Genomic DNA, 57,671 nt, shown 5'->3' with positions numbered 1-57,671 from the left:
GATTGCGATCGCTGACATCAAACCACCGGCGGTTTCTTCCACAGCTTATCGTGAGAATGGCAACAGACAAGCCTTGACGACGACCGTTGAGGACTATATTCATAGAGAACGTTTATACGAATGCGAGGACGCAGCTCGAAAAAGATAGGTTATTCGGTAAAAAAACCGGCATTAGCGGATTTTAAAGTCGGAGTCGATAACGTGATTTTCTCAGTCGATACGGCGCAAAACCGACTATTAGTTTTGTTAGTAATGCGGCAGGACGAACCTTTTTCCGATCGGTGGAGTTTACCCGGTACTTTAGTGCGGCAAGGGGAATCTTTAGAAGATGCCGCCTATCGGATTTTGGCTGAAAAGATTCGCGTGAAAAATCTGTACCTAGAGCAGTTATACACCTTTGGCGGGCCTGGAAGAGATCCGAGAGAATGCGAAGAAAGTTACGGGGTTCGTTATCTTTCGGTCAGTTATTTTGCTTTGGTACGGTTTGAAGAAGCGGAATTAATTGCCGATGGGGTTAGTGGAATTGCCTGGTATCCTTTAGAGCAAGTGCCACAATTAGCCTTTGACCATCATAAAATCTTAGAGTATGGTCATCGGCGTCTGCGAAATAAATTGGAATATAGCCCAGTCGCCTTTGAAGTGTTGCCGGAGTTGTTTACTTTGAGTGACTTGTATCAACTTTACACGACCGTTTTAGGTGAAAATTTCTCGGATTATTCTAATTTTCGCGCCCGACTCTTGAAGCTGGGTTTTCTTTACGATACCAAAGTCAAAGTCTCGCGAGGGGCGGGGCGTCCGGCGAGTTTGTATCGATTTGATGCTGAAGCGTTTGCTCCGTTTAAGGATAAACCGTTGGTATTTATTTAAACGCAAAGGTAGCGCTGTCGCGCCGCTTCGCTAACGCAAAGGTTCGCGCAAAAGTTCGCTAAGTTAAAAAAACAATTTAATTTTATCTTCCTTTTCGTTACTCTGCGTTACCCTTTGCGAACCTTTGCGTTAATCATAAAAAATCAGATAAGGAAAGCCAATTATGAAACAAACCAAAGATTGTTCAAATATTGAAGAAATTCGTCAGGAGATTGATAAAATTGACCGCCAAATTATCGCAGTTTTTGGTAAACGATTTGAATATGTAAAAGCGGCGGCAAAGTTTAAAACAGACGAAACCAGCGTGAAAGCTCCAGAAAGGGTTAAGTCGATGTTGCAGCAAAGACGCCTTTGGGCTGAAGAACAAGGCTTAAATCCAGATGTAATTGAAAAGCTATATCAAGATTTGGTTAATTATTTTATGGATGAAGAATTAAAACATTGGCAATCTAAATCCTAATTGCTGCGATTGAAAAATTAGTTTAAATAATCAGAACGACGCAGGTGATAACTGAATATGAAAATTGCGATCGCTCAACTCAACCCCACAATTGGCAACCTCACCGGCAATGCCCAACAAATTCTAGAGGCGGCAAGACAGGCAACTCAGCAAGGTGCCCGTTTGTTGCTGACGCCGGAACTCTCTTTGTGCGGCTATCCGCCACGAGATTTGCTGCTGAATCCCGGCTTCGTCGAGTCTATGGCAAGGGTGTTGCAGCAGCTAGCAGAGGATTTGCCACCCAATTTAGCGGTGTTGGTGGGTACGGTAGACCCAAATCCGGAGGCGCACGCCGCTGGAGGTAAACCGTTATTTAATAGTATTGCCTGCTTAGAACAGGGCAAAATACAGCAAATTTTTCACAAGCGACTGTTGCCCAGCTACGATGTTTTTGACGAATATCGATATTTTGAACCGGGACTTCAGCCAAATTCTTTTACGATCGATAATCTCCGCATTGGCGTCACAATCTGCGAAGATTTGTGGAACGATGAGGAATTTTGGGGAAAGCGTAGCTATGCAGTGAATCCGATTGCTGACTTAGCTCAATTGGGTGTAGATTTGGTGGTGAATTTGTCAGCTTCTCCCTACAGTGTTGGCAAGCATCACTTGCGAGAAGCAATGTTGCGTCATAGTACTGTCCGTTACCGCCAACCAAGCATTTACATCAATCAGGTTGGAGGAAATGATGACTTAATTTTTGATGGTAGCAGTTTCGCTTTGAATCACGCCGGGGAAGTGGTGTGTCGTGCCCTTCGTTTTGAGACGGATTTGGTACTGCTGGAATTTGATGAGGAAAAGCGGGATTTAATCTCCCCCTCAGCAACCGGGGATAACGGGGGAGTCGCACCGCTTGCAGCTAGTGAAGACGAAGAAATTTGGGCGGCGTTGGTGTTGGGAGTGAGAGACTATGCCCGCAAGTGTGGCTTTTCCAAAGTTACGCTTGGCTTGAGTGGTGGAGTGGATTCGGCGTTGGTAGCAGCGATCGCATCCGCCGCTTTAGGGGCAGAAAATGTATTCGGCGTCCTTATGCCTTCGCCCTACAGTTCCGATCATTCTGTCGAAGATGCGCTGAAATTAGCCCAAAAGCTGGGGATTGCTACTCAAACCCTAGCGATTGGGCAACTGATGCAGGGTTACGACCAAACTTTAGAACATCTGTTTGCTGGAACGTCGTTCGGGCTTGCGGAAGAGAATATTCAATCGCGGATTCGGGGCAATTTATTGATGGCGATCGCGAACAAGTTTGGCTATCTCCTCCTTTCTACGGGCAACAAGTCTGAAATGGCGGTCGGTTACTGTACGCTTTATGGCGATATGAATGGGGGATTAGCGGTGATTGCTGATGTGCCCAAAACTCGCGTCTATTCTCTGTGTAATTGGCTGAATCGCAACGGTGAAATTATTCCTACAAATATTCTCACGAAACCGCCAAGTGCCGAACTAAAACCCGGTCAAGTCGATCAAGATTCTCTGCCCTCTTATGACATTTTGGATGATATTTTGCAGCGGTTAATTCACGAACATCAGTCAACCGCTCAAATTATCGATGCTGGTCACGATCCAGTCGTTGTCAATAAAGTGATGCAGTTAGTGGCGCGTGCCGAATTTAAGCGGCGGCAAGCACCGCCTGGACTGAAAATTACCGATCGGGCTTTTGGCACCGGCTGGCGAATGCCGATTGCGAGTCGTTGGAGTGCGATCGCATAACGCGGGGCTTATTTTTGAGAAACGGCAATCTTGGCTCGTTTTAGCGGCTGATATAGCCCCACTGATTGCCAATTTTTACGGGTGCTAGCCCCTCTTGAAAGGAACCAGCCGCATCAAATTGTGGCTGAATAACTGTTTTGCCAGTTTTGTCCATATATCCATACTTCCCGCCAATTTCTACCGCGATTAGTCCTTCGGAAAAACCACCGCGATCGCGTACTTCATTAAACTGCGGCGGAATCACAATTTTTCCGGTTTTGTCCATATAGCCATATTTACCATCCATTGAGATAAGTGCCACTCCATCCTCAAAACTCCCCGCATAATGAGACTGCGGCGGGAGAATTAACTTCCCAGTTTTATCGATATAGCCAGTCTTTTTGTCAACTGTTACTGCTGCTAAATCTTCGTTTTGGGAAAAGGGAGAAGCGTACTCAAATTGCGGCTGGATAACAAACTTCCCAGTTTTGTCAATATAACCCCAACGCTGAGGAATTTTACTGCCCATTGCTACAGGTGCTAGCCCTTGGGAAAAACCATCATTTGTCCCATCAAATTGGGGTTTGATGACTAGATTACCTGTTGTATCAATAAAGCCTATCTTTAACTTATTATCAAATACCGCTGCCCGCCCTTCTTTAAAGGGATAAGCTTGTTTATACTGCGGTTTAATAACTATTTTGCCTGTCTTGTCAATATAGCCTTCTTGATTGCCAATTCTGACAGATGCCAACCCTTCTGAAAAGTTCTGAGCAGCAGCAAACTGCGGTTTAATAACCAGATTGCGGTTCGTGTCGATATAGCCCCACTTGCCGCCAATACTGGTTGGCGCAAGTCCTTCTGAAAATTGTAAAACTTGCTCAAATGGTGGATTGATAACCACCATTTTTCCAGTCTTGTCGATATAGCCGAACTGATTGCCGATTTTCGCGGCTGCCATTCCTTGTTCAAATTTTTCAGCAAAATCAAACTGCGGCTTAATGACAATATTGCCAGTCTTATCGATATAACCTTTTTTTCCGTTAATCGTGACGACTGCCAGCCCTTCTGAGAAGTTTTCAGCAGCTTCAAATTGCGGCTTGATGACGCGATCGCCTGTTTTGTCATTTTGTGGCGCTAAAGACGGTGAAGAAGCTTGAGAGGATTGCTGGGTGGATTTTAGGGGACTGACACAGGCGGTAAAGGCGGTAAGAGGAACGATGCCCAAGGCGATCGCGATTAATCCCAGTCTAATTAACTGACTAAAATTCTTATCTTCTAACTTTTTAAATAGCATAGGGTTTCTAGTAGGTAAATATTGGCGTTAATCTCAACCAAGTTTATTTGGTATTTATTTGGTACTCAAGAAATTTAAGCTGAGTACGGCTCACTCGAATATGGCACTGTATTTAGGGTGGTGTGGAGATGGCTGGATGAATCCCTAGCAGAGATTGAAATCATTTCCCGACCGAGAGCCAAGAGTAACCTTGAATCCTTATCAGAAATTGAAATACAGTAGACTGGTTGGCTATAGCTGCTACGGCTCCTCATCAAAAATGTTTACTGGATCGGAAACTACGGCGACAGTTTTAATTGTGCTGGTGGCTTTAGGCATCCTGGGTTGGGGCTTCTACCGTGCCAAGTCATTCGGCAAACTCGGCATCTTAGCTTGGTTGCAGTCAGTGGTGTTGATGTCTCCCTGGCTGTTGTTTTTTGGATTGTTCGCGGCGGGGATTTATCTCAACCTGGTGAGCATCTTGTTTATGTTGATAGCCTCCGCTGGGTTGTACATCTTCATCGGAAATAAACTGCGAGCAGCCGGTCAGGATGCCATACTGCGGGAGCGGGTCTTGAAAATGGTGCAAGAATCCAACCCGATAGAAGATACTGCTGAGGAAAATGGGGGAGAGACAGCGGCGGCGACGCCAAAAGAGGCGACCAATCCCGTCTCCCAAGAAGTGGTTCCCATTCCAGATGAAGACTTGAAAAACATCCAAGGAATTTTTGGCATTGATACCTTCTTTGCCACCGAAAGCATTCCTTATCAGGAAGGAGCCATCTTCAAGGGAAATCTGCGGGGAGAACCTGCGGCGGTTCATTCCCGCTTGTCTGCGAGTTTGCACGAGAGATTGGGCGATCGCTATCGGCTATTTTTAGTAGAAAATCCGGAAGAGAAGCCGGTGGTGATTGTTCTCCCCAGCACCAACGATCCGAAACCAGCAACCTTACCGCAGAACATCTTGGCAGGCGTTCTCGTCGTGGCGACCATTGCCGCTAGCTTAGAGACGGCGGGAATTTTCCTCGGCTTTGATTTCTTCAGCAACCCAAGCCGCTTTGGAGAAGTTCTGCCCATCAGTGCCGGAATCTGGGTGATTTTAGTGACTCACGAACTCGGTCACTGGTTCCTCGCTCGTCGTCACAATATTCGCCTAAGTTTTCCTTTTTTCATCCCATCCGCACAGATTGGCTCGTTTGGGGCGATTACTCGGTTTGAATCGCTATTACCCAATCGCACAGTGCTGTTTGATATCGCTTTAGCTGGCCCTGCTGCTGGTGGCATTGTTTCCCTATTGATGCTAATCGTCGGTTTAATTCTTTCCCACGAAGGCAGTCTATTTAAGGTGCCATCGGAGTTTTTCCAGGGATCAATTTTGGTGGGTACTCTAGCACGGGTTGTCCTTGGTTCTAGTCTTCAGCAAACCCTGGTTGATGTCCACCCCCTGACGATTATCGGTTGGCTGGGTTTGGTGGTAACAGCGTTCAACTTGATGCCAGCGGGAATGCTCGATGGGGGTCGAATCGTCCAGGCAATCTACGGACGCCAAATCGCTCGACGCGCTACCGTCGCCACGTTAATTTTGCTGGGAATTATCTCTCTGGTGAATCCGACGAATCCTTTGCTGCTGTACTGGGCGATTGTAATTCTGTTCTTGCAACGGGGTCTAGAACGCCCTAGCTTGAATGAGATTTCCGAACCCGATGATGCGCGAGCTGCTTTGGGGCTGTTGGCTCTGTTTTTAACAGTGGCAACTCTCCTCCCTCTCACTCCAGGCTTAGCGGGACGCTTGGGCATTGGGGGATAGAAATTGGGAATGAGCGAATGGGGAATTGGGAATTGGGAATGGGGGAATATTCTCTCCTCACCTATTCCCTGTCTCCCACTCAGTCCTATCTGGAGGAATGCAAAGAAGTTTAAACAGTCCTAGAGGGGATTTAACATTTCTTAAAGATTTTCCCTAAAAACGATTAAACTTCATTGCAAAATTAGAAGAGACTAGGAACGGTGTGATAACTTCGTTAAGGTTGACAAACGGCTGAGAGATAACGATGGAGAACACAATAAACGTGCCTTTACAGCAATCCTCAACTCCTTCATTTCGTGAAGATTTTAGTGAGTACGTGGCGCATCTACAGCTTCACATGGCGTTACAAGCGCGCAACCTAGTTCCCACTCTCACCAAGGCTGTTGATAGCCGCGAGCAGCTATTGCAGCAAACTCAGGCGGATATTGAAAAGCTAATTTCTCGTCAAGGCATCTAATTCGGCTAATTTTGATTGATTGGCTGATAAATTGATAGCCGCGCAATTATTTCTAACAATTTTTTGAAACTCCACTGAACTTAGTTTGACAATCAGAGCTTTATCGCTCTGATTTTTTTATGGATTGAATTGCTAAGTAGAGGCATGGCAGGCATGATAGGTATGCCTTTAGGGGCGTGTTTGTGCCATGCCCCTACAAAACGTAAATTTTTTACCAGTTAATTTAATCCAGATAGATCAGAGAGGCGCGATCGCTTTACTGAGTTATCAGCACGCACATTATTCCGATTCAGCGCAATTACCGATTCTGCCTGTTGGAGTGCCGATTGCCAAACTTCATATCCTCGACCGCTCAAATGTAGCCCATCCGTCGTTAAGTCCACACGCAAATTTCCTTCAACATCGCTAAAGCGAGAGTGAATATCTAGATAGCCTGCACCCTGTTGTTGAGCAAGGATAGCCAGTTGTTGGTTAAGGTTACGAATTCGGCGGTTTGGGATGGTGTTGATCCGGGTGGGAAGAATGGATTGCACGATGACTGAGCTGCGAGGATGCTCTTGTCGTAAGCGGCGAACAATTTGGCGAAGATTATCGAGAATTGTTTCATCCGTTGCACCTTGGCGTAAATCGTTGATGCCAGCTAAAACGTAAATAACATCGGGACGAGTTTGGGAAAAAGCAGACAATCTTTTCAAGATGCCACGGGAATTATCCCCAGAAATTCCCTGATTCAGCCACAAACTCCCCCCAGGAAGACGTTCTTGGGGAAACCACAATGAGAGAGAATCTCCCACTAATACGGAAAGACGGTTGGAACCTTGACCTTGAGAAACTGCTCTCGCTTCCTTTGCCAGTAGGCGTTTCCACTGTTCATAGCTAGGTTTTTGTAAAGCCAGTGCTTTAGTACCTGCTTGGTTCGCCCAGTATGACTGAAAGCTATCAACAGGTAGACGAGTATAAATCTTGCCTGCTTTCAGAGCAGCTAATCTTTGGTAAAAAAGTTGACTGCCAGATGCCGGTTTTGTCGTTGCTGTATCCGGTTTCAGCTTCGCTTGTAGGGAGGGTTTCAGTTCTGTCGCGGCTTGAGCTGCTGTCGGTGCTAAGGCTGTAGTAATGGTTAGTGTGTCAGTCCCCTGGAAAGGATTAGTCTGCGAAATCAACTGCTGGCTAAATTCCGGAGAGGTGATTTCAATGGTCGGGACGATTTTCTGAGCCACCAGTGGCTCAAAGGTACTCGACTCACTGGAATGCCATAACGCTAACAGGTTGTCAGGCTGTGGAGGTAGCACGGGTGGGGGCGGGGCGGCTATTTGCCCGCCGCTTAACAAACTTACCGCCAACAGATAAGGATCGCCCATTGTGTCTCTACTCCTTCACTTGTGCCTTCCTTTCCCTTTGACAGGGATTATTGGTTGGAGTCAGGAATTTTTAAAAGAAGCGATCGCTTTCTGTTGGCAAGACGTGGGGGCGATCGCGTTTAAACTCCTCTAAAGTGACGGCATACACGAGTCATTTGTCAAGCGCATTCAAAAATAAGCCAAAAAAATAAGTCAAAAGTCGATTTGTGCGCCCTAGGAATCGACTTTTGACTATCTACTTGCAAGCAAGCCAGACTAGGGAATGCGATCGCATTCTGGTTAGGAATACTGCGATATCATTGGCAGTTCCTGATTGAGAACCCAATTGCCAATATCCCGCAGCTTATAGTCCACTGGGTCATGCAGGGTAAACGTCCGCAAATCGCGCCAGTAGCGGTCGAAGCCGTATTTCGCAGCAGTGGAACGAGCGCCCATGACTTCAAAGATGCGGGTGGTGATATCCAAGCCAACTTTAGTGGTAAAAGCTTTAGCAGTATAAACAGCGATCGCAACTTCACCCCGTTCCTCATGAGTGAGCGCCTGTCCCTTTTCCCATGCCGTCTGTACCTGCTGCGCTGCCTGACGGCAGAGCGCGATCGCTGCCTTTAGCTCAGTCCATAGTTCACCATAGTGCTGCAAAATGTAGGGATCTTTCGATGCCCGATCGACGCCTGAGGTCATCCAGGGTCGAGTCATGGTCGTCGTGTAATCCCTTGCCGCTTCCAAGGCACCTTCGGCAATTCCCAGATAGACATGGGTTTTCGCCAACTGATTCACCACGAACAAGAGGGTAGAAAAGGCACCCTCTGGAGATGGAGGTGGGCCGAGAATTTCATCCGGGTTCACGAGGACGTTGTGGAAGGTGAAACTACCGCTAGCGGTGCAGCGTTGTCCCATATTGTCCCAGTCGTTGTTGTAGACAATGCCTTCTCGATCCTTGGGAAGGATAAAGGCAATCGGATGATCGACCCCGTCTTGCACGGCGGCGAATACACGAATATCCGCTGCTGCCACTCCGGTGCCAAAGCTCTTAGTTCCATTTACCCGGAAGCGATCGCCTTCTGGCTCAATTTTGAGGCGAGTGTCTCGCGTGTTAAATGCATTACCCCAAAACAAGTGATTCTGGGCAGTGGCTCGATAGTAGCGTTCGGCTTGAGCAGGGGTGCCGCTCACCTGACCCACCACTGATAAGATTAGCTGATTGCAGTAGAGTTGCCCCGTAGAACCATCTGCTTTAGCAATTTCCTGAAGAACCTTGTAAGCTTCTACCCAGGTTGCGCCAATACCGCCATATTCTCGCGGTACAACCAGAGGTAACAGTCCCGATTCCCGCAACCGTCGTACTTCTTCATGGGGGATACCTGCTTGGCGATCGCGCTCAACGGCACTCGCTGCCAATTCTTGGGAGAGAGCAGTTGCGATCGCTGCATAATCTTTCAATTCGATGCGGTTTAGTAATGTAGTCATGGTTTTTTCTCCTTTTTACTTGTCTTTTGTAGTAGATAATTTCTGAACTGGTTGCGAGGCTTGATTTAAAACAACCAGTGAAGAGAACTGTTTCGTAGTTAGCAATAGCGAGTCACTGCTACCGGGTTTTTGATAACGCCAAGCAAATGCACAGAGTTTGCACATAGGATTTTCTAGCTTTCAATGGTTTTCAGAATTGAAGGTTGGTGTTACATAGTTTTTTAGCGATTCACTTTCTTGCCGCTACATTTGTGATTTTTTCTGTATCCCCCCAATTGATGGCAGGGATTTAATCCAGACAATTCGTAAAACGGGTTTAATTCTTCCGCACAATGTAGTAATTGTTCTGAAAATCATGAGCGAGTTGCTTGATTTCCACGCTAGTGAAACCGGCATCTTCCAGCATTTCCAATGCTTTCTCCTGACCCCACATGGCACCAAGCCCCATGCCTCCTGCGGCAAGCGATACAGTCATGCAGTGCATACAAGAAATGGTGTAAAGTAACGGCCCTGCCGGATGATCGAGATTGCCACCCACATAGCTGGAAGCGCGAATATCTTGCATCAAATAAACACCATCGAAGCGCAGTGCTTGAGCAATTCCTCGCAAAACTACATCGGGCTTAGCTTGGTCGTGAATTGCATCAAAGGTAGCGATGAAATCATATTTCTCCACTTCATCTAAAGTGGCAGCATCTTTTACTTGAAAGCGGATATTTGCAAGATTGAGGCGTTGGACTTCGGTTTGCGCGATCGCGATCGCTTCTTCTGAGAAGTCGTAGCCTGTAAACCGACTATTCGGAAATTCCTTCGCCATTTTGGTGATGGCACGACCACTCCCACACCCCACATCCAGCACATTAATTCCCTCCTTAAGTACCTCAATCAGTCCGGGAATTAAGGGCAAAATGTGGTCATTCAGCGCCGCAACGACCGTTTGACCGCTATCTTCCGCCATCACTTGATGAAAACGCTTGAAAGCAGAATAGGGAACCCCACCACCCTTGTAAAAGCAGTCGATGATTTGCTCCTCAACACTTCCTAACAAAGGGATGTATTGGGAAAATGCCGCAATGTTGTCAGGACTGGAAGCCCGCGTTAAGAATGCGGCGTGTTCTAGAGGCAAATCGTAGGTATTCTTAGCTGGATTGTATTCCACAAAGCCACCCGTAACCATTGCTCCCAACCATTCGCGCACGTACCGCTCATTCAACCCCGCTGCGTCTGCAATCTGTTGGCTTGTAGAAGGCGGTAGTTCAGCCATCCTGTCAAATAGCCCAGTTCTGTGACCGATAGACGTCATCAGAGCGATCGCGCCACTGTTGAGAATGTCAAGCATCCGTTCGGCAAACGCTTCTGCTTTTGTTTGGTCTAGGGTAAGTGTTGTCATAGAATCCTCGTAATGATTTTCAAGTTTGAATGTGTTATTCAGAGTGCGATCGCAAAAACTTAGATTTCTATTGCACTCTTAAGCGGAGTTAGAGGAACTGATAGGTAGCATTCCGAAGAGAAATAGATATCAGTAAAACAAAGGGTATTCGCAGAAATTCAACCCAAGCTGTGTGTCCCTTCAGGATTTATTCGATATCCTCTATGAATGTTTTTTGGCATACGAACAAGCTATCAAGGCAAGCGTTCCGATAGCGTTCTGGAAGCGTTCGATGTCCCCAAACCCTTACCCTAGGCTATGTATGGATATAACCACTGTGAAATAGATGCGATCGCGTACAGCCCTTTGGGCATGAAAACAGCGTCAGCGTAGCGAAGGCGGAAGCCTATAGCCGACCTGTCGGCTCGTTCGTCGTTCCTGATAACGGATTGCGGCTCGTATACACTGCTTGAGACGGTTAATACATGACCGGAAAAATAGACTTATTCAGTTGCTTGCTGCACAATCCTAGAAAAATTCATACAGAATTTGCGAGTTACCAAAAAGATTGTTATCGGGTATCTTCGCTTTAACACGAGCGCCAGTGATTTGAGTCACAAAAATCTAAGTTTCCGATCGCATTTAATTGAACGCTTCGCGAACGCTGCTTTGAATAACTTGGTATTTAGTTGAAGCAATTCACTAATTAACAACGCAAATACCAAGGAGCAACTTCTATGATGTCCAACATGAAACGTGCAAAAGTAGCGATCGCATTTTCTGCCACTCTATTATCCAGTGCTGCCATTCCCACCGCAGCATTAGCTGGAGATAATAAAGTCTATTCTGGAAGTGCGTGTCAGCCTGAGACTTCCGCTTCTAATCAGCAATTTAGTCGTGCAGCTGGACAGTTTTCAGTTCAAGGTACCACATCCATTAACCTACATTGTCCTGTTGTTCGGGACATTACATCAGGGACTGAAAATGGCAGCGCAGGGCCTCTTGCTTTTGTGCATGTATTCAGCAGAAACGCTCAGTCTACAACCCTACAGTGCGAGCTGCGGGCTCACCAGCCGAACTCTCTAAGTTTTCAATTCCAGAAATTAACAATCGCACTTAGCGGTGGTGCTACAGGTACTCCGAAGAAGCATGTGTTCAACTTCACGGGACCTGTAGCTCAAACTGCTAACGGAGCTTATGAGGTTGTTTGCTCACTACCACCAGGTACGGGAGTTGCGAGTTACTCCATTGCTGAGTAACTGGGTACATTTGCGAGTCGATTTCCAATGCTCTAATACCATTTTGTTTTCTGCTTGCAATATATAGACTTCTTGCCCCCCAATTTATTGGGGGGCTGGAAGGATCGTTAATGTAGCACCTCACCAGCACCTCACAACCCAAATGAGATAACTAGCAACCTGGGTTAGCAAGGCATTGGAATTTTCTCAACTGCCCTAGCCAAGAGATTACTTTTTATTCCCTCACTATGGCTAGGGTTTGAACACCGGGCAAGCCAATACTGGGTGTTTGGAAAAACCCAACACTCAAGCTCTGAACTTAGAATTTAGCCTTGAATACTGCCTTGAATTAAATTCAGACTCCTCCCTCTAATCTGTTAAGACAGATCGAAATTTTGTTATGTTTTTACCAACTGTTAACACTATGCAAAAAACCCTTACTTTAACAATTTCCTTCTGGATTGCTTCGATTTTCTTCGGCAATCATCAATCTTCTGGCAATTCATGGATTACCAATTTACAAGCTGCGAGTGCCTCATCTTCCGAGATCGATATGCCCTTTTGCTATATGCAGACATCGGATGGCAGAACCTTAGACCTCACCCAACTATGCGGTCAAAAACCACAAGTCATCATCGCAGACCAAACATCTGATGGGGATATTTTGACGGGTCGCATCATCAACGAAACCCAAAAAACAGTTCATTCGATTGAAGTCACCTATAACGTTGTTGGATTAGATGGCAAGGTGATTAAAAGTAGTTCTGTCAATGCAGAACCCTCCACGCTAAATCCAGGACAAAGCGGCTCTTTCAAAGTTCACACGATTATCGGTGATGGCAAATTGAGAGCAACATCTGTTAATTGGAAAGAGTAACAAGAATGGTGGTGGGCAAATGAAACCACGCAGTTATTTAAACTCAGCGATTGATTGGGTTGAAAACAAGAATGCAGGCAAAACTCAGAAATCAGAAAATTTCTGATAGGTTTGCTCTAAAAGTAGTCAATAAGCAAGGGATAGTAAAACTAAATGGTCTGGACGCAGATATCAGCGATCGCTTTTTCGGGTATTCTCTGAATCCAAGACTTTACTTTTATTGATTCCGTTGTTGCTGTGGTGCAACTGTTACTAAGAGGGTAGTCTAGTTGCAGTTTTTTCCCTAAGCCATCAAAGAGTTGAGCGATCGCATAAGCACCACCAATATCAGAAGACTCTCTAGGAGGTAGGGTAAACCTACGGAATGGAGGGTCTTATCGTTATCTCCTAGTGGTTGTCTAAATGGGGATGACTGTTATTATGCCTTCTGTAGCTCAGAACTAGGAAAATCTCTCGTAGTCAGTATTAGAGATCCCTTAAGCTTGTCGCAGACAGCGCCAGGAGGCTGGTCTTGTCAAGAGAGCCGAAATGATGACTAAATACTTACAGGAGAATGGTCAGTAGTTTGTCAGCTTTCAAGCATCGAATTTTTCAATTTTTTATGCCATCTTGGGGTAATTACAGATGAGCTAACCGATAGGTCGGCGCTAGGCTAACGCCTCGCTTCGCTGTTTTCATGCCCAAAGGACTGTACGCGATCGCAACCGGATTCCATCTGCATATTGCCAAGCCTGGAGAATCGGAAAAACTGGTTGAAGCGATTGCTACTCTAGTTAAATCTAGCAGATGAGTCTGAAGCACCATTGGCCTCTGACTATTCTGACGAAGCACGGCTATAGGATCTGTTGACATGACCTTGAAGTTACCCGGATTTACGATTGTCACTTTGCTCAAAGAAGGGATAAAAGCCGTCCTATACCGTGGAATCAGAGTCGAAGATCGGCGTCCGGTGATTATTAAAGGGCTACGTCCAGAGTGCTGTACGCCCAACAATATTGAGCAACTCAGACATGAGTATGCGATCGCCCAACGGTTGAACACCCCCGGAGCAGTTAAAGCCTACGTCTTAGAGGTGCATCAGGGCATTCCTTATCTGATTTTGGAGGATTTTGGCGGGCGATCGCTCGATCGGCTTCTAGAAGACTTTCGAGAGCCGATTCCGTTTTTAAAAATTGCCATTCAAATCACCAATACGATCGCCCAAATTCATAGCCATAGCATTGTCCATAAAAATATTAAACCGCAGAACATTCTCATTAATCTGGAAACGCATCAGGTCAAAATCGCTGACTTCGGGATCGCTGCTTTTATCCCCTACGAACAGCAAATGGTCAGCAGTTCCAGCCAGATTGCAGGCAGTTTGGCTTATCTGTCGCCAGAGCAAACTGGGCGAATGAATCGTGGGATTGACCATCGCAGCGATTTATATTCCTTGGGAGTCACCTTCTATGAAATGCTGACCCGTCAGCTACCGTTTCAGGGCAAAGACCCTTTAGAGTGGGTGCATTGTCATATTGCCCAATCGCCGCCACCACTCACAAAGGTAAGACCGGAGATTGGGCGATCGCTATCTGACATCATCATGAAACTGCTCTCAAAGGTTGCAGAAGATCGCTACCAGAGTGCTTTGGGTTTGCAGTTCGATCTGGAACGATGCCTAAAACAGTTGGAGACAATTGGACAAATTCAATCTTTCCCTTTAGGCGAACAAGATATCTCAGAGCGGTTTCAAATTCCCCAAAAATTGTATGGGCGAGAGCGAGAAATTGCACAGCTTTTACAAGCATTTGAGCGAGTTGTTAGCCAAGGTACGCCAGAACTTATATTCGTCGCTGGATATGCTGGGATTGGTAAATCTTCTCTCGTGAACGAGATCCAAAAACCCATCGTAAGAGAACGTGGGATTTTTATCTCTGGTAAGTTCGATCAGTACAAACGAGATATTCCTTATTCCACCCTTGTTCAAGCTTTTCAGACGCTCGTTCGGCAAATTTTGACGGAACCTGAAGATAAACTTGCCACTTGGAGAAAGCGAATCCAAGCCGCATTCGGGAATAATGGCAGACTGATTACCGATGTGATTCCAGAAGTTGAACTCATCGTCGGCGAACAACCTCCTGTACCAGACTTGGGACCCGCTGAATCCCAAAATCGATTCAATCTGGTGTTTCAAAACTTTATCAGTATCTTTGCTCAAAAAGAGCATCCACTGGCTGTCTTTTTGGATGATATGCAGTGGGCAGACAGCGCCACTCTGAATTTGATTCAAACTATCACCACGGGGTCGAACCTCCAGCATCTTTGCTTTATTCTGGCTTTTCGAGATAATGAAGTCGATTTGCTCCATCCCTTCAGTTTGATGATGGAGCAGATTCGTCAAGGTGGGGCAAAAATAACCGAAATTGTTCTCACTCCTCTCAACCTTACTTATGTGAATCAGCTCATTGCTGAAACCCTACATTGTGAGCCGGGACGGTCAGAATCTCTTGCAAAATTAATCATTCAGAAAACTGATGGCAATCCTTTTTTTGTCAACGAGTTTCTCAAAACGCTGTACCAAGAAAATCTGTTGACGTTCGATCGCAACCATCGCGTCTGGCAATGGGAGCAAGCCCAAATTGAAGCCCAAGGCATTACGGATAATATTGTCAATCTGATGATTGGGCGGATGCAAAAACTGCCGCCCGAAACTCAACAGTTGCTCAAGTTAGCTTCCTGTATCGGGAATCGTTTTGATTTAGAAGTTTTAGCAATCGTCGGTGAAACATCTCTTCAGCAAACAGCCAATACACTTTTGGAAGCGGTTCTGAGAGGATTCATCATCCCAACAGAGGCAACTGAAAGCATTGAGAAAAGCTATCGCTTTTACCACGATCGCATTCAACAAGCTGCCTATGCCTTGATTGATGATGAACAAAAGCAAGCAGTTCACCTTACGATTGGGCGACTTTTACTTAAAAGTTTCAATTCTGCTCAACTGGAAGAACAGATTTTTGATTTAGTGAATCAACTTAATCTAGCTGTTGGTTTGATTACTGAGCGGACAGAAAAAGACGAATTAATTCGCCTAAATCTAATTGCTGCTAAGAAAGCAAAAGCCTCCACTGCGTACACACCTGCGAAAAAAATGCTTGCTGTCGCTGCAAATCTTTTAAATGAAGATTCTTGGTTTGACCATTATGAACAAACATTTACTCTAGTTAAAGAACGAGCTGAATGCGAATTTTTAACGGGTAATTTAGAGGAGGCGGAAGCTCTATTTAAGCTTCTATTTATCAAAGCCAAATCTTATATAGACAAAGCGAATATTTATATACTTCAGCTCAGACTTTATCAAGTTGCAGGTAGGTATGAGGAGGCGCTAGCACTCGGATTAGAAGCTTTAAAAATTTTTGGGGTGACTTTCCCGGATTCAGAGGAGCAAGTGCAGGTTGCGATCGCTATCGAAAAAAGCCAGGTATTGGCAAATTTAGGTGACAGACAAGTCTCCGATCTACTCAACGCCCCAACGCTCCAAGATCCAAATCTTAAGACACTCATCGGTCTGCTGACAACTGTAGGGCCGCCTGCCTATCTCGGCAGACCAAGTATTTTTCCTCTAGTTGTACTCAAAGCAGTCAATTATTCGCTGACGTATGGCAATACGGAAGACTCCTGTTTTGCTTATAGTATGTATGCGATGTTGTTGGTTTCTATATTCCGTGATATTCCGACAGGCTACGCATTTTCCGAGATGACGATTCAACTAAATGAGAAGTTGAATGACCCGAAACTCAGAGGAACAGTTCTACACATTCATGGCAGTCATATCAACGTTTGGCGGAACCATATTGCTACCGATATTCCATTTTTAGAGCGAGGATTTATCGGCTGTGTGGAAGCAGGCGATGTGACGATGGCTAACTACAACGGCTATCAAGGCTCTTGGCAGATTATTCAGGTAGGAAGTCCACTTCCCGAAACGTACAATTTAATTCAAAAGTACGTTAACTTTGCCCAGCAATCTAAGCATGAGGCGGCCTATCAGACGATTAGATTGCAGCAGCAGTTTCTCATAAATTTACGCGGATTTACCTACCACAAGCTGACCCTAAGTGATGATAGTTTCGATGAATCGCACGCCTTTTCCATCCTTACGGATGCAGGCTTCGTCAGTGGAATTATCTTTTATCACATCATCAAATTAATTGTGTTTTTCACCTACGAACAGTATGAGGAGGCGCTGAATTCTGCCTTACAAGTGTCCGTGTTTCCAGTTACAACCCTGGCATTACCAATCGAAACCGATTATGTTCTGTATCACTCGCTGACCTTGGCGACTCTTTATCCAACTGCATCTTGTGAAGAGCAGGAAGGGTTTTTAGAAACCTTGGAAATGCATCAGCGCCAATTGCAGGATTGGGCGAGCCACTGCCCCGCTAACTTCTTACACAAGTCTCAATTAGTGGCGGCGGAGATAGCTCGAATTGAGGGTCGGGACATGGAAGCAATGCGCCTGTATGAGCAATCAATTCGCTGTGCCCGCGAGCAGAAATTTGTGCATTATGAAGCCTTGGCGTATGAGTTAGCAGCTAAGTTTTACTTAGATCGGGAGTTTGAAGCGATCGCTAAAACCTATCTGCAAGAAGCCAGGAATGCCTATCGGCGCTGGGAGGCGCTCGGCAAGGTCAAGCAGCTTGAGCAGCTCTATCCGACCTTATTGCCGCAACCGTTGCCGCAACAGCCCCCTGCCTCCAACGAAACGTTTTTAAGCACGGGGGAGCAACTTGACTTTCTATCGGTTGTTAAGGCGTCTCAAACTATTTCTAGCGAAATTGTCTTCTCTCGACTTTTGAAGACATTGATGCAGATTGCGCTTGAGCAAGCAGGAGCCGAACTGGGTTATTTGCTGCTTTTTCACGAGCAGAATCTAGTGATAGAAGTCGAAGCGAAAATAAATTCCCAAGCAGAAAAACTTAATGTTTTTCGACCTGAATTGGCGGGTGAAATTGCATTGCCTCAGTCAGTGCTGAATTATGTGCAGCGAACTCAATCAACTGTGATTTTGCCCGATGCCACAGAGCAGAATCTATTTTCGGAAGACGAGTATGTGATTCAAAAGCAACCGAAGTCTGTACTTTGCTTACCAATCACCCGTCAGTCAAACTTGCTGGGAATTTTATATTTAGAAAACAACTTTATCCCAGGCGCTTTTACACACGACAAGCTTTCCGTGCTGGAAATTTTAGCAGCTCAAATTGCCATTTCCCTGGAGAATGCTCGTCTCTATCAAGGGTTAGCACAAAGTCAAGAACAACTTAACCTAGCGTTGAAATCTGCTCAAATCGGTATTTGGAGTTGGGATATTCTCAACGATCGGTTTGACTGGGATGAGCAGATTTATCAACTATTTGGAGTCACCCCCGAAACGTTTGTTGCCACCTCAGAAGCAGTGTTGGCTCGCCTGCATCCAGACGATCGGGAATCGCTCGCTCAATCTTTGAACCGAGCGGTTAACGAAGGAGTGGAACACGATCTCGAATATCGCATTATTCAGGATGACGGCAGCATTCGCTACGCTGCTTGCCGGGGAAGAGCCTTTTTCAACGAAGCGGGCACAGCGACTCGCATGAGTGGTGTTGTAATTGACATCACGGAGCGCAAACAAACTGAAGAATCTCTGCTGATTTCTAAGGCTGCTTTGGAGCAAATGCCCGATGCTGTTGTGTTAACCGATCTGGAGGGAAATATTCAACGTTGGCTGGGCAACGCGGAACAGATTTTCGGCTATACGGCGTCCGAAGCGATCGCTAAACCCCTGAATTTCTTACATCACCCTGACATTGCAGCAACGATGACCGCCCAAATCATCCAGTCGATTCAGGAAACCGGAGGATTTTGCCGCGAAATTCCCTGTGTGAGAAAAGATGGGTCGAAAGTGTTGATTGAAACAACATCAAAGCTTGTTTACGACAAGGCTGGCAAGCCCCTGTTTTTAGTCTGCATCAACAAAGATATTAGCGAGCGCAAACAGGCTGAAGCGGAACGTGCCCAACTGTACGCAGAGCAAACCGCCCGCCAGGAAGCAGAAGCTGACCGACAGCGAGCCGCGTTTTTGGCTCAAGTCAGTGCCACCCTCGCCTCTTCCCTCGATTATGAAAGCACGCTCTCCAGCGTGGCAAGCTTGGTTGTGCCCTACTTCGCAGACTGGTGCGGCGTTGACCTCCTGCAAGACAACCAATCGATTCATCGGGTCGCCGTTGCCCACCGAGATCCGGAGAAAGTGAAACTCGCCTGGGAACTCCATCAGCGTTATCCTAGACCGTTGAATGCACCGGAAGGTGTACCAAAGGTGCTGCGTACTGGGCAAACAGAAATGGTGGCGGAAATTTCAGATGCAGTCCTGGCAGAAGCAGTTAAAGATCCAGAACATCTGCGAATTCTGCGGGAACTGGGCTTAAAGTCCTATATTATCTCACCGTTGATGGCACGGGGGCGGATTCTCGGTGCCATTTCGTTTGTCACAGCTGAATCTGCTCATCGTTTCAACACCGGCGACCTCTCGCTGGCGGAAGATATTGCTCATCGGGCAGCGATCGCTATCGATAATGCCCGCCTCTATCGGGAAGCGCAGCAGGCGCAACAGACGGCGGAGCGGGCAGCAGAGCGAATTGCCCGTCTCCAGTCCATTACCGCTGCCCTTTCAGAATCGCTCACACCCACCCAAGTGTCTGAAGTCATCGTCGAACAGGGCATGGCTGCCTTGGGTGCCAACTATGCTCTAGTGGCATTGCTCAATGAAAGCGGTACTGAACTGGAAATTGTGCGGGCCGTTGGCTATGAAGTGAATCAAATCGATGGCTGGCAACGTTTTTCCATCGATACCGCAGTCCCTCTAGCAGAGGCGGTACGGACTGGGCAACCTGTTTGGGGTGAAACGTCACAAAAACGAGCAGCCCGTTACCCTCATTTGGCTGAAGCCTATAGTCAATTTAACTTTGGGACGTGGGTTTCGATTCCGCTGATGGTAGAGGGTCGGGCAGTTGGAGGGTTGTCTCTGGGCTTTACTGAGCCGCAAGAACTTAACGAGGATGACCAAGCTTTTATCTTGGCACTTGCCCAACAATGCGCCCAAGCGATCGCTCGTTCCCATCTCTACGAAGCAGAACGAACCGCGCGAAGTGCGGCGGAAGCGGCAAACCGCGTCAAAGATGAATTCTTAGCCGTTCTCTCTCACGAACTGAGAACGCCGCTTAATCCGATTCTGGGTTGGGCAAAGCTTCTGCGGAGCCGCAAGTTCGATGCTGCAACCAGCGATCGCGCCTTAGAAACTATTGAGCGCAACGCCAAGTTACAAACCCAATTAATTGAAGATTTGCTTGATGTCTCCCGCATCCTGCAAGGGAAGCTGAGCCTCAACGTCTACCCGGTTGACTTGGTATCGACGATTGAAGCCGCAATCGAGACGGTGCGTTTAGCAGCCGAAGCCAAATCTATCCAGATTCAGACCATCCTCGAACCGGACGTAGGACAGGTTTCCGGTGATGCCAATCGATTGCAGCAAGTCGTTTGGAATCTCCTTGCCAATGCGGTTAAGTTTACTCCGGCTGGGGGACAGGTCGCGATCGCATTAGAGCAGGTCGGATCGCAGGCGCAAATCCGCGTAACTGACACAGGCAAGGGGATTGCACCTGAGTTCTTACCTTATGTCTTTGACTATTTCCGTCAGGAAGATGGTACCACCACCCGAACCTTTGGGGGATTGGGTCTAGGGCTGGCAATCGTCCGCCATCTCGTAGAACTTCACGGCGGCACCGTAAGTGTATCAAGTCCGGGTGAAGGACAAGGTGCAACTTTCCTAATTAAGCTTCCCTGTTTGCAGAATGATAGAGAAAGGCAGTCGGATGAAAAAGACAACCTCTCAGTTCTGACTTTTGACTCCTTACCTTTGTCTGGCTTACAAATTCTCGTGGTGGATGATGATGCAGATATGCGAGAGTTTTTGTGCTTCCTGTTGGAGCAATATGGTGCAACTGTGACCTCCGTAGCCTCAGCCGTTGCAGCGCTGACAACACTAAGCCAATCCCAGCCAAATGTCATCATCAGCGATATTGGAATGCCAGAAATCAATGGCTATATGTTGATGCGACAGGTCAGGAGTCTGAAACCAGACCAAGGAGGAAACATTCCAGCGATCGCTCTGACTGCCTATGCTGCCGAGATGGATTACCAACAAGCGATCGCCGCAGGATTTCAACAGCACATTTCTAAGCCTGTAGAACCGGAGGCATTGGTGAAGGCGATCGCATCATTACTGTTTCTTCAACCTGAAAGTGAGACTACAAAGGTTTTTTGATTAAGAGCAATTAGACAGGGTTGATACATTTGATCCAACAGATGGTTCCAAAATATCAACTGTCCAGATCCGGGCGAAGGGTAAGCCCGCTTTCCGAAAGGACTTCCGGACAGTCTCAGCATCAGGTGCCTCAAATTCGCAAATTACTTTAGCCCGATCGCGTGCCATCATTGAGCGAATCCAATGAACATTGTGTGCCCGGTGACAAGGTATTCCGATCTCAAGATCGTGGTTCCACTTCTGTTCGGTGATCGGTGGCTCAAATATCTTTTCTACAAGGACACGAACCATATTTTCCTCCTGATTGATTGAGCAATTTAGGTTTTTAAATACAGGACTTACGCACTGAAAACTTGAAGCCTAGATTCCCTTAACCCCCCAATAAATTGGGAGGAACTGGAAAAGTCTCCTTTTTTAAGGGGGACGCAAGGGGGATCTCTGCGTTAGTCCTCAGCTCCTGCGGTAAGCGATTGATGGCAGTTTGGGCACGAACGCTCAAGACGCGAGGGTCAATTTGGTGCTGTAAGCTTTGAAATAGCTCTGCTGCACGCTTATGTTCGCCTAAAGCTAACTTTCCCCGAATGAGTGCAGCCCCAGCTAGGGCAATTTCACTGGGATGATCTACAATTTGCGCGGCATGAAGTGCTTCTTGAGCGCGGGAGATCGCTAATTCAACGCGACCCCTTTCCAAATCCCTTGCCGCTGCAAAGCTCAGGATATAAGCTAGCATTCGGTTCGCATCGATCCGACGCAGGGTGGATAATGCTGGCTCAAGTGCTTCTTCAGCGCCTATTTCTCCGATAACATAACGGGCGAGCGAACTCAGGGCAACGGCGAATGGGCCTTCGCTGCCTTCACCACTAATTTTTGTGGCAACTGCTGCCAGTTCTTCGGAGTAAGCGATCGCCTCTGTCGGATTGCCCGCTTCCAACTCGGTCATTGCCAGATAAGTCAAACAAGCAGACTCTCGCCAGCGATCTTGTTCCGCTTGCGCCATTCGCCATGCTTGTTCCAAAAGAGAACGCGCCGCCGGGAAATCCGCTGCATGACGGCGCACGCATCCCAGACCACAGGGAATATCGATAATTTCAAGTCCCACTCTCGCGGCAAGCGGCTGTGCTTCTAGCAACAGCGCCTCAGCACGGGGCATCTCGCGTTCGGTTTCGGCGAGGCACCAACCGCTGTGAGCTAGCATTCGGGCGGTGGTCGCCGGACTTGCCAATCGTCCTCGTTCTACTGCTTGGAGGGAGTGTTCCCGAACACCCATAAGATTACCTCGCTCGTAGTTCAGCACGATCAAAGCTTCTAGCGCGATCGCTTCTTCATCCTTCAAACCAAGGGCGCTGGCTTCGGCAATCAATTGATGCAGGTTATTTTCGAGTTGGGGGATTTGATTTCTGGTAACTCCTGCCAGAACGTAGACCTTTAGCAGTCCGATGTGAAGCCGCACCCGTAAAGTCTTCTCAAGGTTCCGGCAATGCTGAATTCCCCGTTGAGCCAGTTCCGATGCTTCTGAGTAGGCGAACTGGCGCAAGCAACGTTCGGCAGCTGCCTGGAAAGCTGAGGCGGCTAAGGAATCATGACCGCCCAATGATGCATGATGCGCGACATCGCTGGCTAGGGCGTTGTCAGGAACCGAGAGACGATTCAAAGCCTGGGCAATCTGCAAATGCACTAATTTACGGCGGGGTTCTGACAACTGGTGATAAGCGACTTTCCGCACAACATCATGAGCAAAGTCATAGCCAGTTTCGTTATTTAATAAAGCTCCTGGACGGATAATCCCCTGCTGCTCCAGTTCTTCCACGGCTAAAAGTAATTTAGAGAGCGGATAGTCGGCAACCCGTGCCACGATTGTCGGATTGAAACTTCGTCCCAATGCAGCTGCCCAAGGTAAAAGTTCTCGCGCCGGTTCGTCGAGTTGCCGCAATCGGTCTTGAATCAAGGCTTCCAGATTGTCGGAGTAAGCCGTGTCATGTTGGGCTAGGGCACGAGCCACTTCTAGAGCGAATAGGGGATTCCCGCCACTATCTACAAAGACGCGGTTTCCATCCACATCGGTATTAATCGAGCGAGTCAGCTGAACCACTTGCGCTTGATTTAATAGTGGCAGTGAGATGGTTTGCACCCGCTCCTCCCGCCGCAGCGCTTGCACCAGCTTACACACAGGCACATTATCTGATAACTCGCGTTGACGAGCAGAGAGGGCAAACCGAACGGAGGAATGACCCAGCAGGCGGATTGCATAATGCAGGAGTGCCGTAGATGCCTCGTCCAGCCACTGAATATCATCTAGGATGATGACGATTCGTTTGCCATTACTCGAAAGTTGGGAGAGCAGGTTCACCACCGCATCAAATAGCTGAGAGCGATCGCCCGGATCTCTTCTTCCCTCCATTTCTGGAAATAGGGAACTCAGTTCTGCTGGCAATTGCGATCCTGAATCACGAGCGATCGCCCGCAGTGCATCAATCCAGACTCCATAAGGTCGCAGGATTTCCGCCTCAAACCCGCGTCCCCAGAGTACGCGACCGTTGCTCGTGACAACGGCAGCAAGTTCTTCCAGCAGGCGCGTCTTCCCAATTCCCGATTCGCCAACCAGTAAAAGGATTTCTGAAACGACCATCCGGGTATCGGATGCCATCCAATTACAGATTGTCGCCCATTCTCGCTCTCGCCCGATTAGGGGAGCCAAAAATCGGGGCTGATTCTCTCCCCGGCTCCCAGTTTCCACTGCCCCCAGCGCCTTCAATGCAGCCTTTTGGGCGTCTGTTAATCCGGTGACTCTGGTGATATTCATTCCCTCATAGGGTCGATCTGCCCTTAAGGTTTTTACACACTCACCCGTCTGCACATCCCAAAGCTTAATGGTTTCATCCTGGCTGCCACTCGCGACCCTGCGGCTATCAAGGCTGAAGATTACTGACCAGACTAAATTGGTGTGTCCCTGCAAGGTATGAAGACAAGAACCGTTTTGGACATCCCAAAGCTTTACTGTCTGGTCGCTACTCGCACTGGCAAGGATTTGACCATCTGGACTAAAGGCAACTGACCAAACTCGGCTGGTGTGTCCTTCCAAGGTGCGTCGGCACTCTCCTGTCCGCACATCCCATAACTTAATACTGTGGTCGCCACTTCCACTCGCCAAGGTTTGACCATTCGGACTGAACGCGACTGACCAAACCCAATTGGTATGTCCTTGGAATGTCTGGTTGCATTGCCCTGTCTGCAAGTCCCAAAGCTTCATCGTTTGGTCGTAACTTCCACTTGCTACAGTATGACCATCCGGACTGAAAGCGATCGCGCAAACCCAACTGGCGTGTCCCTGCAAGGTACGTTGGCATTGTCCCGTCTGCACGTCCCAAAGCTTCACCGTCTGGTCATCGCTGCCACTGGCAAGGGTTCGACCATCGGGGCTGAAGGCAACTGACCAAATCCCGCAAGTATGCTCTTGCAAGGTTTGGCGACAACGTCCGGTGTCAAGATCCCAAAGCTTCACCATTTGGTCGCCGCTCCCACTAGCGAGAGTCTGACCATCTGGGCTAAAAGCAACAGCCGAAACTGAGCTAGTGTGACCTTGCAAGGTTTGAACGCATTTCCCCGTACCGAGATCCCACAATTTAACGGTGCGATCGTCGTTCCCACTTGCCAAAATGCGACCATCCGGACTCAACGCCAGCGATCGCACTCGGTTCGCATAACCCTGTAGCGTTCTGCGACATTTACCTGTAGGGGCGTGCCACAACTTAACGGTATGATCGCCGCTACCGCTTGCGAGGATTTCTCCATTCGGGCTGAACGCCACCGACCGCACCCAATTTTGGTGCCCCCATAATGTTTGGTAGCATTCCCCAGTCCGAACTCGCCACAGCTTCACACTGCGGTCTTCGCTGCCACTGGCTACCGTTTGACCATCCGGACTGAAAGAAAGCGATCGCACCCAGTTTCCATGCCCTTTGAGAGTTCGGCTGCATTCACCCGTCTTAAAATTCCAAAGTTTAATGGTGCGATCGCTACTACTGCTGGCTAAGGTTTGACCATCCGGGCTAAAGGCGACCGACCAAACTCGTTCCAGGTGTCCTTGCAGGGTTTGGTAACATTGACTGGTTTTGAGATCCCACAGTTTGATGGTTCGATCGTCGCTGCCAGTCGCTAAGGTTTTTCCGTCAGGACTGAACGCTACCGATCGCACCCAATTCTCATGCCCCTGAAGCGTTTGGCAGCACTGTCCTGACTGGACATCCCACAGCTTGACCGTTCGATCCTCACTCCCGCTGGCTAGGGTTTGACCGTCCGGACTAAAGGCGACCGACCAGACTTGGTGGGCGTGTTCTTGCAAAGTCTGGAGACATTTCCCTGTCTTGAGATCCCACAATTTAATAGTCTTATCATCGCTGCCACTCGCCAGGATATTACCTTGAGGACTAAAAGCAACCGACCAAACCCAATTGGTGTGTCCTTGGCAAGTCAGTAAATTTTTCCCATCTGCCACTCTCCACACCCGTACCTCGCGGTTAGTATCCCCGGTCGCTAGAAGTTGTCCGTCTGGACTAAAAGCAACGGCGAGGGCAAAGCTCAAGGGTTCTGTAAACACTGTTTTAGAGAGGTCGGCATCAGCAAGATTCACCTGATGTAAATTCACTTCTCGTAAATCAGCCTGCCAGAGGGTGAGATGGGAGAAGTCATAACCTGTTAAGTCTTTTTGCAATTGAACCAGCAGATTGAGGATATTGCCACCTGCATATCCGGGTTGTCTCGACCATTCATTTCGTAGTTTTGAAAGCAGTTGAGTCAGCTGCCGCTCAACGTTGTACTGCCCATACAATCGGGTCATTAAAGTGTTTAAAACGGGTTTAACAATTTGTTGAATCTGAATCTCTCGGATATAGTCTTTGCCCTGAGGCTTGAGCAAGGCGTGGCTGTGCAAAATGGAAATTAGGGGTGTCTGGTTTTCGGCTAGCAATTCCCCATTTCCGACTTCTAAATGTTGAATTTCTTCACAGACTTGGGCAATCAATCGCTCAGTGATGTACTCCATCACCACAGGTTGCTGGGTATAGCTGCCTGACTGCTTTTCGATCAGCGATCGCCAACTGAGCGAACCCAACGCTTCCAGTAGGTCTGCACGAGAAACGGTGGGAACGATATCCTCTGCCAATTCCGAGAAGGTTGTCCATTCTCGATTAATGGCAAGCCAAAACATAATTGTTTTTTCTAAGGGAGAGCAACGCTGACACTGCTGGTCTAGCAGTCTGTGAATCCCATTAAAAATCGTGGTATTTTGAGCGAGAAAATCTTGGATCTTGCCATCAAAAACATCTTGAATGGAAGTGGCAACAATCTTCAATGCCAAAGGATTACAGCCGTAGAACTGACACAAATGCTGTTGCTGTGCCTCAGAACCGATTAATCCTTTTGCTTGAATGAGTGCTTGCGCTGCCTCTGGCGATCCGCTCAGTTGCAAGGTTCGCACAGGTAAAGCTGAATTCCCATCAACTACACCTTCTAAGATGCCCACCTCAGCAGGCTTCTCCCGACTGGTCAGCACCAGGCAACTTTGATGAGCGGTTTCTGCGATCGCTCGCAGCAGTTCCCCGTAGCCTTCATATCCCGGACGATACTGCCCCGGACAACTGACCTGAAAAAGGGTTTCTGCATTGTCCAAAATTATCAGGCAACGAGAATTCCGCAGCCAATATATCAGCCGTTCAATTCCACCTCCGGTCTCCTGTTGCTCTGATAGAAAGGAAATCGAATCGTGTAAAAGAGTTTCTAGGGTGGGAGTATTCCGTAGCGATCGCCAAATTACAAAATCAAATTCTCCCTGGATTTCCTGCGCTAGTTTGGCGGACAAGGCAGTTTTCCCAATTCCACCCATGCCTAATAAGACAACTAGCCGACAGCGATACTGTAAAATGCACTGCTTGAGCGTGTTTAGCTCTTCTGTCCGTCCGTAAAATAGGCTTACATCGATGATTTCGCCCCAATCGCAACGAGGTTGCCTGTCGTTTTGAGTGGGTGTATTTAATTCAGAATTTGTATTGAGTAATTCAAAACTTTTTTCTCGACTGCTTATCCCTTCAGAATCTTCATTCAGCAGGCGATCGTAGAGGTCGCGGGTAATCGGGCTAGGATCGATTCCTAACTCTTCCCGTAAAAGCGTCATGCAGCGGTGGTAGATTCGCAAGGCACTCGCGCGATCGCCATTAAGCGCGTGCAGTTGCATCAAGTCACCATAAGTTGCTTCGTTGAGCGAGTCAACTTCTAACAACTGCTGGGCATAGCGCATCGCTGTCCGGATATCTCGTTGCTCCTTTAACAGGCGAACCAACCATTCCAATCCTTGGATAAAAATTTGTCGCAGTCGTTCCTGTTCTGGAAAAATCCATTCGTCGTAACAGTTGGGCAGTAAATCCCCCTGATAGAGGGCTACCGCCTGTTCTAACAAGGTTCGGACGGTTTTCCGGTCAGCCGCTCGTTCTGCCTCCTCCGCTTGAGCTACCGTCCGCTCAAACTCTGCAACATCTAACGTAAAAGGTGCATCTGAGCGCCACTGTAGCGTTTTTGTATCTACTTCAATGAATCGATCCGCGTCCGGCAAAACCCGCCGTAAGTGGTGCAGCTCTCTTCTTAGGTTCGTTCGGGCTTGCTCGTCTGTTGAGTCAGCCCAAAACAGGGAAGCCAGCCGCTGACGAGGCTGAGGCGTGCCCCCGTGCAGCACCAGATATGCCAGCAACGATTGCGATCGCTCCCCGCTCACGTCTGTCACCGGCTTTTCGTCATAAGTTAGGCGAAAGCCACCTAGCAATACGATCTCTAAAGTAGGCAGCATCATATTTTTACTCTGCCCGTCCATTTGGTACTCAGTCTATAACTTTTCGCAGTTTACTGACAGCCGCTTGCGATCGCGGTTAATACTCATCAACTTATAACTCCTATTTGTCAGTATTGTTAGAAATAAATTATTAAATTCCGATAAAAAGCCGTTTGGGGCAGTCTTGTCTTAAACTTCAACTTTCCAGTAAGGGTTGCTATTTACCTAAAAATAATTGACCGTTTCCTTCATTGATTATTGTTGCAATAACCTCTTTCGATACTTTTTTGTTTATACATAATACAATATCTGAAAAATTTAAGTTATTTTTTATCTAAGTTTATTTTGCCTGTATTTAAATAGTGAAACTGTGTTCATTATTCCTAAAATATTCATCGTAGACATTTGTATCTACTAAAATTAAAATAATTAAAAAATAGCTTTATTTTCACTTTACAGATTCGGAGATTCTAGCAACTAACTCCGAGGCTCGATCTATTAAAGATTTCTCAATACCAACGCTATAATTTGGATGATTAATAATTGCATTTACGACTTCTCCCAAATCAGCATTCCCTTTCCTTGCTCCCAGTCCATTAATCGAGCATTCAATTTGCCTGACACCCCAACTGAGAGCTGCGATTGAGTTCTCTACTGCTAATCCCATATCATCATGACAGTGGACAGAAATCGTAGCCCGATCGATATTTGACACCCGATTAAAGAGCATATTCAGCAACCCTGAGAATTCTATTGGCGACGATAAACCAAGGCTGTCAGGGATACTGATTGTTCTGGCACCGCTTTTGATGGCTGTTTCAATTGCTTTGCAAAGAAAATCCGGTTGGCTTCGAGGAGCGTCAAAGGCACTCCACTCTACATCCGCGCAGTAATTTCTGGCAAGTCCAATAGAATCGTGTATCGCTTCTAAAGTTTGTTCTTCAGCCCAAGTTGATTGATGCTTCAAATTAACTTGGGTGTAAATGTGAATTCTGCCTCGTCCCGCTGGTTTAATTGCTAAAGCAACGTCCATCACTTCATTCGGTTTAGAATTTGCTAATCCACAAATGGTTGATTGTTTGATTTGTTTGGAAACAAGAAAAATTTCATCAAAATCTTTCTGGATAGCTCCTGGATATCCCACTTCAATGACATCAACCCGCATCTCCTCTAGAAGCTTGGCAAGCTGGACTTTTTGATGAATATCCATTTTGATACCGGGCGCAAGTTCTCCATCCCGCATTGTAGTGTCGAAGATGATAATTTTTGGTAAAGATGGTTGTGCCATAGCAGGTTTTTTTCTGCATTTTTAGGTAAGCAGTTAGTAATTTTGACCAATCATTTGCTGCCAATCACTTTTCAATATGCCGTATTGTTCGATATCTTCAAAGGTTTCTCCTTTCCGTAAATGTTGACGGCGACATCCCTCATACTGCATCCCAAGTTTTTGCATGACTCGTCCCGAGCCTGGATTGCGCGAAAAGTGCGCCCCATGAATGCGGTGCAATTTAAGTACCTCGAAGCCATATTGCAGTAGAGCTTTTGCTGCTTCAGTACAGTAGCCTTGTCCCCAGTAGGGCTTGCCAATCCAGTAACCGATCTCCGCATTGTTCTGTTTGGCATCAATCATCAGATTAACCGTCCCACAGAGTTCTCCAGTTTCCCGGAGTGCGATCGCTTGCGTGATGGCTTTCTTTGCCTTAAATGCTGCCGAATGAGCCTTAATCCACGCTTGAGCCATCCCATCTTCGTAAGGATGAGGAATTAGTGTTGTATCAGCAATTTCGCGAGCGCTGGCGAAGCGTTGCACATGAGGAGCATCTGCCAAGGTGAAAGGACGGAGCGTTAACCGTTGTGTTTGAATTGTGGGTGGTTGTATCTCTGACTCCGACTGAGCAGAACGAGATCCACCAAACACGACAAAGCTGTAATGCTTATACCAGCAGTCCACGTTCTGAAAACCGGCTGCTTCCAGCCATTGCAGTTGAGCGTCGAGAGATGCTAGACGATCGTAGGTCATCCGATGTTGAGCGGCGTGGAGATGTTCTTCGGAGATCCCGCGATCGCGCACGGTATTCAGCCATTGTTGTTGATAAAATTGCTCCAGTTGGGGTGTTCTGCCTAAAACTTGATCGGCGTTGATAAACATCCCTCCAGGTTTGAGGGCATCATAAATCCGCTGATAAAGATGCTGCTTCTCGGAATCAGACAGATGATGAATCGATAAGCCGGAGATAATCAGGTCATAGGAATCGCTCAAATCTGTCTTAACGTAGTCTCCAATCCAGATTTTAGGAGATTTTCCCATCTGCTGGAATCGAGCCTTTGCCTGCTCTAACATCTCAGTCGCGAGATCCAGCAGTGTAAATTCAGCATTCGGAAACACTGCCTGAACCATGCCTGAGTAAAGTCCCGTCCCTGCACCTAAATCGAGAACGTTTAGGGCTGCTGTGCGGTCAAATGGGATAACCTGAATGGCTGTTTGGTAAAAGTCATCAAAACAGGGAATCAGGGTGCGTCGGAGCTTGTCGTACTCAGTTGCTGCTGTGTTAAATGCCTGTTGAATACTCATATCCTTGACGTTTACTTGGTTGTTACTGATACCATTTCACTTGATATCTGCAATAGATTCCGTCTGTTGCCCGCCTCAAAAGCCAGTCCTAGCTAAGGATACAAGCCAATGAGCCAAGCACAATGGTAGCCAGCCGATTAAGCTAATTTTATGGGTCTTAAAACATTTGCAATTTTGATGGTGGCAACGCTGGGAATCTGGGAAACAAAAGGAGCGATCGCATCCTCCCCACCCGCTGCACAGACGACTTCGGGCGATAGGGCAACATCGGCACCCATTGAGGATGCTGCGACTCCAGCCGTAACCCAGGTGACGCCAGGATTGGCTCAGACAGCAAATCCCATTCCTGTTGTTGAATATGATGCCAAATACGGTGATTATCTGCCACAAACGATACCGCCAGTGTCCAGTGGGGAGGGCGTCCAGACTGCTGAGGTTGCCTCCAGAATTGTCAAAGATGTGCAGATCCGCTTTGTTAATAACAAAGGGGAGTCAGTCGATGACCAGAATCGACCGATACCCAGTCGCACTAAAAAAGATTTTATTATTGGCGAACTGAAACTCAAGACGGGTGAGGTATTTCGTGAAGATTTGCTTCAGGAAGACTTGCAGCGATTGAGGCGATTAGAGTCTTTTGAGGATGTCAATGTTGTTGTGGAGGAAGCCACCGACGGGGTTAACATCATCTACGACATCCAGGAGAATCGCTTTCCTTCTATCACATTAGGGGGTGGCAATAGCGGCGACATTGGGCTTTACGGTTCGGTAAGCTATCGAGACGCCAATATCAACGGTGTCAACGATCGCTTAGCTGCCAAACTTCAGGTGAGTGGTAAGGATGTCCAGTTTAATACCCAGTTTACCAGCCCTTATCGGGCTGGGGAGCCAAACCGCTTGGGATATAGCGTTAGAGCGTTTCGCAATCGGGATTATTCCCGCACCTTCACCGATGAAATCGAGTTGCCCAATGGGGACAGTACACGGGAAGGACGATTTGGCGGCGGTGTGGCGGTGTTGCGTTCTTTTAATGGCTGGGATGGATCGTTGGGTTTGAACTACACCCGGATTAGTACCCGCGATGCTGATTTCAATATTGCACGGGTGGATGAATTGGGGAATCCGCTATCTGTCAGCAAAACTGGCATTGATGACTTGGTAACGGTGTCGTTCGGTGTGGCGAGAGATCGGCGCGATCGCCGTTCCAATCCGACTCAGGGTTCGCTGCTAACCCTCACCACGGAACAGTCGATTCCGATTGGATTGGGCAGTATTTTGAGTAACCGAGTGCGAGCGAATTATATTCAATATGTCCCAGTCAGCTGGATTGGCAAGGGTAGGGAAACCGAAAATCCAGAAATGGTGGCTTTCAATTTGCAAACTGGGACAATACTTGGCGAATTTCCTCCGACTGAAGCGTTTAATCTTGGCGGATTCAATTCTGTGCGCGGCTATGGTTCTGGTAAAGTCGCTAGCGGTCGCAGTTATGCCTTGGCTTCAATCGAATATCGCTTCCCGATTTTGCAGTGGCTGGGAGGGGTTGTCTTTGCTGACTACGGCTCAGATTTGGGGTCTGGTGACACGGTGCTTGGGCAACCGGGTTTGCTGCGCGGCAAACCGGGGAGTGGTTTTGGTTACGGGTTAGGATTGCGGATCAAGTCCCCGTTTGGTTTAATTCGCAGCGATTTAGGCATTAGCGACCAGGGAGAAGTCCGACTTGAAGTAACCACGGGTCAGCGCTTTTGATGGAAAGGGGATATTTGGGCGATCGCGTTTAAGTCACCCTAAAAGAGCGATCGCTTTGTACGCTGCTACCAAAGGCTTGCGATCATCATTCAGAGGATTTTGCCAAGGGTTTTCTAGCGACAAACAAGTAGTTTTGACAGACTACAGAGAAAGGATATGCCAAAATGTCATCTAAAAAATCCCAGCTCCATGCCAGCAGTGGGAAATTTCCGATTGCTTTGGGAAATACGCCCCACATATTTCTGGGTAGAAAACCATAACGCTGGACTTCTAGAACCTCAAATCCGGTTTCTTGGCAAAGCGTTTTGATTGACTGGCGAGTATAACGATATTGATGATGATATTTGTTAGGCAACCGGGAAGCGATCGCTTCAATCAGACTAAACTGATTCGGAAAATGGTAACAGATAAAAACGCCACCTGGTTGGAGCAAACGGAAGATTTCCCGTAAGCTGGTAATTTCATTTCCTCCAGTCTCTCTGACATGCTCTAAAACCCCTACAGATACGATTGCATTGAATTTATTATCTGGATAGGGAATGGCTGTTGGATCTTCAGCACTCCCTTTTCTAAATTCATAAGTTGAGCTGTTTGGAGTTTCCCGAACACAAAAGTCCTCAAAAGCAAATCCAGAGGTTTTATAGCCAGCCTTTACTAAGAAATAAGAAAAATGACCGTTCCCACAACCCCAATCTAATACTTCACTTTCTTTAGGAACATATTTTAAAAAAATTTTATATAGCCGAAGATATTGATTAGCGCTGACTAAGCTTCTAAATTGCCATAAACTACAATTACTATTTTGCTCTTGAATCTTTATTAGCTCATGGGTGATGCCATTAATGTTTAAGTTACTCACAGTTGCTATTTTATTAGACATTTTATATAAAAAACTTCGCCATTTTAAGCTACATTTTCCTTGAGAGTTTTAGCCAAAACAACCTTATAAAAAAATCCCCTACCAGAAGGCAGGGGATTTTGTTTTAATTACCTAAAATGCATTGATTCAGCGAACTACAGGAGATCAACCAAATTTACCAGCAGTAGAGGCAATCAGGAAGGCGGCGTAGGTCAAGACATAGCCAACTGCAAAGTGAGCTAGACCAACCACGCGACCTTGGACGATGGACATAGCAACCGGCTTGTCCTTCCAACGAACTAAGTTCGCCAGAGGAGTGCGCTCGTGTGCCCAGACAAGGGTTTCGATCAACTCTTGCCAGTAACCACGCCAAGAGATCAGGAACATGAAACCAGTAGCCCAAACTAGGTGTCCGAACAGGAACATCCAGTCCCAAACCGCCAGGTTATTCATGCCGTAGGGGTTATACCCGTTGATCAACTGAGCGGAGTACAGCCAGAGGTAGTCGCGCAGCCAGCCCATGAGGTAAGTAGAAGACTCATTGAACTGAGCCACGTTGCCTTGCCAAATGCCCAGATGCTTCCAATGCCAGTAGAAGGTTACCCAACCAATGGTGTTCAGCATCCAGAACGCAGCGAGGTAGAAGGAATCCCACGCGGAGAGTTCGCAAGTACCGCCACGACCGGGTCCGTCGCAAGGGAAGGCGTAGCCGAAGTCCTTTTTATCGGGCATCAGCTTGGAGCCACGAGCATCCAACGCACCCTTGACCAAAACCAGGGTGGTGGTGTGGATGGCGAGGGCGAATGCGTGGTGAACCAAGAAATCGCCAGGGCCAATTGTCAAGAACAGAGAGTTCGTACCGTTGTTGATAGCATCGAGCCAACCGGGAAGCCAAGGGCCACCAGCCATTGAGGCAACGCTATCAGGATTAGACAGGAGAGTATCCAAGCCGTAGAGGACTTTTCCGTGAGAAGCCTGAATGAACTGGGCAAATACCGGCTCAATCAGAATCTGCTTTTCGGGAGTCCCGAAGGCAACCACAACATCGTTGTGAACGTACAGACCCAGGGTATGGAAGCCCAGGAATAGGGAGACCCAGCTCAGGTGCGAGATGATCGCTTCTTTATGCTGGAGTACTCGATCGAGGACGTTACCTCTATTTTGTTCTGGATCGTAGTCACGTACCCAGAAGATACCTGCGTGGGCAAATGCTCCCAGCATCAGGAAACCAGCAATGTACTGGTGGTGTGTGTAGAGCGCTGCTTGAGTTGTGAAGTCCTTCCCGATGAATGCATAGGGAGGCATCGCATACATGTGCTGCGCTACTAGGGAAGTAGCAGTTCCCAGCGCTGCCAGGTGTATAGACAACTGGAAGTGCAAAGAGTTGTTGTAGGTGTCGTACAACCCTTGGTGAGGTAGGTTGAATTGACCTTCAGTCTTGGTGCCAAAGAAGTTTTTGGCGTTCAGCATATCTCTGATGCTGTGACCAATCCCAAAGTTAGTCCGGTACATATGACCGGCGATGATGAAGATGACTGCGATCGCCAAGTGGTGATGAGCCATATCCGTCAGCCACAGCGATTGTGTCTGGGGATGGAAGCCACCCAAGAACGTTAGAATCGCTGTTCCTGCACCTTGAGAGGTACCGAACACATGACCAGCAGCCTCTGGGTTCTCAGCGTAGACGCCCCAGTTGCCGGTGAAGAACGGTCCCAAGCCTGCGGGGTGAGGCAGCGTTGTCAGGAAGTTATCCCAACCTACGTGCTGACCGCGAGATTCGGGAATCGCAACGTGAATCAAGTGACCTGCCCAAGCCAAGGAGCTAACGCCAAACAGACCTGCCAGGTGGTGGTTCAGCCGAGGCTCGGCACTCTTGAACCAAGAAAGGCTAGGACTGAACTTGGGCTGTAGGTGCAGCCAGCCTGCAAACAAGAAGACTGCAGACAGGACAATCAGGAACACTGCACCTTGGTACAGATCATTATTTGACCGCATACCGATGGTGTACCACCAGTGGTAAACACCTGAGTAGGCAATATTCACTGGAAAAGTCGCACCACCTTGAGTAAAGGCATCTACTGCCGGTTGACCAAAGTGGGGGTCCCAAATCGCGTGAGCGATAGGACGCACATTCAACGGATCTTTAATCCACTGTTCAAAATTACCTTGCCAGGCGACGTGGAACAGGAGGCTAGAGGCCCACAGGAAGATAATTGCCACATGACCGAAGTGAGTAGCGAAAATCTTTTGATAAAGATTTTCTTCCGTCATGCCATCATGGCTTTCAAAGTCGTGAGCCGTTGCAATCCCGTACCAGATCCGACGTGTAGTCGGGTCCTGAGCGAGGTCTTGGCTAAATTTGGGGAATTTTGTCGCCATAGTCTCCTCAATTATCAGTGCTGAGTGCTGAGGACTCAGAGCATCATACTCTTTACTCAGCACTCGTTACTCAGGCTTAAATCATCCTATTGAAAGGATTCGCGCCTCGAAGAACGCCCATATCGTGACGATCGCGCCCAGGAGGAAGTGAGCTACCCCAACGGCCCGACCCTGAATGATGCTCAGAGCGCGAGGCTGAATAGAAGGGGCAACCTTCAACTTATTGTGAGCCCAAACAATCGACTCAATCAACTCCTGCCAGTAGCCACGACCGCTGAATAGGAACATCAGGCTGAATGCCCACACAAAGTGAGCGCCCAGGAACAGCAGACCGTAGGCTGAGAGGGCTGTACCGTAAGACTGAATTACTTGAGCAGCTTGTGCCCATTGAAAATCACGCAACCAGCCATTGATAGTGATGGCACTCATCGCAAAGTTGCCTGCGGTGATATGATCCACCGTTCCATCAGCATTGACTGTGCCCCACACATCGGATTGCATTTTCCAGCTGAAGTGGTAAACCGCGATCGCAATGGTGTTGAACATCCAGAACAGACCCAGGAATACATGGTCCCAACCAGAAACCTGGCAGGTACCACCACGACCGGGACCGTCGCAAGGGAAGCGGAAGCCCAAATTCATCTTGTCTGGAATCAGACGAGAGCTACGGGCAAACAAGAAGCCTTTCAGCAGAATTAGAACAGTGACGTGAATTTGGAAAGCGTGAATATGGTGGATCATGAAGTCCGCCGTACCCAGCGCGATTGGCATCATCGCCACCTTACCGCCTACAGCAACGATACCGCCGCCGAAGGCATAACTTACTGGTTCTAGCTGGTTAGGAGCTGTGCCACCAGGAGCCAGAGTGTGCAGGTTTTGCACCCACTGAGCAAACACCGGCTGCAACTGAATCGCCGTATCCGAGAACATATCTTGGGGGCGACCCAAAGCACTCATCGTGTCGTTGTGGATGTACAAGCCAAAGCTGTGGAAGCCTAGGAAGATACAAACCCAGTTGAGGTGGGAAATAATTGCATCCCGGTGACGAATCACCCGATCCAGCACGTTGTTCTGGTTCACTACCGGATCGTAATCCCGCACCATAAAGATGGTAGCGTGAGCCGCTCCGCCAACGATCAAGAATGCCCCAATCCACATGTGGTGGGTGAATATGGACAACTGAGTAGCGTAGTCAGTGGCAAGGTACGGATACGGAGGCATCGCGTACATATGGTGAGCCACGATGATGGTCACAGAACCCAGCATGGCAAGGTTGGTTCCCAACTGCGCGTGCCAGGATGTGGTCATGTTTTCATAGAGACCCTTATGACCGTCGCCTGTGAAGGGACCTTTGTGGTTCTCTAGAATTTCCTTAATGCTGTGACCAATCCCCCAGTTCGTCCGATACATATGACCGGCGATCAGGAAGAGTACTGCCAAGGCTAGGTGATGGTGTGCCGTATCTGACAGCCACAATCCACCTGTCTGGGGATTTAAACCGCCTTTGAACGTCAGGAAGTCAGCATACTGGCCCCAGTTCAAAGTCCAGAATGGCGTCAACCCTTGGTTAAAGCTGGGATACAGTTGGGCCATCAAGTCACGGTTCAAGATGAACTCATGAGGCAGCGGAATATCTTTGATGGCAACTCCTGCATCCAGGAGCTTGTTGGTGGGCAGCGCCACGTGAATTTGGTGAGCGGCCCAAGACAAGCACCCCAGACCCAGCAACCCAGCTAGGTGGTGGTTTAGCATTGACTCTACATTCTGGAACCATTCCAGTTTGGGAGCCCGCTTGTGATAGTGGAACCAGCCAGCAAACAGCATCAGAGCTGCTGCTACCAAGCCACCGATGGCAGTGCAGTACAGCTGGAATGTGTTTGTGAAGCCAGCTGCCCGCCAAACCTGGAACAAGCCAGAGGTGATTTGAATCCCGTGGAAGCCACCGCCCACATCGGCATTCAAAATATCTTGACCAACGATAGGCCAAACGACTTGAGCGCTAGGCTTGACGCCTAAAGGATTAGCTAGCCAAGCTTCGTAGTTTGAAAACTTAGCGCCATGAAAATACATACCGCTTAGCCAGATGAAGATCACGGCTAAGTGACCAAAGTGCGCGGCAAAAATTTTCCGAGATACGTCTTCTAAGTCACTGGTATGACTATCGAAATCATGCGAGAGGGCGTGAAGGTTCCAAATCCACGTGGTGGTTTTTGGACCTCTAGCAAGGGTGCGGTCAAAATGACCCGGCTGCGACCACTTCTCAAAGGAAGTCGGCACTGGATCTTTATCGACAACAACCCTTACTTTTTTCTCCTCTCGCTCCGGAGGACTGATTGTCATGAGGACTCTCCTCTCTCTAGACAAGGAACGAGTTCTGTCCCATTAGAAAATTAGATTTTAATGGGTAGGAAAGCAGGCTCTTTGAAGAACTACTTTCCCCAATTTATGGAATACCCGTTTTAAAGGGTTCGCTGAGAGGGAAGGGTTGTAAAACCACACCCTCTATCTTTGTAGATGATAGGACTAGGTTTACTGGGTATTTCGAGCCACTTAACAATAATTCAAATTTGGTCAAGTATTGATGCAACTTAGCTTGCACCTCCATATTTAGTGTTAAAAAGTCAAGAGGGATTAAATTTAGTTAACAAAACGCAACGATTAGCTCATTTAAAATCCGTGTCTTCTGGGTTGTCAGAGCCTGAAATTCACGGCATTGCGAGGGTGTAGTTGATGCTTTTGGGCTATAGTTCCCTATGGACAGGTCTTGATTTTTGATGTTGGTCGTGGAAGGAGTAGGAGTGCGTGTTGGGCATGAATCGCCGGTGGAACCCTCTAAGAACGATAGTTTCGTTACTGATGGCAACTGTTTTGGTAGGAAGTTTAGTCAGTTGTGGCGATCGCGCCCTGACGACCCCATCAGGTACCTCCAAACCCTCATCTTCTCTAAGCTCTGGGCAAATCTCAGAGGTATCTCCCCCCGAGGTCATTCAACAGCTGCGCCCAGCGTTGGAGAGTTATCAGCCTCAAGTCACCATCCTCAGTCCCCAAGCTGATGAAGTTCTTCAAGACACAACAGTGGCAGTGCGGCTCCAAGTTCGGGATCTACCCATCTTCAAAGACCCCCAACTCGGTCTTGGCCCCCATTTACATGTCATCCTGGACAACCAGCCTTACAAAGCCGTTTATGACTTAGAACAGCCTCTAGTCTTTGAAGATTTAGCTCCCGGAACTCACACCCTGCGAGTTTTTGCCTCCCGCCCCTGGCATGAGAGCTTCAAAAACGAAGGTGCTTACGCCCAAACAACCTTTCACCTTTTCACCAAGACAACGGACAACAACCCCGGTCCAGGGCAGCCTCTGTTGACCTATAGCCGCCCCACGGGCAGTTATGGAGCCGAGCCAATCATGCTTGACTTCTACCTGACTAACGCCCCCCTGCACTTGGTCGCCCAGTCCAATCCCGACGACGAAATTGCCGACTGGCGAGTTCGCGTTACCGTAAACGGTCAAAGCTTTGTCATGGACAGATGGCAACCCCTTTATCTCAAAGGCTTTAACTCAGGGAAGAACTGGGTACAACTGGAATTTTTAGATGAACAGGGAAATCCAGTCACAAACGTCTTCAACAACACCGTGCGGCTGATTACCTACGAACCGAAAGGCAAAGATTCCCTTGCCAAATTGGTACGCGGGGAACTCTCGGCGACTGCTGCTCGCGGGATTGTAAACCCCAACTACAGTGGTAAGACGCCAGTGCCGACAGCAACCCCTGAGCCATCTGTCACGCCGACGCCGACGCCGACACCGGAACCGTTAGCGCCTCCTGCCGTTGAAGAAACACCAGCGCCGCAGCTGAGTAAAGAAGAACCGACGTCCTCTGAAGTTGAGCCAGCCAAGCCAGCCGAGGCACCCCCAGCGACAAAACAGTTAGAAAAACCCCAAGGCGGATTCTTTAATCGTTTTCGGCGTTCAGAGGCTCCAGTTAGCCCACCACCTGCACTGCCAGTGCCTGAGGCAATTGAGGAGCCTTCTTCCTTAGCCATACCCCCAGAAAAGATTCCTCAACCAGGGACTTTACCAGAGATAACGCCAAGTCCAGAAGCAAGTCCTGAAGTAGAAACGGTTCCATCTACGCCCCCAGCGTCCCCAGCGCCAAAGCAGGTAGAGAAACCCAAAGGCGGATTCTTCAATCGCTTCCGGCGTCCAGATGCAGGTGTTGATACTCCTACGCGCAATTTACCGCCAGCCTTACCGGAAATAGTCCCATCGCCAGCGCCAGAAGAGCCGCTTCAGGTAGTACCTGCTCAACCAGATTTGCTACAACCACCGTCCTCGCCTCAGCCAACAGATTCTGTACAGCAGAAGACTGAAGAGACAACCCAATCAGCTCAATCATCCCCAACCTTCGCTCAAGCAAAACCAAAAGCCGATATCAAGGACGTATTGATTCCTAAACCTGCTGCGGCTCCACCGTTGCGGATTATCCAAGCTCCATCTGAGCCAGATATCCCCAGCCGTTTCTTCCAAAAATCAAAACCGGCAACACCGGAACTAGAAGTCCCAACAGCGGAAAATCCAGAGGATGCTCAGCTAGGGGAAGCTGCAACGCCTTAGAGATTGCTCAGGAATCCATAAATCGGTCTCAACAACAGATGTAGGGGCACGGGCTTTGTCCTTGCCCCTAGGAGCATAGATGGATATTGATTCTCTGAAAGCCCCAGGCTTACCGTGCTGCTTCGCGAATGCGTCTCTAAATATCTAAAATTCCCACCGATTCATCTTTAACCGAACAGTATCGGCTTTACAACATCCTTCTTGAGGAGCGCTCTGTTCCCATCGCGGTTAGTGAAAAAGGAGACATGATGACGCCCCGTGTTAGAGCGCCAGAATTTCCCCAAAACCAAACCTGGTTCAATACAGATCGTCCCCTTTCCTTACGTGAATTAAAAGGGAGAGTGGTAATTCTTGACTTTTGGACGTATTGCTGCATCAACTGTCTGCACGTCCTGCCAAAGTTGAAGTACCTGGAGCAGAAATACAAAGACAGCCTCACGGTAATTGGCGTCCACTCCGGCAAATTTGACAACGAAAAAGAAGTTGAAAACATTCGTCAGGCAGTTCTGCGCTACGACATTGAGCATCCAGTCGTCGTCGATAGCAATTTTGCTATTTGGAGTCAGTATGCTGTCCGTGCATGGCCCACTTTGACGATGATTGACCCCCAAGGTTACGTCATCGGCTATGTATCTGGGGAAGGAAATCAGGATGTCGTAGAGAAGCTGATTTTGCCGCTGATTCAACAACACAAAGAGAGAGGAACGATTAATTTTCAAGAACTCAGCCTTACTTTAGAAAAACAGCGGCAACCGTTGGTAACACCCCTGGCTTTTCCCGGTAAAGTGTTAGCGGATGAAACACGCGATCGCCTGTTCATCGCCGACTCCGGACATCACCGGATTGCGATCGCTACCCTTGCCGGTCAAGTGTTACAGATTGTTGGCACTGGCAAACAAGGCTTAACCGATGGTTCCTTTACAGATGCCCAATTTTTCGCTCCCCAAGGTATGGCACTCGACGCAGAAAATGACATTCTCTATGTTGCCGATACCGAAAATCATACCCTGCGACAGATCGATCTAAAGAATCAAAAGGTTGAAACAATTGCCGGTACTGGCGAACAAAGCCATCACCTTCGCTCCTACACGGGTACGGCACGAGAAACTCCGCTCAATTCTCCTTGGGATTTAGAAAAAGTAGGAAATCGCTTGTTTATTGCGATGGCAGGAGTCCACCAAATCTGGGAAATGCAGATGGAAAACGGCATCATTGGTACCTACGCAGGGATTGGAGCAGAATCATGCGTTGATGGAAATTTAGACGAATCTGCCTTTTCTCAACCCAGCGGCATTACCACCGACGGACAAGAGTTATACGTTGCCGACAGCGAAATTAGCTCAATCCGTGGCATTGGATTGGGTGAAAAGGTTCAGGTGCGAACAATTTGTGGCAGTGGTGAGCTATTTGGGTTTGGGGATATTGATGGTAAAGGCTTTGAGGTTCGACTCCAGCATTGTTTAGGCGTTGAATACGCTCAGAATTACCTCTGGGTCGCTGATAGCTACAACCACAAAATTAAGCGAGTTGACCCGAAGACCGGGATTTGTAACACAGTTTTGGGGGATGGGACGGCAGGAAACAAAGATGGACAAGGCACCAGCAGTCAATTTTTTGAGCCATCAGGAGTGAGTGCGATTGGCTCTCATTTATACATTGCCGATACTAATAACCATGCTATCCGTCGTGTCGATGTCGCCACAATGGAAGTGATAACCTTGAAATTTGCTGGGTTGTGTGCGCCAGACGTCTGTATTCCTACCGCTGATTAAAATAAGAGGCGAGACATGGAGAGTTTAGATTTTGGATTGTAGAAGACTTATAGCGATCGCATTTTGTCAGCAGCCACTTCCAGCAATATATTTGTAGCGACCTTCAGGTGAAATAGTATTACACGGCACTCGTGTGCCTCTACTCAGTAATCTACAGCCCCAAGTACCTGCAAGACTCTCTCAATATTGTCTAAATCTCCCACAATCCGTCGCACAGGTTCAGGCCAAACTCTAACAAGGGTGGGTGTAGCAGAGATATGATTTGACTCCGCCTGTTCTGGATGTTTGAAAATGTCAATCACTTTCAAAGTGTAAGGATGACCCAGAGATTGCTCTAACAACTGATGCAGGCTTTGGAGAGTGTGTTCGGTAGAGCCATTATGACCGGAAACAAACAGGCGCAGGACGTACCCAGGCGTCGAAACTGGGCGGAATGAAGGCTGGAAACCCGTGCGTTCCAAGCGCACAATCAAATCGTGATTTTCCCAAAGTTGGGGAAATTGGTGACGATAAGTTTCTAATACGATAGGATCGCCTAATTCTGAAGGCCAAGGAGCAACTTGCCAATTTTGCAAGTTGCTATTCTGGAAAATCCCATTCAGCAATGCCTGATGCCGTCGTACCGGCAAATAAACCTCAGCGGCAATTCGTAACTGCTGGGTGTAAGGATCGAGCCACCGATCGATCGTCGCGGTATAAGCTGGCACCAAAAAATGGGGAGGTTCGGGTAATCCCAGCATTTCTTGAAGTCCAGCACACAGATGTAGGTGCCAGTGGCTCTGCTTATTGGGATCGATGCAATAAATTAAGTCTCCCCCTGGCGTAAACAGGGCAATACCTTTAAAGAGCTGGGGAAGAGAGAGTGGATCTTGAGTCAAGAAAAAGCGCCAAAATAATAAAAATGAAAGAAGAAACCCTTCTTCCATTTTTAATTTTTAATTTTACATTTTTAATTGTTACACCCGACCTCGGAGGAACTGAGCCATCTCGTTTGGAGTGGGCGACATTTCCAGAGCAGTCTCTTCGGTGATTCGACCCTCATGGTAGAGGTCGAGGAGAGCTTTGTTCATTGTCATCATGCCGTCAAAGCTGGAGCCTAGCATGATTCCGGTAATATCTTCGTATTTACCCTCCTTAATGTAGTCCTTGATTGCTTCGGTATTAATCAGGATGTCGTGGAAAGCCGCACGTTTGCCATCGGTCGTTTTGCACAATCCTTGAGAAATGATCGCCACCAGAGATTCAGCGATCGCTATCTTCATCGAATGCTGCTCTTCTGCTGAGTAGAGATTGAGAATCCGCTCAATCGTTTTCACAGCGCTATTGGTGTGCAGCGTCCCCATCACTAAGTGACCCGTTTGCGCCGCTTTGAGAGCAGTGTTAACCGTTTCTTTATCTCGCATTTCCCCGACCAGAATCAGATCGGGATCTTCCCGCAACGCAGCTTTCAGCGCATTGTCGAACTTCAACGTGTTCAACCCTACTTCCCGGTGCTTAATCAGCGACTTGCGACTCGTATGAACAAACTCAATCGGGTCTTCAATCGTGATGATGTGCTTTGCCATCTCCTTATTGATGTAGTCAATCATGGCAGCCATCGTGGTGGATTTACCCGAACCCGTTGGACCTGTGACCAAAATCAATCCCTTATGGTAATGGGAAATATCCTTAAACACCTCTGGCAACCGCAGTTGCTCCAAAGTCAGAATATTGTTTGGAATCAATCGCATCACCATCGCTGGACCGCGCATCGAACCAAACACGTTAATCCGGGCGCGAGAGAATTCATACTGGGTAACGCCGTCAAAGTCTAAGCGCTCTTCAAATTCTCGAATCTGAGCGTCAGTCATCACCTCTCGCAACCAGCTCATGAATGTCGCTTCATCCGTCTGCGGATAATCGGTCATCTCCATGTCGCCCCGTTTGCGGTAGCGAGGAATTTCACCGACACCTGCATGAATGTCGGAAATTCCGTTTTCATGAGCTTTAACGACGATTTCCTTTAAGGTGGGCTGTCCGGGACTAGGACCTGGTCCCCTTACAGCCGTTCGAGCCACCACCGTTGCTGCTGTTGCTGATGCTGCCGAAGCAGCTGTAGCAGGGGATCGAACTCCTGTCCCCGCTGCTGGAGGAGCCGCTTTCGGTGGAGGAGATACAGAAGCTGCCCCTGCACTTGCCGCTGCATGGGGAGAGGGCGGCGCAGTCATCTGCATCGTTTGCATGGGCTGCTGCTGAGTGGAAACGGTGGCAGCTGTATCCCTAGCCGGAGGTCGCATTCCTGGCGGGGGTGGTGGGGGAACGCGGGGTGGAGGCGGTGGTGACATGGGCGGACGCTGCGGTTCTGTCATCTTTCAACTACCACTGATTGAAAATTTGTAGGAATCGTTACAAAAAAAGCTAAGGATAGCCCGCGAATACGTTCTTTTAAGATGCAAAGCGATTCGGTGGAACACGCCACAGCTTTTATTTGAGGAGCCTTAAAAACTCCTATTCCTAGTTTTCCCAAAACTTTTGGTTCGCTAACATTCAACGCCAAAAATTCTCTTACCAGCTCAAAACAGCAGCAGTGGCAACTTAGCCGTCTGGCGGCGGTTTACCCGTTAGCCCTAGATGAGCTGGTTTATGAGAATACCCGTTGAAAGTTATAAGATATGTTAAGCGTACTGAAAGCGGGTTTGGTTGTTTCGCTCTGCCACTGCTTGGGCTACAAAATTGCTCGATTGGTGGAAAAGACTGAAACCTAGAACCTCTTCAAATTTCTATCTTTTGGATGATGGTCGTTTTATAAGGCAGTCTAATATAGAGCATTTGGAAAAGTTTCGCATCCATAAATCTTCTGGATTGACTGTAAATTTTGGTTAAGAACGGCTCATCTAAAGAAAAGGATTAACTATACTGATTTTCACTTAGTCGATACTAGGGGATCGATTAAAAGTCATTTTCCGCATATAAATTTGTTCTTTGACTATCAGGAGAAAAAATCGTGCAATTAAGTCACAATCAAGGTTTGGCAAAAGTGTATTCATTGTCTATGGTCAAGAGCTTTTTGATCTGGACTTTTACTTTAGGGGTTTGCTTGCTGGTGGTGGGTTTCCCCTTAGTTGTTTTGATGGTTACGGTTGGCGCTTTGTTAGCGATCGCTTTACAATCTGTACTGCCGGTTAGCGCAGTTTTGTTGGTCGCTGGAGCTTTAATTGGCGGGAATATTTTGGCAGTTGTCGCTGGTGCGGCATTGCTAACGCTGAAGGGTGTTAATCCTCAAGAAGTTCGTTGGTTGCACTGGCTGCATGGTGAAGCCAATCCGCTACATACTTCTGTCTATGCAGCTTGCCCACTAACCTGCGATCTAGATTCTTGAATGGCCTGTGAACGCTTTTAATAAGTTAGTCTATTGTCTGCAAGAGTTCTGCGACCCGGCACCTGCCGGGTCTTTTCGTAGGAAAATGGCAAGCGTAGGATGGGAAGAGAAGTGCGATCGCGCGTCTGTCCCGATTATTCCCAATTAAGCTAAATTTCCATGCCGCCATCTCCTATCAAAGTTTGCATCACACTGGGAACCCGTCCGGAAGCCATTAAGCTAGCACCTGTTATCCAACAGTTTCAGGAATCGCTAACTTTTCAAACTCACGTAATATTGACGGGTCAACATCGAGAGATGGTCGAGCAAGTCATGCAGCTATTTGGGCTGAATGCCGACCAAAATTTAGAAATTATGCAACATCAACAAACTCTGACAGATATTACTTGTCGTAGTTTGCGAGGATTGGAAACTGTATTTAAACAGTTACAGCCTCATTTGGTAGTAGTTCAAGGAGATACAACCACAGCCTTTGCAGCAGCTTTAGCAGCGTTTTATCAAAAAATTCCGGTCGGTCATGTAGAAGCAGGATTACGCACCGACGAGCTTTTTAATCCTTACCCAGAAGAAGCCAATCGGCGATTAATTTCTCAGCTAACTCAGCTGCATTTTGCCCCCACAACCCTAGCGGTAGAAAATCTGCAACGTTCTGGCGTCACTGGCGAAGTTCACCACACTGGGAATACAGTCATCGATGCTTTATTAACCGTGGCGAAAAGTCAGCCGGATTGCCCGATTCCCGGTTTGGACTGGAGTGGATATCGCACGCTACTGGCAACAGTCCACCGACGCGAGAACTGGGGAGAACCCCTGCGGGGAATTGCGGAGGGATTTCTCCAAATATTAGATAAATTTTCGGATACTGCATTACTGTTGCCGCTCCATCGCAACCCGACTGTGAGAGAACCGCTACAAGAACTTCTCGGTAATCATCCCAGAATCTTCTTAACAGAACCGTTAGATTACGCCGAACTGGTGGGGGCGATTCAACGCTGTTATTTGGTATTGACTGATTCTGGAGGATTGCAGGAGGAAGCACCGAGTTTGGGGAAGCCGGTACTGGTATTGAGAGAAACCACCGAACGACCAGAGGCGGTAGCAGCGGGAACTGCAAAATTAGTAGGAACAGAACCCAATCAAATTCTTGCAGCGGCAACAGAACTCCTCAGCGATCGCAGTGCTTATCAAGCAATGGCAACGGCAATTAATCCCTTTGGCGATGGTCGTTCTGCTGAGAGAATATTGCAAGTTGTTGAGAAACATTTCCAAAGCTGTTAACAAGTCGCGAATTCTTAAGGAAACAGAGCATCGCCCGTGGTGGGGTCAAAGACAAATAACTGGTTGAGGTCGAGCTGTACAGAAATGCGATCGCCGGAATGACCCCGCCAATCTGAAGCTGCCTGGATATTGATCGGTACCCCAGACGCCGGTAAATTCGCCCGAATCAGTGTCTCCCGTCCCAGCGGTTCTACAACCTTCACCTCAACCATCAGCAGTGAGTGCTGTAGAGGCAAGACCCCGTCCCGACCAAAGGCTTCGGGTTCTTGTTCGTTTTTAATCTTTAATTTTTCATTTTTAGTTGTTATATGCTCTGGGCGAATCCCTAACTCTATGCCCTGTCCCTGTCTGAGTTGCAACTTGTCCTGAAGCGCTGGAGGACAAGATAAAGCCTGATCCCCCACCTGAAAAACTTCACCCGTATAAGTCGCGTGGAGAATATTCATCGGTGGATTGCCTAAGAATGTAGCAACCATCAAATTTGCCGGTCGCGCATAAATTGTTTGCGGGTCGCCAATTTGTTGAATCCGACCGCGATTGAGTACCACAATTCGATCCGCTAGGGTCATCGCCTCTACCTGATCGTGAGTGACGTAGATCGTGGTAATTCCCACTTGTTGGTGTAATTGCTTGAGTTCTGCCCTGGTATCGTCTCGCAGCTGGGCATCTAGGTTAGAGAGGGGTTCATCTAATAAGAATACTTGGGGTTGACGAGCGATCGCTCTCCCTAATGCCACCCGTTGCTGTTGTCCCCCCGATAGCTGCTTGGGTTTGCGGTCGAGGAGATGGGCGATATCGAGCGATCGCGCGACCGTCTCTACTCGTTCCTGCATCGTTTTCGCGTCAGTTCCACGCATCCGTAGACCAAAAGCTAAATTTTTAGCAACGGTCATGTGCGGGTAGAGGGCGTAATTTTGGAACACCATCGCCACATCTCTTGCCCTAGCAGGAATCTCATTCATCAGGACATTCCCAATGTAGAGATTGCCGCTACTTTGCGTGTCCAAACCCGCAATTGTCCGCAAAATCGTGGATTTGCCACAACCGGAAGGTCCCACCATCACCCAGAACTGCCCATCCGGCACCTCGAAGGAAATATCCTCAATCGCAGTAGCATTATTAAATTTTCGGGTAATTCCTTCTAAGCGAACGTTTGCCATTGTTGTTAGAGATGAGTCAATTAGTCATTAGTTTATAGTTCAAAGCCCTAGTTTCTACTGCCCACGTTCCTCTAGCAATCTTCGTTCGCGTGGGGTACACCAAAACTCTTACTCATTAAGCATTTCAGCTTGTTATTTAGCAATTCTCATTTATTTATAAACTTCTTTCATTTTTCTTCCTTGGCGCTCTCTTCGCCAACGCGGTTCATCATAGAATGACCCAAAACCACTAATTATCACAAAGTAGGCGATCGCTTTCTCGGACTTTGGGATTGTTTTCTAAATAGTCCTGCACCCAACTACAACTGCGTGCCAGCAGATTATCGAGATCCAGATTCCACAACATCACGGTTTTGTCCTTACTGGCAGAAGCAAGAATCTTGCCATCTGGACTGAAACTCACACTGGTAACGCGATCGCTATGACCTGGGAGCGTTTTAATTAACGTGTCATCCAGTCGCCACAATTGCACCGTGTTTTCCCAGGTCGTCGTGGCTAGAATTTGACCATCCGGGCTAAAACTAACGTGAGCAACGCTATCCGTATGCCCTTTCAAAGTTCGATATAAAGAACCATCGCGCCGCCAAAGTTTAACCGTATTGTCATAACTCGCGGATGCGATTAGCTGACTATCCGGGCTAAAAGCGACATCCAAAACCCAACCACTATGTCCCGGTAAGGTTTGCAGATATTTTCCCTCGGCAGTCCAGAGTTTGACCGTATGATCGTCGCTAGCAGTCGCCAGTAATTCCCCGTCGGGGCTAAAAGCCACTGCATTAACGCGATCGCGATGCCCAGTTAAAGTTTTAATCAAATTGCCCGAAGTATCCCAAAGTTTTACCGTCTTATCACGAGAAGCAGAAGCAATCATTTTGGCATTGGGACTAAACGCCACATCCAAAACCCAATCGCTGTGCTTATTTGGCTCATTCAGGGGGTTGAGAAGCGTACCCGAGCGATTCCAGAGTTTCAACGTCTTGTCACGAGAAGCAGAAGCAATTAACTGAGAGTCGGGGCTAAAACTCACGCTATTTACCCGATCTTTATGTCCATTCAACGTAGCGATCAAAGAACCGCTTCTGTCCCACAACTTCACTGAATTATCTTGACTGGCAGAGGCAGCCATCTGACCATCGGGACTGAAACTCACATCATATATCTGATCCGTATGTCCTCTTAAAACAGTGCGCGACATATCATTAAGTCGCCAGAATTTGACAGTTTTATCGTAACTACTAGAAGCAATCGTCTGACCATCGGAGCTAAAACTAACACTTGTCACCCCATCACTATGTCCCCGCAGGATTTTCAGCAGCTTCCCGTTGCGATGCCAGAGTCTCATTGTATTGTCATTACTGGCAGAGGCAATCATCTGGCTATTCGGACTAAAACTCGCTCCAAACACCCAGTCACTGTGTCCCTGAAGAACTCGGATCGTTTGTCCAGTTTGGTAGTTCCAAAGCCTGACTGTTTTGTCATCGCTTGCTGAAGCTAACAACTGCTTATCGGGACTGAAATTGAGGTTGGTTACTTTGCCAGTATGTCCCTTGAGGATTTTGTAGGGTTGCTCGACCGTCATGGAAGCCATGTTCCAGATTGTCACTGTTTTGTCGTCACTCGCCGATGCTAAAAATCGACCATCCGGGCTAAAAGTGGCGCTGGTAACTTTTCCGTTGTGTTTCAATGTTTTCAGCAACTTGCCGGTGCGATAGTTCCAAAGCTTTACCGTTTTGTCATCGCTTGCCGAAACTAATATTTGACCGTTTGGGCTAAAGCTGACGTGATTAACCAAACTACCGTGTGCTTTGTCAATCGTTCTTAGTAAAGTACCGTCTGTTTGCCAAAGTTTTATTGTCTTGTCAGAACCAGTCGAAGCTAAGAGGCGACCGTTAGGGCTAAAACTGACGCTGGTGACGCTCTCACGATGACCTGACAAGGTTTTCAGGATCTTGCCATCGCGCCGCCAAAGTTTTACCGTTTTATCGACGCTGGCAGAGGCAATTGTCTGACCATCGGGGCTAAAGCTGACGCTCCAAACGACATCACGATGTCCTTCCAAGCGATTGCGTTCTTGTACTCCGTAGATTGCCTGCTGCATCGCCGTAACGACGCGCATTTGGGTATCGGGTTCTACCCCAACTGCACTTTCAAGGCTTTTCCCTGCCCTCAAGGCTTCAATTAAGGCATCAAATTCTTTGTAGGAGACAAAGAGCGTTTCGGAAGAAGCACTTAGGGCGGTGAGTTGAGCATTGGTTTGCGCGATCGCTGCCAGCTTTCTTTGAGCTTCGGCTCGCAGCGCAAATCCCCCGGCAGAAACTGCCAGGATTGTCATCATAATGCCGACGCCAATCGTTCGCAATTGTTGTTTCCGTGCCTGATACAGCTTTTCCTCACTTTGTGCTAATTGGGCTTTCAAGTTCAGATCGGATTTTTGACGAATCCGATCGACTAGATAATCATGAACCAATTGGTAACGGGCTTCTGACCCTTCCCAAATTACGAAAACCAAACCAGATCCTACAAGAATTTCTAAAATTAAGTCTAGTAGAGGCATTTCCCCGCCCACTGCTCTTTCCGCCTCAAGCTGCAATACGGTTGCCAGCTCTTGCTTCGTCTTCAGGGGTCGCGTTCCTTTCTCGTTCGTCAATAAAAATAAAACGTTCCAAGCCAAAGCTTCATTTTCGATACCACAATCAGCAATGACTTTTTTCAGAAATCGCTCAACCAGTTCGGCTTTCGGATTCGCTCCCAATTGCTGATACTGTTGCATCGTGGTGATTTTGTCTTCTTCTTCCTGCAATTGGGCACCCACTAATTGCAATTCAATGGGGCGCACCTCTCCCAGTTCTTCAGCCAAATCTTCCACTAACCGATTAATTAACTGTGGCTCTAAATAAAAAAATGGAGAGCGTTCGGTTAAGCTTTTAACAATCTGCCGCGCATCCGGCTTAGAAAAATTCCCCAAATAGTAGCGAATATCTTGGTTTAAAATGTCGTTATTTATGACATCTAAATACTGGAGTCGTTCGCACTCTAGTAAATAATGCAGATAGTCTTCTCGCAGAGACAAAATAACTTTTACAAAGGGAATGTTGAGGCAGTCGCGCAAAAATTCATAAAACTGCCGCCGCATCGCTGGATTAGTACAGACGAAAAAGAATTCTTCAAACTGGTCAAAAATCAGAACGGTTAACAGATTGCGATCGCTATTGTGTCGCAACTGTTCTAGGAGGTTGGCAGCAAGTAGTGTCGGCGGAACCGCAGACATTGGCATTTCTTCAGCGCGATCGCTTTCTTCTAAGATTTCCTGTAAAGATAAAGTTTCTCCGCCCGTTCTCACTTCGCTGCTATCTTCTGACTCCTGTCCGGACGCGATCGGGACGGGAAGGTGTTGGGCGTCTTCCTCCTCTAAAGGGAGTTCTGATTCCTGGTTTCTGACTCTGAGTTCCTTCGATAATTGTCTTGCCAGCGTCCCTACCCAATCTTTATAAACTTCGATAACGACAGGTAAAACATCACGTGCGCCGATGCTTTTGAGCTGGAGTGCTGGAACTAAACCAGCAGTGATAATTGAGCTTTTACCAACTCCAGAAGGACCGTGAATCACAATCAATTTGTAGTCATTGCGGCCAATCCGGTCAATGAGGCGAGTGACATCCTGCTGCCGACCAGAAGCAGCAATTTCCTGGGGAATCGACCCTCCCAAGCGCATATCTCCTCCAGATGTGACGCCTGGGTTCAGAGCCTGCCGGTAAGGCTGTAGGCGTCCGGCACCTGTAAAAGAACGGAACCCGTATTGATGCTCCAGGGAACGCTGCTCTTGCTTCAGTTGAAAGGCTTGCAGATAATCACCCTGCTGAAAGTAGAGCGATCGCAGTGCCTTGAGAATCCGCAAACATAAATGGGGATCGTACTGATGGTTACACTTGTTGAGCGCCTGTTCCAAGTTTTGAATCGCGGCGGCAGCTTGCCGCTGTCCCAAATGTTTCTGAGACTGTGCCAGCAGCAACAAATATAAACTTTCGTACTGAGATTGCGGGATTGAGGCAGAAGTTGTCTGGAACGTTTCTTCCGCCAGCGTTGAAAGTGCCAGAGTCGCTTGCTGATACGCTTCTATCCAATTGGACTGGTTAAGCGCCACCTCCGCCAGAAAGCCAAAATCTTGAGCCTGCTGGAGGTTTGCATCATAAGTTTGATGCAGGATCAAAGCTTTTTCTGCCAGCTCCTGCAAATCCGCCCACGCTTCCAAACGCCGCAACACTTCACAAAGGAATGAAATAAACTTAGCAACCAGTTCTGGACGTTGAGCTTCCTCAAAAACTTCAATGCACTGCTGAAAATAATCTCTCGCTTGCTTCCAGTGCTGGCGGCTCATTTCCGGTCGCAAGTTAGCCAAACGGGTATAGCATTGCCCCAAGTGAAACAGCAGCAAACCCACTTTTAGGACTGAGTGCTGAGGACTAACGACACACAGAGAATCGGAAATCGTGGTGCTTGCCTCTTGACCCTCATTTCTGATGTTTTCCCCAGTCCGTACTTCGTGGCGCTTTGCTAACAGTTCTGAGTCTTCAGTCCTGAAATAAGCCAGACTTCGTTGATAATGGGCAATGCTTGACTGGATTTGATCGGTAGCGTAGTCATTGCGCCCCCGCACAAATTCGAGACTTGCCTGTAGTTGAGGCTCCAATTGTTGCCCGCGACGCCGCAAATCTGTTAAGGCCGACTCCAGTTCTAGGCGATGCTGGGAACCAACAACTAAATCGAGAGCGGAATGGTGCAACAACTCAAAATTGCTAGAATCTAGCTCTCTGGCAAATAGAGAGTCCGCTTTCTGCCGCAATAATTCGATTAACTCATCCCCTGACATCACAAACCGGATCGAAGAAGCTGCCCAGCTTTTGAAATCTGGCGCAAACCGAATCAGCTTTTGTAGCACCGCGTCGGAGAGCCACAACACGAGGGGGAAAGGAAACTGAGCGCGAAATTCATCGCGTACTTGATTGGTTGAGGTCAGCAGCTGATCGAGAGCGATTACCGACTCCAGCCCTAAGATCATCGCGGCGGACAATATTTCTGTTTGTCGAGACGTATTCCCTGGCTCTTCCAGCGCTTCCAAGATGGGGTTGTAAAGCGTCTTGACCGAATCTGCTAATATCACCTCGCGCACGGGAAACGGATTTTGTTCCCGTACCTGCTGCACCATCCGCTGTTGCAACAAGCTATAGTTGCAGCGCACCAAAATTAGCGAGAATTGCCCCTGAGAAAGGGCGATCGCTCTCAAGAGCGTCTTTAATGAGCGTTGGTTGTATGCATCTGCCTCTTCTGGTCGGCTCAGATCGGTCATTGCTTCTACGTTTGGCCTGCGCGTTCGATAGACAATATTCCTCTGCCAATGCTTTAGCAGTAGCGGTATTTTAAAAACGAATAGGCACAAATACTATTTTTAATCAGATGAACCGGCTTCGGAGCTGCTTAGGTTTTGCATTTGCAATTGACTGATAATTCGCCAGAATTATCGTCAGGCAGCTTTGTTATACGTGAGTTTTATAATTCCCAGAAATCGTTGATTAAAATGAGTTCCTCCACTCATTTCTGCCAAGATGTCTCTTTTCGTAGTGGCTTAAGCCAAGAGTCTTATAAAGAATCCAGATAGGGAACCATCTGGAACTGCGTACCCAGCAGGAATTTTCGGTATTGCTCCCAACACTGGCATCCAGGAATGGTTTGCGAACCTGGTTGGTTCGCAACTCCCCCTTTAGCAGAGGTTCTTGACGGCTGTTTCGGCAACTCACATCTTATTATGTAGTTATCAGAGAATAAACGATTTTTCTGATAAAAGAAAATAGTATCTGTCCTGAGCAAGAACTGAACTCTAATCGCTCCTGATACAATCGAGTTCCTCTAATCCGAGGTAGGCATCAGCTCATCCGGAAACTTTTGCGAATGTTAGGACAAAGTTGTACTCAAGGGGATTCCTTGCCTACTCCGAGAAGGGAACCTCTAATCTCACGCTTCTATAGCTATGCCAGTCTTTGGCTACACAGGGCAAGTAGGAAGCTAGGGAATAACAGCGATTGGGTAGATTTCCTGGAAAGTCGTTTGGAGTACCTTACTAAAAAAAGCTCCGAGCCAGACTCAATAGACTGGAGACTCGGAGAAAATAAGCGCGAATAGAAGAGAAGAACAGATGATAAAAAGCGCGATCGCCGAGCGAGGAAAATTGATGCTTCTCTCTACTTCCCGCATCAGCAAGCTGAAAAATTCCCTTACCTCGATTAAAGCTTAGCTTCCAGAGACTTGAGAAACTCTGTGTTAACACCCGACTCGCGGGTAAGGGCGATTTTGCCGGTACGAGCAATTTCACGCAAACCAAATTTATTCAGCACTTGAACAATCGCCACCAATTTGCCTGGATCTCCCACCACTTCTAAAGTGAGCGCATCCTCCGCAATGTCTACTACCCTAGCGCGGAAAACCTGAGCCAATTCAATCACTTCCGAGCGATTGGAGCTGGTAGCATTCACCTTTAGCAACATTAGTTCTCGTTCTACACACGGAGTATCCGTTATATCCTGGACTTTTAGTACATTCACCAGCTTGTAGAGCTGCTTGGTGAGTTGCTCGATCACCCGGTCATCTCCCGGCACGACCATCGTAATCCGGGAGATTCCGAGCTGTTCAGCTGGTCCAACAGCAAGGCTTTCAATATTAAATCCCCGACGGGCAAACAAACCGGCAATCCGAGTCAGGACTCCAGCTTCATCTTCAACCAAAACTGAAAGGGTATGTTTCATTTTATACAAAACAGGCGGAGGCGCGATGTTGCTTTCAACACGCTAAGCAATATTTTGCTTCCTTACAAGAAGCTACGTGGGTTGTAAGCAGTACGTTAGCAAAGACTTACTACCTACACGGTATGCGAAGGCAATGTTAACAGAAATTACGTCAACGAAGCTACATCTTAATGTTACTGTATAGCACCCCTTGGCTACAAAAAACGGCTATCTCTGTATATTTAGAGATTTTTAGCCCCCCAGAAAACCTTAAATCTTTTCATTGATAGATGTCTTGATTTAGCAATTTCATAATAATGGTGTAGTTCAGCTTAATTTGGAGCAAAAATACCTATGGGTTGGTTAAAAAGACTTTTTGGCATGGAAAAGCCGCAAAATGCACAAACTAATGCGGTACCAGCACCGACAGCTCAAGCTCCTGCCTCAACCGGCACTGCAAGTAGCAGCGAGACGATTCCGCCAGAGCGAGTGGGATTAACTGGAGAATATGACCAAAGCGGACTTGCCAAGCGGGTTGCTCTAGCTTTCGATCAAGATCCGGATCTGGATGATATTAATACGCTCTATGTAGCCCAAACCGGCGGCACAGTTGTGCTAAAAGGACAAGTTCCCAGCCAGCAAATTCTCAATCAAATGGTCTCGGTCGCCCGGAGTGTGGAGGGTGCCACGGGTGTCCAAACCGATCAAGTCACCATTGGCTAGAAGTTAGAGGCCTAGAAATTCGAGGCTAGAAGAAAAAATCGATAGGGTGGGAAGTGCCCACCCTACTTGGCGAAAAGCTAATCACTCACTGCTAACTGTTTTTGGGGTGTAGCAGAGCTATCTACCTGGTCTTCAGGCATCGTTTCAAGCCAGTTGAGGATAATCTGGTTAACTTCATCTGGACATTCGTCATGGGGACAGTGACCTGCATCCAGCTCAACCAACTGAAGCTTAGGGTTGATATCCCTAAATCGAGCCAGTACGCTAAAAGGAATCATTTTATCTTGCCGACCCCAAATCAAGAGCATGGGCGTGTTCAAGGTTGGCAGTAAGGTTTTGACACTGGGGCTAAATTTAGCACTGGTCATCGCTTTGAGGATGGCACCGAATGCTGCCGCCGAACCCCGATCTTGAGCAGGGCCTGCCAGAATATCTACCAGTTCGTCAGTAACAGCATTTGGGTTAGCGTAAGCGATCGCTGCCCACTTGCGGACGAAGGAGGGACGCCTGACTAGATAAAAGACATTCTGGAGAATCACGGGTGAAGCCACAACACCTTTGACCCCTGCCACAACGGGTCGCAACCAGGCGGGAATTGCCTCTTCCTCCACGGAGGGATCGGGCAAACTCATCATCACAAAACCTTTCACCATCTCTGGATGCGCGGCTGCCACTGCCAGACACACCAGCGATCCTATGGAATTTCCGACTAAGACTACTGGCTGCTGAATAAAAGTCCCCCAGAAATCATAAACTTGCTCTACCCAAAGATCGACTTTGTAGTCTGCCTGCGCCTTTCGGGATGCCCCAAATCCCAGCATATCCAGCGCATAAACCGTGTGAGACTGACCGAGTACCGCTAGATTGTGTCGCCAGTGTCCAATGGAAGTCCCAAATCCATGCAGCAGCAATAAGGGGGTCGTCTTTTGTGTCGGTTGAGACGCCCGGATGTACGTATAGCGAGTCTGCCAACCCCGCCAAACCCAGTCTCTTTGACTGCCAATTCGATGCTGCCAATGCTGGGTCACGATCGCTTTTGCCTCAAATTAATAAGTTTTATAAACTTTATCTTTGTCTGTTAATTTCCATTTTAGTGGTTTGCTGCTAGAGCGTGTCTCATCAGGGTTTCTGAGAACTTAAGTTAACAAACCTAGACAAAACCCATGCTGTATGGCTGCACAGAAAAAGTCCCTACCCCGAACACCAGACTTACATCGTCTGCGTAAATTGCCAATCAACAGTCGTTGAGGGGGAGATGGGAGCGATCGCTTTTTGGAAGTTACGTGAACAACTATAGACAGAAACTCTCCCATACTCAGTAGAATGGCAGATACAAGGAAAGAAAAACTTGGTTTCTTTGGGAATGAAATTGAGAACGCCAGGAAGCAGCCTGTAGCCCTAGTGCGATCGCTCAAACATTCAACAACCCACTGCTATCAAAATTAACCTTATCAACTAACCGAGCAAACATAACCCTAATGCCTGTGATTGAGAAAAGACGCACTCGCGATCTACCCCAAATTAACGAACGTATTCGTTTTCCCCAAATTCGCGTCATTGACACCGATGGCACGCAGCTGGGAATTATGACGCCAAACGAGGCTATCCGCATCGCTGAAGAAAAAGAGCTGGATCTTGTCCTGCTCAGCGATAAGGCAGAACCCCCCGTTTGCCGGATTATGAACTATGGCAAGTATAAATTTGAACAGGAGAAAAAAGCGCGGGAAGCTCGGAAAAATCAGCATACTGCTGATGTCAAGGAAGTGAAGATGCGCTACAAGATTGAAGAGCATGACTATCAGGTGCGAGTTAATCAAGCCGAGCGCTTTCTGAAGTCGGGAGATAAGGTCAAAGCCACGATTACGTTCCGAGGTCGCGAAATTCAACACAGCGATTTAGCCGAGGACTTGCTCAAGCGGATGGCGACGGATTTACAGGAACTAGCGGAAGTGCAGCAAGCTCCCAAAAAAGAAGGTCGCAACATGATGATGCTGCTGTCTCCGAAAAAATAGCTCAGTAGTCGGCGGTCAGTAGTCAGTGGTCAGTGGTGTGGGGAAGACCAGGCGTCGCCCGAACAGTGGTCAGTGGCAAAAAAGAAACACTGACCACTGACTACTGACAACGGACAAAATACCAATGAAACTGAACAATCGCGCTTGGTCTTGGTCCGATTGGGGTCGGGGATTACTCCAGTGGGTCAATCTTCGTCCAGAAGAAGGAGAGCGAACACTATTCATGTTCGTTTTCTATACCACAACTTCCATCGGCATCATCTGGGCAGAAGCTAGTACTGTAGCCCTTTTTCTGAAAGAGTATGGCGCAGAGCAATTGCCCCTGTTCTATATCCTCTCAGCGGGTATCGGTTCGAGCCTGGGCTTTGTCTACTC

36 protein-coding genes (2 of these 36 cut by a window edge) are annotated in these 57,671 nt (G+C 47.8%); 18 read left to right on the top strand and 18 right to left on the bottom strand.

Annotation, left to right across the window (positions count from 1 at the left end; all coding sequences use genetic code 11):
* From NC997_RS19035 to NC997_RS19020, 4 genes are all read left to right on the top strand, one after another.
* Positions 1-148 carry the end of a nicotinate-nucleotide adenylyltransferase gene (locus NC997_RS19035; RefSeq protein WP_190437826.1) on the top strand. It extends 440 nt beyond the left edge of the window, so the window shows 148 of its 588 coding nt (coding positions 441-588); its start codon lies off the left edge, out of view; its stop codon occupies positions 146-148.
* Complete coding sequence (locus tag NC997_RS19030; RefSeq protein ID WP_190526156.1) at positions 121-867, top strand: NUDIX domain-containing protein; 747 nt, start codon at positions 121-123, stop codon at positions 865-867. The genes NC997_RS19035 and NC997_RS19030 overlap by 28 nt, the downstream gene beginning before the upstream one ends.
* Before the next feature lie 163 nt (positions 868-1,030).
* Positions 1,031-1,327: an isochorismate lyase gene (locus tag NC997_RS19025; protein WP_190526154.1), complete on the top strand. Its 297-nt coding sequence runs from the start codon at positions 1,031-1,033 to the stop codon at positions 1,325-1,327.
* Between the two features lie 57 nt (positions 1,328-1,384).
* A complete protein-coding gene (locus NC997_RS19020) occupies positions 1,385-3,076 on the top strand; it encodes an NAD+ synthase (protein ID WP_190526152.1) in 1,692 nt (563 codons plus the stop codon).
* Between the two features lie 40 nt (positions 3,077-3,116).
* Here NC997_RS19020 and NC997_RS19015 read toward each other — a convergent pair whose 3' ends face one another.
* Entirely contained in the window at positions 3,117-4,352 is a 1,236-nt protein-coding gene (locus NC997_RS19015) for a WG repeat-containing protein (RefSeq protein ID WP_190526150.1), read from the bottom strand.
* A 259-nt stretch (positions 4,353-4,611) separates the two neighbouring features.
* Between NC997_RS19015 and NC997_RS19010 the strand changes: the two genes are divergently transcribed.
* Together NC997_RS19010 and NC997_RS19005 are read left to right on the top strand one after the other, a co-directional pair.
* Positions 4,612-6,138, top strand: a complete 1,527-nt coding sequence (locus NC997_RS19010) for a site-2 protease family protein (protein WP_190526148.1) — start codon at positions 4,612-4,614, stop codon at positions 6,136-6,138.
* A gap of 244 nt (positions 6,139-6,382) precedes the next feature.
* A complete protein-coding gene (locus NC997_RS19005) occupies positions 6,383-6,595 on the top strand; it encodes a hypothetical protein (protein ID WP_190410320.1) in 213 nt (70 codons plus the stop codon).
* A 218-nt stretch (positions 6,596-6,813) separates the two neighbouring features.
* On the opposite strand, the gene NC997_RS19000 is transcribed toward NC997_RS19005, so the two are convergent.
* Positions 6,814-7,953, bottom strand: a complete 1,140-nt coding sequence (locus tag NC997_RS19000; RefSeq protein WP_190437808.1) for a GDSL-type esterase/lipase family protein — start codon at positions 7,951-7,953, stop codon at positions 6,814-6,816.
* 1 nt (position 7,954) lies between these two features.
* Here NC997_RS19000 and NC997_RS18995 point away from each other — a divergent pair, with 1 nt between their 5' ends.
* Positions 7,955-8,086 (top strand): hypothetical protein, encoded by a 132-nt coding sequence (locus tag NC997_RS18995; protein ID WP_277881798.1) that lies wholly within the window; start codon positions 7,955-7,957, stop codon positions 8,084-8,086.
* A gap of 146 nt (positions 8,087-8,232) precedes the next feature.
* Here NC997_RS18995 and NC997_RS18990 read toward each other — a convergent pair whose 3' ends face one another.
* A complete protein-coding gene (locus NC997_RS18990; protein ID WP_190526146.1) occupies positions 8,233-9,420 on the bottom strand; it encodes an acyl-CoA dehydrogenase family protein in 1,188 nt (395 codons plus the stop codon).
* Between the two features lie 316 nt (positions 9,421-9,736).
* Positions 9,737-10,810, bottom strand: a complete 1,074-nt coding sequence (locus tag NC997_RS18985; protein ID WP_190526144.1) for a class I SAM-dependent methyltransferase — start codon at positions 10,808-10,810, stop codon at positions 9,737-9,739.
* A gap of 716 nt (positions 10,811-11,526) precedes the next feature.
* Between NC997_RS18985 and NC997_RS18980 the strand changes: the two genes are divergently transcribed.
* Entirely contained in the window at positions 11,527-12,048 is a 522-nt protein-coding gene (locus NC997_RS18980) for a hypothetical protein (protein ID WP_348257818.1), read from the top strand.
* A 403-nt stretch (positions 12,049-12,451) separates the two neighbouring features.
* Positions 12,452-12,904: an FxLYD domain-containing protein gene (locus NC997_RS18975; protein ID WP_190526140.1), complete on the top strand. Its 453-nt coding sequence runs from the start codon at positions 12,452-12,454 to the stop codon at positions 12,902-12,904.
* Between the two features lie 618 nt (positions 12,905-13,522).
* Here the strand turns inward: NC997_RS18975 and NC997_RS18970 are convergent.
* Complete coding sequence (locus tag NC997_RS18970; RefSeq protein WP_348257817.1) at positions 13,523-13,756, bottom strand: hypothetical protein; 234 nt, start codon at positions 13,754-13,756, stop codon at positions 13,523-13,525.
* On the opposite strand from NC997_RS18970, the gene NC997_RS18965 reads away from it, so the two are divergent.
* Positions 13,755-21,239 carry an AAA family ATPase gene (locus NC997_RS18965; RefSeq protein ID WP_190526137.1) on the top strand — a complete coding sequence of 2,495 codons (7,485 nt, stop codon included), beginning with the start codon at positions 13,755-13,757 and terminating at the stop codon, positions 21,237-21,239. The two genes, NC997_RS18970 and NC997_RS18965, sit on opposite strands and share 2 nt — an antisense overlap.
* Here NC997_RS18965 and NC997_RS18960 read toward each other — a convergent pair whose 3' ends face one another.
* The 4 genes from NC997_RS18960 to NC997_RS18945 all read right to left on the bottom strand — a co-directional run bounded on the left by NC997_RS18960 (position 21,240) and on the right by NC997_RS18945 (position 30,625).
* On the bottom strand, positions 21,240-21,530 hold the full coding sequence (locus NC997_RS18960) for a DUF4242 domain-containing protein (RefSeq protein WP_190410329.1): 291 nt from the start codon (positions 21,528-21,530) through the stop codon (positions 21,240-21,242).
* A gap of 79 nt (positions 21,531-21,609) precedes the next feature.
* Complete coding sequence (locus NC997_RS18955) at positions 21,610-28,074, bottom strand: AAA family ATPase (protein ID WP_190526136.1); 6,465 nt, start codon at positions 28,072-28,074, stop codon at positions 21,610-21,612.
* A gap of 427 nt (positions 28,075-28,501) precedes the next feature.
* A complete protein-coding gene (locus NC997_RS18950; RefSeq protein WP_190526134.1) occupies positions 28,502-29,341 on the bottom strand; it encodes a 2-isopropylmalate synthase in 840 nt (279 codons plus the stop codon).
* Between the two features lie 33 nt (positions 29,342-29,374).
* On the bottom strand, positions 29,375-30,625 hold the full coding sequence (locus NC997_RS18945) for a GNAT family N-acetyltransferase (protein ID WP_199306111.1): 1,251 nt from the start codon (positions 30,623-30,625) through the stop codon (positions 29,375-29,377).
* A 150-nt stretch (positions 30,626-30,775) separates the two neighbouring features.
* On the opposite strand from NC997_RS18945, the gene NC997_RS18940 reads away from it, so the two are divergent.
* Positions 30,776-32,368 (top strand): BamA/TamA family outer membrane protein, encoded by a 1,593-nt coding sequence (locus NC997_RS18940; protein ID WP_199306110.1) that lies wholly within the window; start codon positions 30,776-30,778, stop codon positions 32,366-32,368.
* An 85-nt stretch (positions 32,369-32,453) separates the two neighbouring features.
* On the opposite strand, the gene NC997_RS18935 is transcribed toward NC997_RS18940, so the two are convergent.
* The 3 genes from NC997_RS18935 to psaA form a co-directional block, all read right to left on the bottom strand.
* Positions 32,454-33,248: a class I SAM-dependent methyltransferase gene (locus NC997_RS18935; RefSeq protein WP_190526132.1), complete on the bottom strand. Its 795-nt coding sequence runs from the start codon at positions 33,246-33,248 to the stop codon at positions 32,454-32,456.
* Between the two features lie 144 nt (positions 33,249-33,392).
* Positions 33,393-35,606: a photosystem I core protein PsaB gene (psaB, locus tag NC997_RS18930; protein ID WP_190410332.1), complete on the bottom strand. Its 2,214-nt coding sequence runs from the start codon at positions 35,604-35,606 to the stop codon at positions 33,393-33,395.
* Positions 35,607-35,687: 81 nt separating this feature from the next.
* A complete protein-coding gene (gene psaA / locus NC997_RS18925) occupies positions 35,688-37,946 on the bottom strand; it encodes a photosystem I core protein PsaA (protein ID WP_190410333.1) in 2,259 nt (752 codons plus the stop codon).
* Positions 37,947-38,417: 471 nt separating this feature from the next.
* Here psaA and NC997_RS18920 point away from each other — a divergent pair, with 471 nt between their 5' ends.
* Both NC997_RS18920 and NC997_RS18915 read left to right on the top strand, forming a co-directional pair.
* A complete protein-coding gene (locus tag NC997_RS18920; RefSeq protein ID WP_190526130.1) occupies positions 38,418-40,220 on the top strand; it encodes a hypothetical protein in 1,803 nt (600 codons plus the stop codon).
* A gap of 248 nt (positions 40,221-40,468) precedes the next feature.
* Positions 40,469-41,992 carry a thioredoxin-like domain-containing protein gene (locus NC997_RS18915; RefSeq protein WP_190526179.1) on the top strand — a complete coding sequence of 508 codons (1,524 nt, stop codon included), beginning with the start codon at positions 40,469-40,471 and terminating at the stop codon, positions 41,990-41,992.
* 143 nt (positions 41,993-42,135) lie between these two features.
* Here the strand turns inward: NC997_RS18915 and NC997_RS18910 are convergent, their stop codons facing one another.
* Together NC997_RS18910 and NC997_RS18905 are read right to left on the bottom strand one after the other, a co-directional pair.
* Positions 42,136-42,918, bottom strand: coding sequence for a circadian clock KaiB family protein (locus tag NC997_RS18910; protein ID WP_190437783.1), 783 nt, complete (start codon positions 42,916-42,918; stop codon positions 42,136-42,138).
* Positions 42,919-42,948: 30 nt separating this feature from the next.
* On the bottom strand, positions 42,949-44,340 hold the full coding sequence (locus NC997_RS18905) for a type IV pilus twitching motility protein PilT (RefSeq protein WP_190526128.1): 1,392 nt from the start codon (positions 44,338-44,340) through the stop codon (positions 42,949-42,951).
* A 635-nt stretch (positions 44,341-44,975) separates the two neighbouring features.
* Between NC997_RS18905 and NC997_RS18900 the strand changes: the two genes are divergently transcribed.
* Both NC997_RS18900 and wecB read left to right on the top strand, forming a co-directional pair.
* A complete protein-coding gene (locus tag NC997_RS18900) occupies positions 44,976-45,350 on the top strand; it encodes a hypothetical protein (protein WP_190410337.1) in 375 nt (124 codons plus the stop codon).
* Positions 45,351-45,509: 159 nt separating this feature from the next.
* Complete coding sequence (gene wecB / locus NC997_RS18895) at positions 45,510-46,628, top strand: UDP-N-acetylglucosamine 2-epimerase (non-hydrolyzing) (protein WP_190410339.1); 1,119 nt, start codon at positions 45,510-45,512, stop codon at positions 46,626-46,628.
* Positions 46,629-46,642: 14 nt separating this feature from the next.
* Here wecB and NC997_RS18890 read toward each other — a convergent pair whose 3' ends face one another.
* The 3 genes from NC997_RS18890 to ilvN all read right to left on the bottom strand — a co-directional run bounded on the left by NC997_RS18890 (position 46,643) and on the right by ilvN (position 54,582).
* Positions 46,643-47,788, bottom strand: a complete 1,146-nt coding sequence (locus NC997_RS18890; RefSeq protein ID WP_190410340.1) for an ABC transporter ATP-binding protein — start codon at positions 47,786-47,788, stop codon at positions 46,643-46,645.
* Between the two features lie 229 nt (positions 47,789-48,017).
* Positions 48,018-53,132, bottom strand: coding sequence for a hypothetical protein (locus tag NC997_RS18885; RefSeq protein ID WP_190526126.1), 5,115 nt, complete (start codon positions 53,130-53,132; stop codon positions 48,018-48,020).
* 931 nt (positions 53,133-54,063) lie between these two features.
* Positions 54,064-54,582, bottom strand: coding sequence for an acetolactate synthase small subunit (gene ilvN, locus NC997_RS18880; RefSeq protein WP_190410342.1), 519 nt, complete (start codon positions 54,580-54,582; stop codon positions 54,064-54,066).
* Between the two features lie 333 nt (positions 54,583-54,915).
* On the opposite strand from ilvN, the gene NC997_RS18875 reads away from it, so the two are divergent.
* Entirely contained in the window at positions 54,916-55,284 is a 369-nt protein-coding gene (locus NC997_RS18875) for a BON domain-containing protein (protein WP_190410343.1), read from the top strand.
* A gap of 77 nt (positions 55,285-55,361) precedes the next feature.
* Here the strand turns inward: NC997_RS18875 and NC997_RS18870 are convergent, their stop codons facing one another.
* Complete coding sequence (locus NC997_RS18870; protein WP_190526124.1) at positions 55,362-56,312, bottom strand: alpha/beta fold hydrolase; 951 nt, start codon at positions 56,310-56,312, stop codon at positions 55,362-55,364.
* 450 nt (positions 56,313-56,762) lie between these two features.
* Here NC997_RS18870 and infC point away from each other — a divergent pair, with 450 nt between their 5' ends.
* The gene (gene infC, locus NC997_RS18865) at positions 56,763-57,296 is read left to right on the top strand and encodes a translation initiation factor IF-3 (RefSeq protein ID WP_190429293.1); all 534 of its coding nucleotides are present in this window, start codon (positions 56,763-56,765) and stop codon (positions 57,294-57,296) included.
* A gap of 124 nt (positions 57,297-57,420) precedes the next feature.
* Positions 57,421-57,671, top strand: partial view of a HEAT repeat domain-containing protein gene (locus NC997_RS18860; RefSeq protein ID WP_190526122.1) — the beginning only. 2,722 nt of this gene lie beyond the right edge of the window; the window shows 251 of its 2,973 coding nt (coding positions 1-251); it begins with the start codon at positions 57,421-57,423; the stop codon falls past the right edge of the window.

The organism is Trichocoleus sp. DQ-A2 (assembly GCF_039961915.1).
Taxonomy (GTDB): Bacteria; Cyanobacteriota; Cyanobacteriia; order Cyanobacteriales; family FACHB-T130; genus FACHB-T130.
Note: the sequence above shows the minus strand (reverse complement) of the source record. Positions and strands in the feature narration are given on the sequence as shown.

What these genes read in the sequence shown, in the direction of transcription:
- NC997_RS19030 (WP_190526156.1), top strand. Translation starts at nt 121, where the DNA reads ATGCGAGGACGCAGCTCGAAAAAGATAGGTTATTCGGTAAAAAAACCG.
- NC997_RS19025 (WP_190526154.1), top strand. Translation starts at nt 1,031, where the DNA reads ATGAAACAAACCAAAGATTGTTCAAATATTGAAGAAATTCGTCAGGAG.
- NC997_RS19020 (WP_190526152.1), top strand. Translation starts at nt 1,385, where the DNA reads ATGAAAATTGCGATCGCTCAACTCAACCCCACAATTGGCAACCTCACC.
- NC997_RS19015 (WP_190526150.1), bottom strand. Translation starts at nt 4,352, where the DNA reads ATGCTATTTAAAAAGTTAGAAGATAAGAATTTTAGTCAGTTAATTAGA.
- NC997_RS19010 (WP_190526148.1), top strand. Translation starts at nt 4,612, where the DNA reads ATGTTTACTGGATCGGAAACTACGGCGACAGTTTTAATTGTGCTGGTG.
- NC997_RS19005 (WP_190410320.1), top strand. Translation starts at nt 6,383, where the DNA reads ATGGAGAACACAATAAACGTGCCTTTACAGCAATCCTCAACTCCTTCA.
- NC997_RS19000 (WP_190437808.1), bottom strand. Translation starts at nt 7,953, where the DNA reads ATGGGCGATCCTTATCTGTTGGCGGTAAGTTTGTTAAGCGGCGGGCAA.
- NC997_RS18990 (WP_190526146.1), bottom strand. Translation starts at nt 9,420, where the DNA reads ATGACTACATTACTAAACCGCATCGAATTGAAAGATTATGCAGCGATC.
- NC997_RS18985 (WP_190526144.1), bottom strand. Translation starts at nt 10,810, where the DNA reads ATGACAACACTTACCCTAGACCAAACAAAAGCAGAAGCGTTTGCCGAA.
- NC997_RS18980 (WP_348257818.1), top strand. Translation starts at nt 11,527, where the DNA reads ATGATGTCCAACATGAAACGTGCAAAAGTAGCGATCGCATTTTCTGCC.
- NC997_RS18975 (WP_190526140.1), top strand. Translation starts at nt 12,452, where the DNA reads ATGCAAAAAACCCTTACTTTAACAATTTCCTTCTGGATTGCTTCGATT.
- NC997_RS18965 (WP_190526137.1), top strand. Translation starts at nt 13,755, where the DNA reads ATGACCTTGAAGTTACCCGGATTTACGATTGTCACTTTGCTCAAAGAA.
- NC997_RS18970 (WP_348257817.1), bottom strand. Translation starts at nt 13,756, where the DNA reads ATGTCAACAGATCCTATAGCCGTGCTTCGTCAGAATAGTCAGAGGCCA.
- NC997_RS18960 (WP_190410329.1), bottom strand. Translation starts at nt 21,530, where the DNA reads ATGGTTCGTGTCCTTGTAGAAAAGATATTTGAGCCACCGATCACCGAA.
- NC997_RS18955 (WP_190526136.1), bottom strand. Translation starts at nt 28,074, where the DNA reads ATGATGCTGCCTACTTTAGAGATCGTATTGCTAGGTGGCTTTCGCCTA.
- NC997_RS18950 (WP_190526134.1), bottom strand. Translation starts at nt 29,341, where the DNA reads ATGGCACAACCATCTTTACCAAAAATTATCATCTTCGACACTACAATG.
- NC997_RS18945 (WP_199306111.1), bottom strand. Translation starts at nt 30,625, where the DNA reads ATGAGTATTCAACAGGCATTTAACACAGCAGCAACTGAGTACGACAAG.
- NC997_RS18940 (WP_199306110.1), top strand. Translation starts at nt 30,776, where the DNA reads ATGGGTCTTAAAACATTTGCAATTTTGATGGTGGCAACGCTGGGAATC.
- NC997_RS18935 (WP_190526132.1), bottom strand. Translation starts at nt 33,248, where the DNA reads ATGTCTAATAAAATAGCAACTGTGAGTAACTTAAACATTAATGGCATC.
- psaB (WP_190410332.1), bottom strand. Translation starts at nt 35,606, where the DNA reads ATGGCGACAAAATTCCCCAAATTTAGCCAAGACCTCGCTCAGGACCCG.
- psaA (WP_190410333.1), bottom strand. Translation starts at nt 37,946, where the DNA reads ATGACAATCAGTCCTCCGGAGCGAGAGGAGAAAAAAGTAAGGGTTGTT.
- NC997_RS18920 (WP_190526130.1), top strand. Translation starts at nt 38,418, where the DNA reads ATGAATCGCCGGTGGAACCCTCTAAGAACGATAGTTTCGTTACTGATG.
- NC997_RS18915 (WP_190526179.1), top strand. Translation starts at nt 40,469, where the DNA reads ATGACGCCCCGTGTTAGAGCGCCAGAATTTCCCCAAAACCAAACCTGG.
- NC997_RS18910 (WP_190437783.1), bottom strand. Translation starts at nt 42,918, where the DNA reads ATGGAAGAAGGGTTTCTTCTTTCATTTTTATTATTTTGGCGCTTTTTC.
- NC997_RS18905 (WP_190526128.1), bottom strand. Translation starts at nt 44,340, where the DNA reads ATGACAGAACCGCAGCGTCCGCCCATGTCACCACCGCCTCCACCCCGC.
- wecB (WP_190410339.1), top strand. Translation starts at nt 45,510, where the DNA reads ATGCCGCCATCTCCTATCAAAGTTTGCATCACACTGGGAACCCGTCCG.
- NC997_RS18890 (WP_190410340.1), bottom strand. Translation starts at nt 47,788, where the DNA reads ATGGCAAACGTTCGCTTAGAAGGAATTACCCGAAAATTTAATAATGCT.
- NC997_RS18885 (WP_190526126.1), bottom strand. Translation starts at nt 53,132, where the DNA reads ATGACCGATCTGAGCCGACCAGAAGAGGCAGATGCATACAACCAACGC.
- ilvN (WP_190410342.1), bottom strand. Translation starts at nt 54,582, where the DNA reads ATGAAACATACCCTTTCAGTTTTGGTTGAAGATGAAGCTGGAGTCCTG.
- NC997_RS18875 (WP_190410343.1), top strand. Translation starts at nt 54,916, where the DNA reads ATGGGTTGGTTAAAAAGACTTTTTGGCATGGAAAAGCCGCAAAATGCA.
- infC (WP_190429293.1), top strand. Translation starts at nt 56,763, where the DNA reads ATGCCTGTGATTGAGAAAAGACGCACTCGCGATCTACCCCAAATTAAC.